The organism is Streptacidiphilus jeojiense (assembly GCF_000719095.1).
Taxonomy (GTDB): Bacteria; Actinomycetota; Actinomycetes; order Streptomycetales; family Streptomycetaceae; genus Streptacidiphilus; species Streptacidiphilus jeojiensis.
This window is the reverse complement of record NZ_JOEH01000016.1, coordinates 115,344-171,279: the sequence shown is the minus strand read 5'-3', so window position 1 is coordinate 171,279 and position 55,936 is coordinate 115,344. Positions and strand designations below refer to the sequence as shown.

The window sequence follows — 55,936 nt, the reverse complement described above, 5'->3', positions numbered from 1 at the left end:
TGCACTACCTGTACGGCGGGATCCGGATGCAGGGCCCGGGCCGGCTGCTGTCCTACCCCGCGCAGGGCCATCTGGGGGTGCTGCTCGGCCTGCTGGTGGGCCTGAAGGCGGTGGCGTACTGGCTGGACCGCTACTCGCTGGCGGTGAAGGCCGGGGCGGACCGGGCGGCCGGCGGCTGGAACGGCATCGGCTACACCGAGGCCAACGCGGTGCTGCCGGCCAAGGCGGTGATGTGCGGTATCGCGGTCATCTGCGCGGTGCTGTTCCTGGCGACCCCGCTGCGCCGGACCTGGGCGCTGCCGCTGGCCGCGCTGGCCCTGATGGCCTTCTCCTCGGTGCTGATCGGCTCGATCTGCCCGGCCCTGGTGCAGCAGTTCCAGGTCAAGCCGGACGAGCAGGCCAAGGAGGCGCCGTACGTGGCCCGGAACAGCGCCGCCACCGCGGCTGCGTACGGCATGAGCGGCTACGTCGCGGCGGCCGCGCCCAGGGCCGGGGCGCTGCAGGCGTCGCCGTCGGCCTCCGGGGCGTCCTCCGGGTCGTCCGACGGGTCCTCCACCGGGTCCTCCTCGGAGGCGGCGGTGCGGGTGGCCGCCGACGACGCACGGCAGCGGGTGCAGGCCGTCGCACCGTGGCTCCGTACCGGCGCCAGCCCGTACCAGGTCACCGTGGGCGGCCGGACCGAGTGGGTGGTGGACGGCTACACCACCAGCGACAGCTATCCCTTCGCCGCGCGGACCGGCACCGCGATGGGCGGTGGCGCGGTCGACTACATCCGCGACTCGGTCAAGGCCACCGTCGACGTCTCGACCGGGGCGGTGGCGCTGTACCAGTGGGACACCGTCGACCCGGTGCTGCGGACCTGGATGCGGGCCTTCCCGGGCACGGTCCGCTGGGCTCATAACCCAGAGGTCGCAGGTTCAAATCCTGTCCCCGCTACTCGCGAAGTCAGAAGGCCCGGCACCCAGGTGCCGGGCCTTCTGCCGTTGTCGGGGCTGCGGCCGGGGCCGGAGGCCGCAGCCGCGGAAGTGATTTGCGGTGCCGGTCGCCGGTGATCTAGGGTGAGGGCACAACGACGCGGGGTGGAGCAGCTCGGTAGCTCGCTGGGCTCATAACCCAGAGGTCGCAGGTTCAAATCCTGTCCCCGCTACTCCTTGTCAGGAGGCCCGGTGCATAGCGCACCGGGCCTCCTGCGCGTCCTGGCGGCATTTCTGACGGTGTGTCCTGCGTCTCACTCCTACGGGTGATCGGCGGGAACGAGGCGAAGCACTAGGGTGCCGAGGGGGTCGGTGCGGGGCGCTCGGGACCCGTAGGGCAATCTGGTTGTCGCTTCAATCGTCCGATCCGGTAGTGAATCTGACGGTCTGTCTACTACTGCCTCAAGTGGGGAGACTGGGGCCCGAGGGGCAGGTGACGCCGGTGAGACGGAGTCAGCACCGGGCCCTGGTAGCGACTGTGCGAGGTTGATGTGTCGCGATATCGACAAAGCGCTGAAGTAACCTCATCAGCTGGGGTATACCAGGTGTACGCGGGTTGCGGGTGGTGCGACGATGAACCCCATGGGGGACGGTGCGTGGCCGGAAAACGGCCGTCAGCTCCGATGCGTACCAGGGATGCCCAGGAATCCGGCTGACGCAGGAGTCGACATGTCGGTAGTCGCTGGAGGAGGAGCGGGCGTCGATCAGGACGACCCGCAGGTCGGACGGCTGCCCCTGCAACGCGTCCCCGACGAGGTGCCGAACGGTCCCGACGAGGGCATCCGGGGCGCCGCGGCGGAGGCCGAGCAGGAGGCCGCCGGACTGCGGCCGGAGCTGTCGCGCCCGGAGCCGTCACGTCCCGAGCGGTCGCCGTACGACGCGACCGGGACCGAGGCGGCCGCCGGGGACGACGGCGCGGACCGGCACAGCTTCGAGTCCGCCCTGGAGGCCCAGGAGGAGGCGGCGCTGGAGGCCCGCCTCCGGCTGGCCGCCGAGGAGGACCCCGGCGCCAGCAGCCTGCTCGGCGCGATGCTGCTGCGGCGCGGGGACCCGGACGACGCCGAGCCCTATCTGCGCCGCGCCGCCGCCTCCGGGATCAGGGCCGGGGCCAACAACCTCGGCGTGCTGCTGCACCAGCGCGGCCACCGCGAGGAGGCCGCGCAGTGGTGGCGCGCCGCCGCGGTCGCGGGCAGTGCGCCAGCGGCGCACGCCCTCGGCCTGCACCTGCGCGACCACGGCGACGAGCCGGGATCCGAGTACTGGCTGCACCAGGCCGCCGAGCAGGGCCACACCGGTGGCGCCTACGCCCTGGCGGACCTGCTGGAGCACCGCAGGGAGACGGTCCGCGCCGAGCGTTGGTTCCGTGCCGCGGCGGAGACCGGGCACCGAGAGGCGGCCTACCGCCTGGGCCGGCTCAAGGAGACGTCCAAGGAGGGCGAGGGCGCCGAGCAGTGGTACCGCCAGGCGGCGGCGCGCGGCCACGCCCGGGCCGCGCTGCGGCTGGGCGTCCAGCTGGAGCGGCGCGGCGAGCGCGAGGAGGCCGCGCGCTGGTACCGGCAGTCGGCGCAGGGCGGGGAGCCGCGGGCCGCCTGCGCCCTGGGCTTCCTGCTGCGCGACGGCGGGGACGAGGTCGCCGCGGCCGACTGGTGGCGCGAGGCCGCCGAGGCCGGAGACGGCAACGCCGCCAACGCGCTGGGCGCGCTGCACGCCTCCTGGGGCGAGACCGACATGGCCGAGCAGTGGTACCGCGTGGCGCTGGAGGCCGGCGACCACAACGGCGCCTTCAACCTCGGGCTGCTCTGCGCCGCGGAGGGCCGGGAGGCCCAGGCCGAGCAGTGGTACCGGCGCGCCGCGTACGCCGGGCACCGGGAGGCCAGCAACGCGCTGGCGGTGATGCTGCTGCAGCGCGGGGACACCCCCGGCGCCGAGCCGTGGTTCTCCAAGGCGGCCGAGGCCGGGAGCGTGGACGCCGCCTTCAACCTGGGCATCCTGCACGCCGGCCGCGGCGAGCAGCACGACGCCCAGGAGTGGTACGCCCGCGCCGCCGGACAGGGGCACGCCGAGGCGGCGCTGCAGCTGGCCGTCGCCAAGGAGCGGCGCGGAGACGTTTCTGCGGCCGCCACCCGGTACCGGCAGGCGGCCGAGCGGGGGTCCGCCGAGGCGGCCTTCCGGCTGGCGGTGCTGCTGGAGCGGGCCGCGGAGGAGCGGTTCGACGAGGAGGTCGACCGCTGGTACGCGGTGGCGGCGGAGGCCGGGCACGGGCGGGCGCAGGTCCGGGTCGGCGTGCGGGCCGCGGAGCGGGGGGACACCGTGGCGGCCGAGCAGTGGTACCGCAGGGCGGCGGAGGGGGGGAGCCGCAGTGCGGCGTTCAACCTGGGGCTGCTGCTGGCACGGGAGGGGAGCGAGTCCGAGGCGATGCTCTGGTACACCCGGGCGGCCGACGCCGGGCATGGGCGGGCTGCGCTGCGGCTGGGACTGGTGGCGGCGCGGCGGGGGGAGCTGGCGCAGGCGCACCGGTGGTGCGAGCGGGCGGCGGAGTACGGGCCCGGGGGTGTCACCGAGCGGGCGGTGCGGTTGATCGAGGCGTTGCGGGCTGATCTGACGGCGTAGGGGGAGGAACCTGGGCGGGGTGGGGGTTGGGTCTGCGCAACCGGGCAGGTTGGTGTGTGGTTGGCCGCGCAGTTCCCCGCGCCCCTGACGGGGCGCGCCGCGATCAGGTGCAGTCGGGGCAGAGGCCTCGGTAGGTCACTTCCACGGTGGAGATGGTGAAGCCGAAACGTTCCGCTGGGGGGAGGGCGGCGATCGGGTCCTCGGTGGGGTGGACGTCGCGGATCGAGCCGCAGGACGAGCAGACCAGGTGCTGGTGGGCGTGGTGCGCGTTGGGGTCGTAGCGCTTGGCCCGGCCGTCGGTGCTGACCTCCAGCACCTCGCCCAGGGTCACCAGCTCGCCGAGGGTGTTGTAGACCGTCGCCCTGCTGATCTCCGGCAGCAGGGCGACCGCGCGGGCGTGGATCTCGTCGGCGGTGAAGTGGACGTGGTCCCCGTCGAGTACCTGGGCCACGACTCGCCGCTGCGCGGTGAGCCGCCAGCCTCGATCCCGGAGTCGTTCCAGCAGGTCACTCATACCCGGAAGGATAACAGGGGGTCGGAGCAGGTTTGAAGTTAGTGGACGTACTGAATTGGACCCGGTCTAATTGGTCTGCTGCGCCGTGTCGAGCACGGCCTCCTGGGCCTCCGGAGCCTCCTCGAACCGGGCCGAGGCGCGCTTCTCGGCGCGGTGCTTGAGGTAGAGCAGCCCGCCGATGACGACCACGATGACGCCGACGAAGATCCAGCTGGCCACGCTGGCGTAGTGCTCCACCTGGTGCCAGCCGGCGCCGGCGAAGTAGCCGAGCAGGACGAAGCCGGTGGCCCAGAACGCGCCGCCGAGCACGTTCCACAGCGCGAAGGTGCGGTACCGCATGTCGGAGACCCCGCACAGGCCCGGGACCAGGGCGCGCAGCGCCGCGGCGAAGCGGCCGGCGAAGACCGCCCGGCCGCCCAGCCGCGCGATCATGTCCTTGCTCTGGCTCACATGGGCCGGCTTGATCAGCCGGTGCGGGATCCGGCCCAGCAGGCTGTCCCCCCAGCGCTTGCCGACCGCGTAGCCGATGCTGTCGCCGATGATCGCCCCGGCGATGGCGACCGCGATCACCGCCCACAGCTCGTTCCTGCCGTTGTAGGCGGTGACCCCGCCGATCACCACGGCGGTCTCGCCGGGGATCACGAAGCCGAGGAAGACCGAGGACTCCAGGGCCGGCAGCAGGAAAACGGCCAGCAGCACCAGGGTGCCGTTGAGCGCCAGCAGATGGTCGCTGATCCAGGACACCGGTGAGCCTCCAGGCGGGGGAAGGTAAAGAGCAGTCCAAACCGTACCTGGGCAACGTCACCTGAAGGGCGGATGGTTCCGCCGGGGTCAGCCCAGTCGCTGCAGCAACTCGCCGTGCAGCAGGCCGTTGGAGGCCGCGGCGTTGCCGCTGTGGACGCCGGGCACGCCGTCGAGGCCGGTGAAGCGGCCGCCGGCCTCCTCGACGATGACGCAGGTCGCGGCCATGTCCCAGAGGCTGAGCTCGGGCTCGGCGCAGATGTCCACGGAGCCCTCGGCCACCATCATGTAGGGCCAGAAGTCCCCGTAGGCGCGGGTGCGCCAGACGGTGCGGGAGAGCTCCAGGAAGGCGTCGATCCGGCCGCGCTCCTCCCAGCCGGTGAGCGAGGAGTACGCGAAGGAGGCGTCCTCCAGGCCGGACACGTCGGAGACCTGGATCCGCGACGCCTTGGTCAGGCTGCGCCCGGTGAAGGCGCCGGTGCCCTTGGCGGCCCACCAGCGGCGGTTCAGGGCGGGTGCGGAGACCATCCCGACGACCGGGCGCTCACCGCCCTCGCCGAGCTCCATCAGCGCGATCAGGGTGGCCCAGACCGGGACGCCCCTGATGTAGTTCTTGGTCCCGTCGATGGGGTCGATCACCCAGCGTCGCGGACCGTGGCCGGTGCTGCCGAACTCCTCGCCCATCACCCCGTCCCGCGGGCGGGCCCGCTTGAGGTCGTTGCGCAGCAGGTCCTCGACGGCCTTGTCGGCGTCGCTGACGGGGGTCAGGTCCGGCTTGGTGTCGATCTTCAGATCGAGCGCCTTGAACCGCTCCAGCGTCACCGAGTCGGCGTGGTCGGCGAGGACATGGGCGAGGCGGAGATCGTCGTGGTAGTCGGCCATGCCCTGCACAGTAACGATCAGGAGGGGGCAGGGCCAGCAGCGTCGGCACCTCTACTCTGGCCGTATGGCAGCTGAATCAGCGGTGGACGACCGGGAACTGGTCACCTGGTGGGGTCTTGTGGTCGAGGCCTATGCGCGGACGACTCCGCTGCTGCAGGTCGGGCCGGTGGCCGGGGTGGACATCCCCGGACCCTGGTTCGAGGTGCTGCTGCGGCTGCTGCGGACGCCGGGGCGGCAGTTGCCGATGACCCAGCTGGCCCATGACGTGGCACTGAGCAGCGGGGGGTTCACCAAGCTGGCCGACCGGATGGTGCGGGCCGGTCTGATCGAGCGCCAGGTGTCGGTGGAGGACCGCCGGGTGGTGTTCGCGGTGCTGACCGAGCAGGGGGTCGCGGTTGGGGAGGAGGCGCAGCGGCTGCACGTGGTGGCGCTGCGGCAGCACTTTCTCGCTCCGCTGGGGGTGCGGCGGGCGGGGGAGTTGGCTTCGTTGATGCGGGTGTTGCGGGATGCGAGTGAGGCGCAGCGGGGGGCTGTGTGATTCTCGGGTGCGGGTCGGGGGTGGTTGGCCGCGCAGTTCCCCGCGCCCCTGGGGGCTGCAACTTGCCCACGGTCGTTCAGTTGCAGCCCCCAGGGGCGCGGGGAACTGCGCGATCAACCAGGCACACGCCGCAGTCGAAGAACCTACGGAAACCGGGTCAGTGGGTGGATCCGCTGAGTTGTAGTCCTACGACGCCGATCAGGACGAAGCTGATGGAGAGGATCTTCATCACCGAGACCACGTCGCCCAGCCAGACCATGCCGTAGATCGCTGTACCGGCCGCGCCGATCCCGGTCCAGACCGCGTAGGCGGGGCCGATGTCGAGGGTCTTCAGGCCCAGGGACAGCAGGCCGAAGCTGCCGATGCCGAAGAGCGCGAAGCCGACCACCGGCCAGAACTTGGTGAAGTTCTCGCTGAGCTTGAGGCACACGGCGAAGCCGGTCTCCAGGAAGCCGGCGACGACCACCATCAGCCAGGCCACGGTTCCTCCCAAGGTCGCTCGGTGATCACCATCGTCGGTCAGAGTGGGCGCTGCTGCGAGTCGTCAGTCACCTTCGCGGGTCTCCCGGGTGGAGAGCAGCCGGCGCAGGGAGTAGAGCCGGGCCGGGTCGGCGTGGCCCTCGGCGACCCAGGCGTCCAGCGCGCAGTCGGGTTCGTCGTGGCTGCAGGCCCTGGGGCAGCCCTCGGTGCCGGGCACCAGGTCGGGGAAGGCCAGGATGACCCGGCCCGGCTCGATGTGGGAGAGGCCGAAGGAGCGGAAACCGGGGGTGTCGATGACCCAGCCGGGCGGGTCCCCCTTCTTGGCGCCGGGGGCCGGCGGCAGCCGCAGCGCCAGCGCCGAGGTGGTGGTGTGCCGTCCGCGCCCGGTGACCGCGTTGACATGGCCGGTCGACCGCTGGTGCTCCGGCACCAGGGCGTTCACCAGAGTGGTCTTGCCGACCCCGGAGTGGCCGATGAACACGGTGGACAGCCCGCGCAGGTGCTCGCGGACCCGTTCGGCGCCCTCGCCGGCCAGGTCGTCCCTGCGGGTGACCACGTGGTCGACGCCCAGCGGGGCGTAGATGTCCAGCAGCGGCTCGGGGGCCGCCAGGTCGGACTTGGTGAGCACCAGCAGCGGCCGCAGCCCCGCGTCGTAGGCGGCGACCAGGCAGCGGTCGATCAGCCGGGCCCGGGGCTCCGGGTCGGCCAGGGCGATGACGATGGCGAGCTGGTCGGCGTTGGCGACCACGATCCGCTCGTAGGGGTCGTCGTCGTCCGCCGTGCGGCGCAGCACCGAGGCGCGCTCCTCGACCCGGACGATCCTGGCCAGCACGCCCGGTTCACCGGACAGGTCGCCGACCAGGCCGACCCGGTCCCCGACGACGACGCCCTTGCGGCCCAGCTCCCGGGCCTTCATCGCGGAGATCTCCCGCTCGCGCTTGGTGTCGGCCTCGACCAGGCAGGTGAACCGGCCGCGGTCGACGGTGAGCACCATGCCCTCGGCGGCGTCCTCGTGGGTGGGCCTGGTCCGGGTCCGCGGACGGGAGCCCTTGCGGGAGGGGCGGGCGCGGATGTCGTCCTCGTCGGCGTCCTTGCCGTAGCGGCGCATGGCGGCGGCTCAGCCCTTCGCCGACATCGGGGCGCTGTCCAGCATGGCGCTCCAGAGCCCCGGGAAGTCCGGCAGGGTCTTGGCGGTGGTGGCGACGTTCTCCACCTGGATCCCGGGGACGGCGAGGCCGATCACCGCAGCGGCGGTGGCCAGCCGGTGGTCCTCGTAGGTGTGGAACACGCCGCCGTGCAGCGGCCGGGGCTTGATCACCAGGCCGTCCTCGGTCTCGGTGACGTCGCCGCCCAGGGCGTTGATCTCGTCGGCGAGGGCCTTGAGCCGGTCGGTCTCGTGCATCCGCAGATGGGCGATGCCGCTGAGCCTGGACGGGGAGTCGGCCAGCGCGGCGACCGCGGCGATCACCGGGGTGAGCTCGCCGACGTCGTGCAGGTCGGCGTCGAGGCCGTGGACGCGTCCGGTGCCGGTGAAGCGCAGGCCGTCCGGAGTGAGTTCGCAGGTGCCGCCCATCCGGGTGAACAGCCCGCGCAGCTGGTCCCCGGGCTGGCTGGTGCGCTCCGGCCAGTCGCGGACGGTGACCGTGCCGCCGGTGACCAGCGCGGCGGCCAGGAACGGGGCGGCGTTGGAGAGGTCCGGCTCGACCACCACGTCCCGGCCCAGCAGCGCCCCGGGGGTGACCCGCCAGACGTCCGGCTCGCCGCCGTCCTCGGGGGCGTCCACCTGGGCGCCGGCGGCGCGGAGCATCTCCACGGTCATCCGGATGTGCGGCAGCGAGGGAACGGGGTCGCCGGAGTGCCTGACCTCCACGCCCTGCTGGAAGCGCGGTCCGGACAGCAGCAGCGCGCTGACGAACTGGGAGGAGGACGAGGCGTCCACGGTGACCGTTCCGCCGACCAGGCCGCCGGTGCCGTAGACGGTGAGCGGGAGCGCTCCCCGGCCCTCGTCCTCGATCCGTGCGCCCAGTGCGCGCAGCGCGCCGATCACACCGCCGAGCGGGCGTTCGTACGAACGGGGGTCGCCGTCGAACTGCACCTCGCCGTCGACCAGGGCCGCGACCGGCGGCAGGAAGCGCATGACCGTGCCGGCGTTGCCCACGTCCACCCTGGCCGTGCCGCCGAGCGGTCCGGCCAGGCTGTACTTGCCCGGGAAGGCGCCCTGACTGGGGAAGACGTGCCAGGCGTCACCGCCGCCGGACACGCCGCTGCTGCTGTTGAGCGTGTCTTCGATGCCCACGCCCAGGGCTCGCAGCCCCTCGGCCATCAGCAGGCTGTCCCGGCTGCGCAGCGGGCGGCGGACATAGCCGGGCTGGTCGGCCAGGGCCGCCAGGATCAGGGCGCGGTTGGTCGCCGACTTGGATCCGGGAACGGTGACGACCGCGTCGACGGGGTCGGTCGCGGTCGGTGCGGGCCACAGGGGTTCCAGAGTGCCGGTCATGGGTCCCGAGCCTATCGGCTCGCTCAGCGGGTGAGCAGCCAGCGGGCTCCGGCGGCCAGGCAGGCCAGGCCGATGAGGAAGAACAGGGTCACCCAGAGGAGTGCCGGGGTACGGGTCAGCCGGCCCAACTGGTCCGCGTCCGAGTCGGGTGCCCCGCCGTGCCGGCGCTTGCGCTGCAGTTCGACCACCGGCCGGACGCCGGAGAGCAGCAGGAACCAGACGCTGAGATAGGCGAAGGCGCCCTGGACCTGCTCGCTGCCGAACCAGGAGACGGCGAAGCAGATGCCGCCGGTGATCACGACGGTCAGCGCCCCGTAGGCGTTCCTGATCATGACCAGGACCGCGATCAGCAGCACCACCACGGCCCACAGCAGGGCGGTGATGTGGCCGCCGGAGATCAGCCAGGCGCCGCCCAGGCCCAGCAGCGGCGGTGCGGAGTAGCCGGCGGCGGCGGTGAGCACCATGCCGGGGCCGTGCGGCTTGCCGGAGGACACGGTGAGTCCCGAGGTGTCCGAGTGCAGCCGGATGCCGTGCAGCTTGCGCCGGGTCAGCACGGCGGCCAGGCCGTGGCCGCCCTCGTGCGCGATGGTCACGACATTGCGGGTGTAGTGCCAGCTGAAGCGTGGCCAGACGGCCAGCAGGGCTATGGCCGCCGTCGCCCAGACGATGGGCCCCGACGGGGCGGCCTGGACACCGGTGACCTGGTCCCAGACCTGGCTGATGCTCTGCGGATGCATGGAGTGGAGTGCCTTCGGTGGGCCGTCGACGGACAGGATTCGGAGCGAGAGGTGGAAGCCTCGCACGGAGGGACGCGGAACGGGTAGTCACCGGTTCGGACCACGGCTGTCAGAGACCGGTGGCATGGTTGGGGCATGTGTGGTCGCTATGCGTCGAGTCGTAAGCCGGAGGACCTGGCCGGCCTCTTCGACGTGGCCTCCTGGGACCCGACCGAGGCCCTGGCGCAGAACTGGAACATCGGGCCGACGGACCCGGTGTACGCGGTGCTGGAGCGGGCGCCCAGGGGGGAGAAGGGGGAAGCGGGGACGGTACGGCAGCTGCGGGCGCTGCGCTGGGGCCTGGTGCCCTCCTGGGCGAAGTCGCCCGGGTCGGCCGCGAAGATGATCAACGCCCGGGCCGAGACCGCCCACGAGAAGCCCGCCTACCGCCGCTCCCTGACCGCCCGCCGCTGCCTGCTCCCCGCCGACGGCTACTACGAGTGGTTCACGCCCGAGGTAGCTCCAGGCACCCCGAAGTCCCGGGTGCGGAAGCAGCCGTTCTTCATCACCCCCGCCGACGGCTCGGTGATGGCGATGGCCGGCCTCTACGAGTTCTGGCGGAACCGCGACATCCCCTCCGAGGACCCGGCCGCCTGGCTCTGCACCTGCACGGTCGTCACCACCGCCGCCGAGCCCGCGCTGGCCGGCATCCACGACCGGATGCCGCTGGTGCTGCCCCGGGAGCGCTGGGACGACTGGCTGGACCCGGGCCTCACCGACCCGGAGGAGGCCCGCGCCCTGCTGGCGCCCCCGCCGCCGGGGCTGATGGAGACCCGCCCGGTGGGGGCCGCGGTCGGCAACATCCGCAACAACGGTCCGGAACTGACCCGTGAGCTGGAGCCCGACGGACTCTTCTGACCTTTTCTGACGCGTGTGCACTTTTTTTGATGCATGTGCACAGACCCGGGAATGCGCACAGGCCTCTCCCGGTTCACACCATTGTCGGCATCAAAGCGTCAGTGGAAGGCAGTGCTCATGGTTTCAGCCGCATGCCCCGCCCGGTCCGAGGGCGTGGCGAGCTCCGTTCTGTCCTGGCCGCAGTGGCCGGTGGCGGGCGACAAGAGCGCGGGCCCGATAGTCTCCCTTGCGAGCGGGTCCACTCTTGTGGACCGTCCGTTTGTCGCTGAGGAGGTGGGTCCGGTCACCGGGACCGAGGACGAGACGGGGGCCGTGGTCGACCCGAAGCCGGACGACGACTTCGACGGCGACACCTTCAGGGCTGCCGCCGAGGAGACCGAGTCCGAGCGTTCGGCGCGCTTCGAGCGGGACGCCCTGGGCTACCTGGACCAGCTGTACTCCGCCGCGCTGCGGATGACCCGAAACCCGGCCGACGCCGAGGACCTGCTGCAGGAGACGTTCGCCAAGGCGTTCGCCTCCTTCCACCAGTTCCGTGAGGGCACCAACCTCAAGGCGTGGCTGTACCGCATCCTGACCAACACCTTCATCAACTCCTACCGGAAGAAGCAGCGCGAGCCGCAGCGGACCGGCGCGGAGGAGATCGAGGACTGGCAGCTGGCGCGCGCCGAGTCGCACATGTCGACCGGTCTACGCTCCGCCGAGACGGTGGCGCTGGACCACCTCCCGGACAGCGACGTGAAGGACGCGCTGCAGTCGATTCCGGAGGAGTTCCGGATCGCCGTGTATCTCGCGGACGTCGAGGGCTTCGCCTACAAGGAGATTGCCGACATCATGGGGACACCCATCGGTACGGTGATGTCCCGTCTCCACCGCGGTCGCCGCCAGTTGCGCGACCTGCTGGAGGACTACGCCCGCGACCGTGGGCTGGTCCCGGCCGGCAGCGGTGCCGGGACCGGTACTCCCATTCTCCGGGGCGTGCAGGACCAGGCGAAAGGCTCGGGCTCATGAGCTGCGGCAACCACCACGACACCGCGTGCGGTGAGGTGCTCGACCATCTGTACGAGTACCTCGACAACGAGATGGGCGAGGGGGACTGCGCCAAGCTGAAGCAGCACTTCGACGAGTGCTCGCCGTGCCTCGCGCAGTACGGCCTGGAACAGGCCATCAAGGCGCTGGTCAAGCGCTCCTGCTGCGACACCGCCCCGTCCGACCTGCGCGGCAAGGTGCTCGCGCGGATCGAGCAGATCCGCGCCGGGGTCCCGGTCCAGGGCGACCTGGTCGGGGACGACCCGGTGGGCGCCGGCGCGGCACCGGCGGAGGCCGAGAGTCGCTGACGCTGCGTCACAAAAAGGTAGGCATGAATTCGTGGCCCCGGGGCTTGATCCCCCGGGGCCACGGGTATTGACGGGGCGAATCACAGATGCGTCACCTGATCGTGTGAGTCTGCCTCCGCCGAACGCGGCAGTACCGTTGAAGGCCGGTTATGACGGGTTCGGGGACATATCCTCCGTGACGGGTACCGGACGAGCGCGGAGGCCGAGATCTCTACCGCAGCAGTGGAGCAGCGCCGCCGCGCGCTTCCGACCGTCGCCCGGGCGTACGTCGCCCTGGTGCTGGCGGCGGCGCTCGGCTGCGTGCTGCCCGCGCTGCCGCAGGTGCGGACGGCCGAGGCCTGGTCCCGGGTCGCCGTGCTCGCGCTGCTCTTCCTGGGCTGCGACATCACCGCCCGCAACGCCGGCGAGGGTGAGGAGGGGGTCGCCCCCGCGGCGCACTTCCCGGTGCTGCTCGCGGGCGTGGTGCTGCTGCCGCCCGCCGCTGCCGCGCTGGTCGCGCTCCCCGGGACGCTGCTCGCGCCCGCCGCGCCGCCGCGGGCGGTCCGCAGGTGCTGGAACGCGGCCCAACTGGGTCTGTCCGCCTTCGTCGCCTCCTGCGTGTTCCGGGCGCTGGACGGCCACCGGCTGCTGATGGGGGTCCGGCTGCCGGCCCTGCTGCTGCCCGCCGGGGTGGCCGCGCTGGCCTTCTGCCTGGTCAACGGGGCGCTGATGGCGGGCATCCTGGCGGCGGCGGAGCCCGGGGGACGGCGCCGGCACTGGTACCGGAGCCTGCTGCACTCCCCGCTCCCGGCCTTCGGCCACGGCCTGGTCGGACTGATGATGGCGGTGCTCTGGGAGGGTCCCTACGGCGCCTTCGCCGGGGTGCTGGCGCTGCTGCCGCTGGGCGTCTCCAGCTGGATGGCGGCGCAGTCGCAGCGGGAGCGGGCGGCGCACCAGGCGACCGTGCGCGCGCTGGTGCAGGCGGTCGAGATCAAGGACGGCTACACCCGGGGCCACAGCGAACGGGTGGGCCACGCCGCCGTCCTGATGGCGGGTGAGCTGGGGATGGGCACCGAGCGGGTGGCCTCGCTGCGGGTCGCCGGCACCCTGCACGACGTCGGCAAGCTGGGGGTGCCGACCCGGCTGCTGCGCAAGAGCGGGCCGCTGACCGACGAGGAGTACCGGCAGGTGGTGCTCCACCCCGAGTACGGCCACGAACTGGTCCGCGGGATCGGCTTCCTGGGCGAGGCCCGCGCCGGGATCCTGCACCACCACGAGCGGATGGACGGACGCGGCTACCCGCACGGACTGGCCGGGGCGGAGATCCCCGAGTTCGCCCGGGTGATCGCGGTCGCCGACGCCTTCGACTCGATGACCTCCACCCGCTCCTACCGGCGCGGCCGGCCGGTCGCCGAGGCGCTGGCCGAGCTGGAGCGGTGCGCGGGCAGCCAGTTCGACCCGGCGATGGTGACCGCGCTGGTCCGGGCGCTGGAACGGACCCGCTGGCAGCCGACGCTGCTGGGGCACGACGGCGACGAGCAGGCCCCGGAGGTGCCGCTGGGCGCCCGCGAGCCGCTGCCTCGGGTGCCCGCACCCGCCGCGGGGGCGGCGTTCTCAGGGGTGCGGGGCGCGGGGCGCGCGGGCGGCGGTGCGGGCGGGCGCACGCCGCCGGCGCCGTGGTGGCGGCGGTGACCGGGCGGGGGCCCGGGTCAGCGGAACCGGAAGGCCCGGCGGGCGGGGCAGGGCCCGTGCTGGGGGCCTCCCGGGGGGTTGCCGTGGTGCGGGTGGTGCATGCGGTGGTGGCGGTGGTCTGCGTCGGTCTGGCGGTGCGTGAGGCGGGCTGGTGGGCGCTGCCGCTGTTCTCGCTGCCGCTGCTGCTCAGCCAGCTGTCCTTCCGCCGCTACCGGGCGATCCGGGCCACCCGCGGGCAGACCGTGGCCTCGCTGGCCCGCTCCACCGAGGTGGCCGGATACACCCTCCCCGGGCACGCCCGCCGGGTCGCCGACCTGGCCTCCGGGATCGGGCGCGAACTCGGTCTCGGGGCAAAGGAACTGGAACTCCTGGAATGCGCCGCGCTGATGCACGACATCGGCCAGCTCTCGCTGGTCGACCCGGTCCCCGGCGGGGCCACCGCGCTGCTTCCGCTGCCGGAGCAGCGCCGGATCGGCAGGCTGGGCAGCGAGGTGATCCGGCAGACCGGCGTACCGCCGGAGGTCGCCGAGATCGTGGCGGCGATCCCGGAGCCGTACCGCCGCGAGGACGGCAGCCGGGACCCCGGACTGCCGCGTGCCGCCGCCATCATCCGGGTCGCCAACGCCTTCGACGACCTCGGCTGTGACGGAGGGGGCAGGGAGCAGCACGAGGAGGTGGTGGAGCAGCTGCGACGGAACACCGCCCGTGAGTACGAACCGCACGCGGTGGAGGCATTGGCACGGGTGTGCCTGCGCGAACCGGCCGATCCATAGCACCTCCGGGGGTGAATCCGCAGGTGCGGAGTGGAGCGGGCCCCAGTCGTGGTTGGATGCAGCAGAAGGGCGGGCAGCGGGCGTGTGGTGCGCCGTCCAGTGGGCATGGAGTCGATGACGGACGTCGGGCCGCAAGGGCGGACGGCTGCGCATGGCGTCGGGGCGCGGGGGGACGTAGCGTGCATCCGGGGGCAGCAGCATCGGGCCCCACCGTTCACAGCGCCATCGTCCCTTGCGCCGTCGCAGGGGAGGAGCACCGCACCGAAGGAACCCAGCCCGGACCGCCGGGTGGAATCGGACAAGTGGCAGGCCGAGGTGAAGATCTTCAATCGGGCACGGCAGAGGCCGTCCGCCAGCTGGCGGCAGACGACCGACCGGGCCTTCACGCTCATGGGCAACGGACGCTTCGAGGACGCGGGCGCCCTGCTGGTCCGGGCCGCCGATCTCGAGCCCTGGCTCTCCGACTCCTGGTTCAACCTGGCGCTGCTGCACAAGTTCCGCAGGGACTGGGAGCAGGCGCGCGCCGCCGGCCTGCGCGCCGTGGCCCTGCTGGACCGCAACCCCGGTGCCCCCGACTGGTGGAACCTGGGCATCGCGGCCACCGCGCTGCAGGACTGGGCGCTGGCCCGGCGCTGCTGGCAGGCCTACGGACTGCGGCTGGCGCCCGGCGAGGGGCCGGTCAGCCTGGACTACGGCACCACCCCGGTGCGGCTCTCCCCGGAGGGCGAGTCCGAGGTGGTCTGGGGCCGCCGGCTGGACCCGGCCCGGGTCGAGGTGCTCTCCATCCCGCTGCCCTCCTCCGGACGGCGCTGGGGCGAGGTGGTGCTGCACGACGGCAGCCCGCACGGCGAACGGGTGGCCGGCGGCGTCCCGTACCCGGTGTTCGACGAGATCGAGCTGTGGGCGCCGTCCCCGGTACCGACGTACGTGGTGCTGCTGCAGGCCGAGACCGAGGCCGACCGGGACGCCCTGGAGCGGCTGGTCTCCGAGGCCGGCTACGCGGCCGAGGACTGGACCTCGTCGGTGCGGCTGCTCTGCCGGGACTGCTCGGAGAGCCGGATGCCTGCCGACGACGGCCACAGCGAGCACCACGACCCGCACGACGACGGGCACCTCAGCCACCGCAGCGCGGGGGCACTGTGGATCCCGGAGCGGGAGTGCGGGGTGGCCGCGCCCAGCGGGGTGGTCCGCACCCTGCTGGACCGCTGGGTGGCCGGGAACCGGTCCGGGCGGGCCTACCGCGATCTTGAAGAGGTCTGCTGAGGCCCGCAGCCCGTACCCTGGTGGCTGACCCCGGTACGGACTGAAGGCGAGCGCATGTCGGAGCAGCAGGTCGAGGCGGTACGGAGCGACCAGGAACAGGGCGAGGAGCAGGTCGAGGAGCAGCGGGCCCCGATGACGGTGATCGGCGAGGAGCCGGACACCAGCCGGGGTTCGGTGCGCCCGATCACCGTCGTCGGCAACCCGGTGCTGCACCGCCCGTGCGAGACGGTCAGCGAGTTCGGCGCGGAGCTGTCCGCGCTGATCGACGACATGTTCGTGACCATGTACGGGGCCGACGGCGTCGGCCTGGCGGCCAATCAGATCGGGGTGGCCCAGCGGGTGTTCGTCTACGACTGCCCCGACGACGACGGCGTGCGCCACGTCGGCGTGGTGGTCAACCCGGTGCTGGACGAGCTCGACCCGGCGCGCCGCACCCTGGACGAGTCCGCCGAGGGCTGCCTCTCCGTCCCCGGCGCCTACGCGGACCTGGCCCGCCCCGACTACGCGGTGGTGCGCGGCCAGGACAAGGACGGCCAGGACGTCGTCGTGGAGGGCACCGGCTTCTTCGCCCGCTGCCTCCAGCACGAGACCGACCACCTGAACGGCTACCTCTACATCGACCGGCTGTCCAAGCGCGACCGCAAGGACGCGCTGCGGCAGATGGCGGAGCTCACGCCCCGCTACGAGGTCCAGCCCAATGACTGAGCGGCGGAAGCGCCGGTAGGTGATGCTGGGAGGCATGAACGACGACGCCGACCAGGACGGGACGGGCATCGGTGCGGGCCGGGCGATGACCTGGTTCCTGGTGGTCACCGGGGTGCTGGGCTTCATCGCCTCCTTCACGCTGACCTACGAGCGCTTCAAGCTGCTCACCGACCCCGGCTACAAGCCGAGCTGCAGCATCAACCCCATCATCAGCTGCGGCAATGTGATGACCACCTCGCAGGCGGCGGTCTTCGGCTTCCCCAACCCGCTGATGGGCATCGCCGGCTTCGCGGTGGTGCTGGCCGTCGGCGCGGGCCTGCTGGCCGGCGCCCGCTACCGGACGTGGTTCTGGGCCGGGCTGCAGCTGGGGGTCACCCTGGGCCTGGTGCTGATCTGCTGGCTGATCACCCAGTCGCTCTACAGCATCGGGGCGCTCTGCCCCTACTGCATGGTGGTCTGGGTGATCATCTTCCCGATGTTCTGGTACGTCACCCTGCACAACCTGAAGCACCGCGTCCTGCCCTTCCCCGAGCGCTGGCGGGAGGGGCTGGACGCGGTGCTGACGCTGCACTGGTTCGGGCCGCTGCTGTGGTACCTGGTGGTCGGCGGGATGGTGCTGATCAGGTTCTGGTCGTACTGGAAGACGCTGCTCTAGAACATGCCGCTCTAGAAGTCGTCGTCGAAGGAGACCGAGCCCTCCACCGCGACCTGGTAGGCGGAGACCCGGCGCTCGAAGAAGTTGGTGAGCTCCTGGACGCCCTGGAGCTCCATGAAGCCGAAGGGGTTCTCCGAGCCGTAGCGGACCGGCAGGCCCAGCCGGGCCAGCCGCTGGTCGGCCACGCACTGCAGGTACTCGCGCATGGACTCGGTGTTCATCCCCGGCAGGCCGTCCCCGCAGAGGTCGCGGGCGAACTGCAGCTCGGCCTCGACGGCCTCCTCCAGCATGGCGGTGACCTGCTTGCCGAGATCCTCGTCCCAGAGGTCGGGCTCCTCGGCGCGGACGGTGTCCACCACCTGGAAGGCGAAGTCCATGTGCATGGACTCGTCGCGGAACACCCAGTTGGTGCCGGTCGCCAGGCCGTGCAGCAGGCCGCGGCTGCGGAACCAGTACACGTAGGCGAAGGCGCCGTAGAAGAACAGGCCCTCGATGCAGGCGGCGAAGCAGATCAGGTTGAGCAGGAAGCGGCGCCGGTCCGCCTTGGTCTGCAGGCTGTCCAGCTGCTCCACCTGGTCCATCCAGCGGAAGCAGAACTGCGCCTTCTCGCGGATCGAGGGGATGTTCTCCACGGCCGCGAAGGCCGCGTTGCGGTCCTCCGGGTCGGGCAGGTAGGTGTCCAGCAGGGTCAGGTAGAACTGGACGTGGACGGCCTCCTCGAACAGCTGGCGGGAGAGGTAGAGCCGGGCCTCGGGCGAGTTGATGTGCTTGTAGAGGGTCAGCACCAGGTTGTTGGAGACGATCGAGTCGCCGGTCGCGAAGAAGGCGACCAGCCGGCCCAGCATGTGCCGTTCGTCCGCGCTGAGCTTGGGCAGGTCGGCGACGTCGGAGACCAGGTCCACCTCCTCCACGGTCCAGGTGTTCTTGATGGCGTTGCGGTAGTGCTCGTAGAAGTCCGGGTAGCGCATCGGACGGAGCGTCAGTTCGAAGCCCGGGTCGAGAAGATTCTTTTCGGTGGAGCTCATTACTGGCAGGCCTCGCAGGACTCGGGGTTTTCGAGGGAGCAGGCGATGACGGACTCGTCCTCGACCGCCACCGGGACGACAGCCGCCGCGGCCCGGGCGATCCGGGTCGCCGGGCGGGAGCGCAGGTAGTAGGTGGTCTTCAGGCCGACCTTCCAGGCGTACGCGTACATCGAGCTGAGCTTGCCGATGGTGGGCGAGGCCAGGAACAGGTTCAGCGACTGGCTCTGGTCCAGGTAGGGCATCCGGGCCGCGGCCAGGTCGATCAGGGCACGCTGCGGCAGTTCCCAGGCGGTGCGGTAGAGCGAGGCCAGGTCGGCCGGGAGGCCGGGGATGTCCAGGGCGCTGCCGTTGGACGCCCGCAGCGACTCCCGGGTCTCCGCGTTCCACAGCCCGCGGTCCTTGAGGTCGGCCACCAGGTAGGGGTTGACCTGCAGGAACTCCCCGCTCAGGGTCTCCCGCTTGAAGAGGTTGGAGACCTGCGGCTCGATGCACTCGTAGACGCCGGCGATGGAGGCGATGGTCGCGGTGGGCGCGATGGCCAGCAGCAGCGAGTTGCGCAGGCCGGTTGCGGCGATCCGGGCGCGGAGCGCGTCCCAGCGCTCGGGCCAGGTCGGTTCGGTGGAGAAGTGGTCGATGTGCAGCTGGCCGCGGGCGGCGCGGGTCTCCTCGTAGGCGACGTGGCGGCCCAGCCGCTCGGCCAGGTCGGCGCTGGTCTCGTAGGCGGCCAGCATGATCCGCTCGGAGATCCTGGTGGACAGCGCCTTGGCCTCGGCGGAGTCGAAGTCCAGCCGGAGCCGGAAGAAGACGTCCTGAAGGCCCATCACACCCAGGCCGACCGGGCGCCAGCGGGCGTTGGACGCGCCGGCCTCGGGGGTCGGGTAGAAGTTGATGTCGACGACCCGGTCCAGGAAGGTCACCGCGGTGCGGACGGTGGCGTCCAGCCGGTCCCAGTCCATCTCGCCGTCGGTGCCCAGGTGCGCGCCCAGGTTGACCGAGCCGAGGTTGCAGACGGCGGTCTCGCTGTCGTCGGTGACCTCCAGGATCTCGGTGCAGAGGTTGGAGGAGTGGACCGTGCGGCCGGGCAGCGCGGTCTGGTTGGCGGCGCGGTTGGAGGCGTCCTTGAAGGTCATCCAGCCGTTGCCGGTCTGCGCCAGGGTGCGCATCATCCGGGCGTACAGGGTGCGCGCCGGGATGGTGCGGATGGCCAGGCCGGCCGCCTCGGCCTTGGCGTAGGCGGCGTCGAACTCGGCGCCCCACAGGTCGACCAGCTCGGGCACGTCGCCGGGGGAGAACAGCGACCACTCGGTGTCGGCGTCGACCCGGCGCATGAACTCGTCCGGGATCCAGTGCGCCAGGTTGAGGTTGTGGGTGCGCCGGGCCTCCTCGCCGGTGTTGTCGCGCAGTTCCAGGAACTCCTCGATGTCCGCGTGCCAGGTCTCCAGGTAGACGCAGGCCGCGCCCTTGCGCCGGCCGCCCTGGTTCACCGCGGCGACCGAGGAGTCCAGGGTGCGCAGGAACGGCACGATGCCGTTGGACTGGCCGTTGGTGCCGCGGATCAGGCTGCCGCGGGAGCGGATCCGGCTGTAGGAGAGGCCGATGCCGCCGGCGTGCTTGCTGAGCCGGGCGATCTGGGCGTAGCGCTGGTAGATCGAGTCCAGCTCGTCCAGCGGGGAGTCCAGCAGGTAGCAGGAGGACATCTGCGGGTGCCGGGTGCCGGAGTTGAACAGGGTGGGGGAGGAGGGCAGGTACTCCAGCCGGCTCATCAGCGCGTAGAGCGAGGCCACCTCGGCCACCGACGCGGCGTCCCCGCCGACCTGCAGCCCGGACGCCACCCGCAGCATGAAGTGCTGCGGGGTCTCGATCACCTGACGGGTGATCGGGTGGCGAAGCAGGTAGCGGGAGTAGAGGGTGCGCAGGCCGAAGTACTCGAAGCGGTCGTCGGCGGAGACGTCGACCACCGCGTCCAGGGCGGTGGCGTGCTCGGCGACGAAGGCGGCGGTGGCGTCGCCGACCAGGCCCTCGCGGTGGCCGACCGCGATGGAGGCGGCGAAGCAGGTCGCGCCCTGGCCGGCGGCCTCCTCGCGGATCTCCTCGGCGAGCAGCCGGGCGGCCAGCCGGGAGTACTCCGGGTCCTCGGCGATCAGCGCGGCCGAGGCCTCGACGGCCAGGCCGCGCAGTTCGGCGTAGTCGGAGACGGAGCTGCGGCCGCGCAGCGCCGCGGCGGCGACCCGGCCGGGGTCGACGCTGGCGAGGTCGGTGGACCGCTCGGTGAGGGTGCGCAGCAGGGCAGCTCCGGGGCCGTCGCCCGGCACCGGCCGGGGGACGGCGGTCTGCTGGGGGACTGTCGTGTCGATCACTGTCACTGTGCGCTCCTCGTTGGCGGCCGGTCGGCGGCGGGCCGGCGGCTGGAGGAGCGGGGGCGCATCCGGGCATGCGAAGGCAGCACGGAGCGCGTCCCCGGCCCACCCGCGAGGCCCGGACGTGCAGCGCTCCGGGCGCGGCGGAAGGGCAGCGCGGAGCGCGCTGTCGGCAGGTACTCGGACTCGCGGCAGAAGCCGCTCACCGCTGCGGGGCAGTCCCGGAATCGCACCGGGTTCCCCTGCGTCGACAGCGAGAGTGAGCATACATGTAGGGGTGCTTTCTCGAAGCACCCCTACATGTTGTGTCGCGCAGGATCGCTCTCGGTAGTGAGCCCGACCGCTTGGGTCATCCGCGGCGGGACGCCGGCGGCGTGGCGGTCAGTCCAGGCCGAGGTGCGCCACGGTGTTGTAGCAGTCCAGTTTGAGCTGGCCCGAGGAGGTCCGGGACCAGCGGGTGATCGAGGCGTTGCCGACGGCGCCCTCGCGCTCCAGGGCGAGGTAGGCCTCCTCGTCCAGGTCGTCCAGGATGTGACGCAGCATCACCACCACCGCGTCGTGGGCCACCAGCAGCACCCGGCGGGACGCCTCGGTCTCGTAGAGGTCGCGCAGCAGGCTGCGCAGCCGCAGCGCGACGTCGGCCAGCGACTCGCCGCCCGGGGGCCGCCAGCGCAGCTCGCCGAGCCGGCGGCGGCGGGCCGCCTCCTCGGGGTGGTGCAGCTCGATGGCCGCCTTGGTGACCATCTCCAGGATGCCCAGCTCGCGGTCGCGCAGCCGCTCGTCGGTGCGCACCACCGGGAGCGGCAGCCCGGCCCGGTCCAGCTCGACCAGGACCAGCTCCGCCGTCTCCTGGGCCCGGAGGTACGGGGAGACCCACACGCTGTGCGGCAGCGGGCCGTCGGCGCGGGAGGCCAGCCAGCGGCCCAGGGCGGTCGCCTGGGCCCGGCCCAGCGTGGTGAGCGAGAGGTCGGCGTCGCGGCAGGTGATGCCGGTGTCCAGGGCGCCGACGGCTTCCGCGGCGGCGAACGCCTCGTTGGCGGTGGACTGGCCGTGCCGGGTGACGGTCAGCGAGAGCGGGCGGGGCGGGACGGGAACGGATTCCACGGGTCGGTCGGACCCGGATTCGGACGGGCTGAGGTGGTGGTCGGTGAGCTCCACGAGTCCCCCTGAGCGGTTCTTCGGCCCGGCCCGGCGCGGGACTGCGCACGGGCCGCCGGTCCCAGTGTGCGGGAGCGGCGGCCCGTGCAGGGGGCGCAAAGGGGGTGAATTCAGGGCGCGGAAGGAGTGATCTCCGGCGTGAGCGGGGCCAGCGGCGCGCTCTCGACCAGGTAGTCGCCGGGGACCGTCTCGTCCGGCAGTTCCCGCGGCTTGGCCGCCCTGACCGCCAGGGTGAGCACCACCGAGACGGCGAGGTTCAGCACGAAGGCGGTCACCCCGATGTAGCCGATCTGGCCGATGACCGGGATGTTGGCGGCGCTGCCGCCGAAGTGCGAGTGCGGCTTGCCGGCCGCCGCGACGTTGTAGGCCTCGTACGTCCCGTAGGCCATCCCGGCGGCCCAGCCGACCAGCAGCGCCCAGTGGTTGAACCAGCGTGAGAACAGCCCGGCCACGATCGCCGGGAAGGTCTGCAGGATCCAGATGCCGCCCAGCAGCTGCAGGTTGATGGAGAACTGCTTGTCGATGCCGAGGACGAAGCCCAGCGCGCCCAGCTTCACCACCAGCGAGACGATCTTGGCGACCGCGGTCTCCTGCGCCGGGGTGGCGTCGGGCTTGAAGTACTCGCGGTAGATGTTGCGGGTGAACAGGTTGGCCGCGGCGATCGACATGATCGCGGCCGGGACCAGCGCGCCGATCCCGACGGCCGCGAAGGCCACCCCGGCGAACCAGGACGGGAACATCTGCTGGAACAGCTCCGGGACGGCCAGCTGGGCGTTGAAGCCCTTCACGCCCTTGCCCACACCGGCCGAGATCGCCATGAAGCCCAGCAGCGACAGCAGGCCCAGCATCAGCGAATAGGCCGGCAGCACGGCGAGGTTGCGGCGGACCGTGGTGCGGCTCTTGGCCGCCAGCACGCCGGTGGCCGAGTGCGGGTACATGAACAGCGCCATCGCCGAGCCCAGCGCCAGCGTGGCGTAGGACCACTGCGCCTTGGGGCCGGTGATCAGCGAACCCTTGGGCTTGCCGGTGGCCGGGCTGGTCTGCGCCAGCGAGGTGGCGGCGTCGTGGAAGATGTGGCCGTAGCCGCCGAGGCGGATCGGGATGTAGATCACCGCCACGATCACCACGATGTAGACCAGGGTGTCCTTGACGAAGGCGATCAGCGCCGGGGCGCGCAGCCCGGACGAGTAGGTGTAGGCGGCCAGCACCGCGAAGGCGATCAGCAGCGGCAGGTCCTTGCCGAAGCCGCTGGACCCGCCGATGCCCATGGTGTCCAGCACCGCCTGGATGCCGACCAGCTGCAGCGCGATGTACGGCATGGTGGCCAGGATGCCGGTGAGCGCCACGGCCAGCGCCAGGCTGCGGGAGCCGTAACGGCCGCGGGCGAAGTCGGCCAGCGTGACGTAGCCCTTGCTGCGCGCCACCGACCACAGCCGGGGCAGGAACAGGAACACCAGCGGCCAGACCAGGATGGTGTACGGGACCGCGTAGAAGCCGGCCGCGCCGGCGCCGTAGACCAGGGCGGGGACGGCGATGAAGGTGTACGCCGTGTACAGGTCCCCGCCGAGCAGGAACCAGCTGACGACCGTGCCGAAGCCGCGGCCGCCCAGCCCCCACTCGTCCAGGTGCAGCGCGTTCTCGGCGCGGCGCCAGCGCGAGGCCACGAAGCCGACCCCGGTGACGGCCACGAACAGGATCAGGAAGACGGTCAGCGAGACGGCGTTGGTGCCGCCGGAGGCCAGTCGGATCATGACGGCTCACGCTCCGTCAGCAGCGCCCTGCGGGACGCCTCCTCACGGCGGATCAGGACGAAGACCGCAGCGGTGAACAGCGCCGAGACGATCACCCAGGCCAGCTGGTACCAGTAGAAGAAGGGGATCCCGATGAACGTCGGGGTGAGCCGGGAGTAGGAGCTGACCCAGAGCAGCGCCACGAAGGGCACTCCCAGCAGGAAGGCGCAGACCACCCGGGTCGGGGTGACCAGCGGCAGGTGGGGCGGGGGTGGTGCGGGCGGTGTCGCGGGCTCGGCCATGGGTGCGGCTCCGGAGGCAGGCCGACGGCGCGCGCGAGGACGGCCCTCCCCCAGGCGCCACCGGAATCGGACAGGTGACCAGACGGAATGTAGACCGTTGATCGGTCCACGTCACGGGTGGATACACAGATTGTCGGCCTGCGGTGGTGGGCAGAGGGCGCGCAGTGGGGCGGAACACATCAGAACGGACGTGCCCCGTCCCACAGTCCGGACACAGCCGGGCCGGGCGCGGGCCGGCTCACTGGTCCGGGCGGCGCAGCCTCGCGGTGCTCCAATACTCCGGGGGCGACCCCCGGGGCCCCACGTAGAACTGGCGACGGCCGCGGTGCGTCGTCTAGTCCGGGCGGCGCAGCCGTGCGGTGAACTTGTAGCGGTCGCCGCGGTAGACCGAGCGGACCCACTCCACCGGCTCGCCGTCGGCGTCGAAGGAGTGCCGGGACAGCAGCAGCATCGGCAGGCCCACGTCGGTGCCCAGCTGGCCGGCCTCGGCCGGGGTGGCCAGCGAGGTCTCGATGGTCTCCTCGGCCTCGGCCACGTGCACCCCGTACACCTCGTTGAGGGCCGAGTACAGGGAGTTGTACTTCACCAGATTCCGGCGCAGCGCAGGGAAGCGCTTGGCGGAGAGGTGCGCCGCCTCGATGGCCATCGGGTCGCCGTTGGCCAGCCGGAGCCGCTCGACCCGGAGCACCCTGCCGCCGGGTCGGATGTCCAGCAGCGCGGCCAGCCGGTCGTCGGCGGTCACATAGCCGACCTCCAGCAGCCGTGAGGTCGGCTCCAGGCCCTGGGCCCGCATGTCCTCGGTGTAGGAGGTGAGTTGCAGGGCCTGGGAGACCTTGGGCTTGGCGACGAAGGTGCCCTTGCCCTGGATCCGCTCCAGCCGGCCCTCGACCACCAGTTCCTGGAGGGCCTGGCGCACCGTGGTGCGTGAGGTCTCGAACTCCAGCGCGAGGGTGCGCTCCGGCGGGACCGGGGTGCCCGGCGCCTGGGTCTGGGTGATCTGCAGCAGGTGCCGCTTCAGCCGGTAGTACTTGGGGACGCGTGCGGTGACGGCGCCCTCCCCAGACGTCTCCACGTCCGGACCCCCTTCGGTCGTCATCGCCGCTCCTACTCCCAGTTCTCCGACCCGTACCGGCGTCATGGCCATTGGATCCGCCCACTACTGAATCAGCCGTACGGCTGCGGCACTCATGGTGACATGCCGGGTCCGCCGAAGGTGTCCCCGCGGCTCCGGTGTCCGCTGTGTTCAGGCGACCCGGACCGCGCCCGTGCCCGGTCCGGCAAGGGCCTCGGCCGCGGCGATGCCGCACACCCGGGCTCCGCCGTAGGTGGTGAGCACGGTCACTCCGCGTCCCGAGAAGGTCTCCTCCAGCCCGTAGGCGGTGCCGATCTCCACGACCACCGCGTCCGGCCTGGCCGCCGTCAACTCCAGTGCCGCGCGCTTCATCCATGCGTAGCGGTGCAGGTCGCGCACCACGATGACGAGCGGGCGGCCGACCGCGGCGCCGAGCAGCGGGGTGGTGTCCACCCGGCCCTCGGCGTCGTCCACGGTGGCCCGCAGCAGTCCGGCGCTCTGCAGCGTCGAAGCCGGTGCGCCGACCCGGGTGACGGTGGTGCCGGGGATCAGCTTGCCGAGCGGCGCGGCCAGGCCCCAGGCGGTCTCGTCGCCCACCGCGAAGTTGGCGGCCGGGGAGAACTCGACCACGTGCGGCACGCCGTCGACCGGGCGCAGCTCGCCGCTGACCCGCAGCGCGCGGCGGGCGGCCGTGAGGCCGATGTCGGGCACGGCGGTGGCGGCGTGCTGCGCCCTGACCCCGGCGGACCAGCGGGCCACCGCGCGGTTGCGCTCGGCGGCCTCGTGCAGCCGCTCCTCGGCGATCCGGCCCTCGCGGACCGCCCACATCAGGGCGTCGCGGAGGTACAGGAAGGTGGCCTCGTCCTGGAGCCCGCCGCCGACGCAGATGGCGTCGGCGCCGCCGGCGATGGCCTTGACGGTGCCCTCGGCTATCCCGTGGGTGCCGGAGATGGCGCCCATCTCGATGCCGTCGGTGACGATCAGCCCGTCGTAGCCGAGGTCCTTGCGCAGCAGGTCGGTCAGGATGGCCCGGGACATGGTGGCCGGCAGGTCGGTGTCGTAGGCCGGGAACAGGATGTGCGCCGTCATGATCGACTTCACTCCGGCGGCGACCGCGGCGCGGAACGGCGCCAGATGGGCGCCGAAGACGTCCAGCGGCAGGTCGATCCTGGGCAGGCCGAGGTGGGTGTCGGCGGCGGTGTCGCCGTGGCCGGGGAAGTGCTTGGCGCAGGCGGCCACGCCGGCCGACTGCAGGCCCCGGATGTAGGCGGCGGTGTGACGGGCCGCCAGTTCGCCGTCGCCGCCGAAGGAGCGCACCCCGATGACCGGGTTGTCCGGGTTGGAGTTGACATCGGCGTCCGGCGCGTAGTTGAGGTTGATCCCGGCCGCGGCCAGGTCGATGCCGATGGAGCGGGCGACGTCCTCGGTGAGCTCGATGTCGTCGATCGCGCCCAGGGCCTGGTTGCCCGGGTAGGAGGAGCCGGTCATCACCTCCAGCCGGGTGACGTCGCCGCCCTCCTCGTCGGTGGCGATCAGCAGGTCGGGGTTGAGCGCGTACAGCGAGGAGGTGAGCGCGGCGACCTGCTCGTGGTCGGCGATGTTGCGCCCGAACAGGGCGACACCGCCGAGCTCACCGGTCTCCAGGCGGTGCCGCACCCAGTCGGGAGCGGTGAGGCCGGTGAACCCCGGCTGGAGCACCGCGCCGGCGTCCGCGAGGAGTTGGACGGTGTCCGGGCCGGGATTCGTCATGGTTCCTTCCTTGCATGTCTTGATGCGTACAGCTCAGGTGCGTGCAGATACGGGTGTCGGTCGGTGGGGCCGACGGTCCGGTCAGCCCTTGACGGCGCCGGCGGTGAGACCGGAGGCCACCCGCTTCTGGAAGATGACGAAGAGGATGATCACGGGCAGTGAGATCAGCAGCGAGCCCGCCATCTGCGCCCCGTAGTCGGCTGCGTGGGTGGGGCCCGCGGAGTAGCCGGTCAGCCAGACCATGCCGGTGTGGGTGTTGTTGTCCGACAGCATGGTGTTGGCGATGATGAACTCGTTCCACGCCTGGATCCAGCAGTAGACGCCGGTGGTGACCAGGCCGGGGACGGTCAGCGGCAGCACCACCCGGAAGAAGGCGCCCCAGCGGGTGCAGCCGTCCACCATGGCGGCCTCGTCCAGTTCCTTGGGGATGTTGACGATGAAGGAGCGCAGCGTCCACACCACGTAGGGGATGGTGAACACCAGGTAGGCGATGATCACGCCGAACAGGGTGTTGTAGAGGCCGATGTTCTTGAGGATCAGGAACAGCGGGATGATCAGCGACAGCAGCGGCACCATCTGCACCACCAGCATGGTGACGATGAAGAAGTTGCGGCCGCGGAACCGGAACCGGGCCACCGCGATGGCGGCCAGCAGGCCCACCAGCAGACCGGCTATCACCGCGCCGACCGTGATGATCGCGGTGTTCTCCAGCGCGGTCGGCAGGTCGGGGTCGTTGAAGATGGTGCTGTAGCTGCCGAGGTCGAAGTGCCTGGGCCAGAAGGTCGGGTTCTGCGAGAGCAGGTCCCGGTTGGACTTGACCGTGGTCAGCGCCGCCCAGTAGATCGGGAAGCCCATCACCACGGCGAAGCCGATGGCGACGGTGTTCCAGGCGCCGGTCATCCAGCGGTTCTGGTTGGCGGGCCGTTCGGAGCGGCTCTCCTTGGACGCCTTGAGCGGCTTGGGGAGCCGGGTGGACACGGCCTTTTGCGACGAGGTGAAAGCCATCAGTCCTGCTCTCCGATCTTGATGACCTGGCGGATGTAGAACACCAGGACGCCGAGCATCAGCACGATCATCGCGATGGAGACCACCGCGCTCCGGCTGTAGTGGCTGCTGGCCACGCCCTGCGCGTACAGGTAGACGCCGATGGTCTGGTAGCCCGGCTCCGGCGAGTTCTGGCGGAGCGCCCAGATCTGGGCGAACACCTGGAAGTCCCAGATGAAGCTGAGCGCGGTGGAGAGCAGCAGGAACGGCCGGATCACCGGGATCACCACGTGCCGGAAGCTCTGCCACGGGGAGGCGCCGTCGATCTTGGAGGCCTCGACCAGTTCCTTGGGCACCTGGGTCATCGCCGCGTTCAGGCCGATCACCAGGAACGGCAGCGCGCCCCAGACCACGCAGGCGGCGACCACCACGTACAGGCCCTGGGTGGGGTTGGCGAACCAGTTGTGGTCCAGCATCCCCTTGCCGCCGAGCTCGTAGCAGATGTAGTCGACGACGCCGCCGGTGTTGTTGAACAGCCAGGAGAAGACCGTTCCGGAGACCAGGGCGGGGATGGCCCAGACGAACATCAGCACGGTGACCACGGTGACCTTGGCCCAGTTGGACACCCGGTTGAGCAGCACCGCGAAGGCCAGGCCGAGGCCGATGGAGAGGACCACCACCTCGACGGTCAGCAGCACGCTGCGCTCGACCGACTGCCAGAAGGTCGGGTCGCTGAGGACCTTGGTGAACCCGTCGAAGCCGATGTAGCGGACCAGGGCCGGCGCGGCCAGGTAGAGGTAGGCGTTGACGTTCTGGAACGACAGCTGGATCAGCTTGAAGATCGGGTAGCCGATCACGCCCAGCATCACCACGACTGCCGGGACGATCAGCACGTACGGCATGTAGCCGTCGGCGACACCCCGTCTGCTCAGCCATCGGGACTTCGGGGACGCGTCCTGCCGACCGGCGCTCGCCGTTGGACGGTCGGAATCGATCACACTCATCAGGGTCCTTCCCCGGAGCCTTTGAAACTGGGTCTTGCTCACCGACGTGGTGCTGACTGAAGGAGCATGCGCGCATGGGGCGGGCAGCCGGTAGACGCTCCACCGGCTGCCCTGGGTGCGCTCAGTGGCCGCGGGCCCGGCCCGCTCGGAGGTGCCCGAGGGGGCCGGACCCGCGATCAGGCGTTTCAGCCGCCGTTCAGGTCACCGATGATGGTGGTCTGGGCGGTGGTCAGGGCAGCCGTCGGGTCTCCGCCGGCGGCGATGGCGCTGAAGGCGGTCTGCAGCGCGACCTCGTCGGAGGCCTGGCTCCAGAACTGGGAGTTCGGGATGAACCAGGTCTTGCCGTTGGCGGCCGCACCGGCGGCCTTGTTGACGTCGCTGACGGCCTCGTAGGTCGGCAGCAGGGTCTTGTTGTTCGGGATGGCGAACTTCGCCAGCGCGGTCTGCTGCGCGGTGTTGGTGAAGATGCGCAGGAACTCGGCGCCCAGGCCCGGGTTGGCGGCGTGGGTCGGGACGGCCAGGTCGGAGCCGCCGAGGAAGGCGGGGGTCGGCTGGCCGGCGGTGGTGCCGGGGACGGCGATGGTGCCGAGCTTGGACGCCAGGGACGGGTCACCGGTCTTCGGGTCGGTGACCGAGCCGACCTCCCAGCCGTTGCCGATGATGGCGGCGATGTTGCCCTTGGCCATCAGCGCGTCCTGGGTGGTCTCGTCCACGGTGGTGCCGCCGGACGAGAAGTTCTTCTGCAGGGTGTCCCAGGTCTGGATGCCCTGGATGAACGTCGGGTCGGTGAGCGTGCCGGTGAACTTGGAGCCGTCGGACTTGGCGATGACGTTGTTGACGCCGTAGGTGCCCGCGCCGAAGGAGACGGCGGTGTACCAGTTCTTGCCCGGCAGGTAGAGCGCGGAGAAGTTCGGGACCTTGGAGTTGGCGGCCTTGACCTTGGTCAGGTCGGCGGTCAGCTCGTCCAGGGTGGTGGGCGGCGTGGTGACGCCGGCCGCGGCGAACAGGTCCTTGCGGTAGATCATGATGCGGGCGCCCGCGTAGTACGGGATCGCGTAGGTCTTGGTGTGGTCCGCGCTCTGGCCGGAGGCGGCCAGCGAGTCCAGCCAGCTGGACGAGTTGTCGAACTTGTCCTTGACGCTGGACAGGTCCACGAAGGAGTTGGCCGCGATGTACTTGGCGGTCTGGGTGTTGCCCAGCTCCAGCGCGTCGGGGGCGTTGCCGGAGAGCAGCGCGGTGTCGAGCTTGGTGCTGTAGTTGGTCCAGGTCTGCCACTGGATGTTGACGTTGGCACCGGTCTCGGCGGTGAACTGCTTCTTCGCCGCGTCGACAACCCCCGGCCAGCCCTTCTGGGCGTCCTGCATCAGCCAGACGTTGATGGTCTTGCCCTTGCCGTCCGTGCTCAGGGTGGCCTGCTTGGAGCTTCCGGCGGTCGAAGAAGAGGAACAGGCGGCGGCCGTGAGCACGCTGGCGAGTGCCGCGGCGACTGCGATCTTGCGCTTCAAAACATCCTCCTGAGGGATGAGCGAGAGAGGGCACCGGTTCGGTCTCGGAGGTGTTCCTGAGCTTGACCGTGCCTGGAGTGAGGTGCTCAATGGGGGTTGTGCCGTCTTCGCGTGGTGCTGGTGGAGCTGTGGCTTCCGCACCGGCCCGAGACCGCGCGGAATTGTGAATTCCGCGCCAGTCGCTCCGACGCAGCTACCTGATTGGTGTAGACCAGTGATCGGAGATTGGCATGGACCAATGTGGAGCGTCAAGAGTTCTCGACAGCCTGAGCCAAGCCGTTACCAACGCTTGACAAGCGGGGTGGCCGCAGATGGACGCCAGGGGTAGGACTGGACCAGTCAGGATCACAAAACCCCTGCAAACAGGGACAGTCGGGGCGCATCGCCGCTGAGGTGTCGGTCCGGTAACACCTTGCCGCGCAGGGGTTGCCTTTCCTTGACCGGAGTGCGCGCCGAGGTCCAGACTCCGGAAATTGGTCTATGCCAAGTGCGATTCGGCCGTGAATTGGGCGTGCGCATTATGCAAGGCCTTTGGTGTATTTCATCGGCGCCGACACCGTTGCGTCCGGGGGCGGGGGCGAACCCGGGATGAATTGCCGCGCGGGGTCCGGGCAGCCTGGGGTCCCAGGAGGGGATGGCGTGAACCGTCGGCGGTTGGTCGCCGCACTGGGTACGGCCGTGGTCATGGTCGGCGCGAGTGCGTGCAGTGGGGGAGGTTCGGGCGGGGCCGGGAGTGCGGCCGACTCGAACCAGGGCAAGAAGCTGGTGGTCTGGCTGATGGCCGGGGACGACCTGCCGAGCTGGATGGCCTCGGTGAAGGCGCAGTTCGAGCAGCAGTACCCGGGCGCCACGGTGGACTTCCAGACCAAGCAGTGGACCGACATCCAGGCGACCGTGACCACCGCGCTCTCGCTGGTGGATCCGCCGGACATCTTCGACATCGGCAACACCCAGACCGCGTACTACGCCTCCACCGGCGGCCTGATGGACCTCGACAAGTACAAGGCGCAGCTGGGCGGCGCGGACTGGACCCCGTCGATGAACAAGTCGACGCTGGTCGGCGGGAAGCAGTTCGCCGCGCCCTGGTACGCCGGCAGCCGCGCGGTGATGTACAACAAGACGCTCTGGGCGCGCGCCGGGGTCACCCCGCCGACCACCATGTCCGAGTGGCTGACCGACCTGGCCAAGCTGAAGCAGACCACCGGGGTGAAGTCGGCGCTCTATCTGCCCGGCCAGAACTGGTACGCCTTCGACGGCTTCCTCCAGGACGCCGGGGCGGACATCCTCACCGAGCAGAACAGCCGCTGGGTCGGCGACCTGGGCAGCCCCCAGGCGCTCCAGGCCGCCCAGCTGTTCAAGACGCTGAACGGTTTCGGCGCGGCCCCGGTGGACCAGGACGAGTCGCATCCGCTGGAGTCCGGGGTCTTCGCCAAGGGCGATGTCGCCTCGATGATCGCGATGGGGTACGAGGAGAGCGCGGCGATCAAGGACAACCCCAAACTGGCCGGCCAGATCGGCTGGTTCCCCATCCCCGGCGCCACCCCGGACAAGCCGGCCAAGACCTTCTTCGGCGGCTCCAACCTCGCCGTCGCGACCAACTCGGTCAACCCCGACCTGGCCCTGGGTTTTCTGAAGATCGCACTCAACGACACCAACGAGGGCCTCTTCGCCAAGCTGTCCGGGTTCCTGCCGAACAAGGCGAAGCTCTACCCGGCGATCAAGGGCAACGCCTACGCGGCCGCGGCGTCCGAGGAGGCGGCCACCGCCGGCTTCACCCCGCTCGTCCCGAACTGGGGGAACGTGGAGAACACGCCGAACCCGATCACCACGCTGTTCCTCACCCCGATCCTGCAGGGCAAGGACCCGCAGGCGGCCGCCAAGGCGGCCGACGCCAAGCTGGCCTCGCGGCTCAGCCAGGGCTGACCGCGCCGGCACCGCTTCCGGGGACCAAACTGCCGGGAACGCAAGCTGCCGGGAACGCACAAGGGCCGTGGCGCCGGGACAGGACCCTCAACCTGTCCGGCACCGCGGCCCGAGGCATGGTCGGTGGCTGGTGTCTCCGCGCGGCGGGTGTGCGGGCCCGGAGGCGCGGGACGGTCAGGCCGACTCTCATCAAGCGGAAGGTCCCGGTGCGCGGTCAGGGCAGATAGCGCGGTGGGTCCTCCCTTGGTGCAGTTCCATTGTGGACTAGACCAATTGCGTTGTCCATCCCCACTGAGCAGCGGAATCGGTGCAGGAACCGGATACGCTCGGTGAATGCCTTCCCTCAATGAGCTGGTGCGCCACCACACCAACCTGGACAGCGCCGACGTGGAGTGGATCCACCTGCTGGTGTCCGAGTGGCAGCTGCTCTCCGACCTCTCCTTCGCCGACCTGGTGCTGTGGGTGCCCACCCGCGACGGCAGCCGGTACGTGTCGCTGGCGCAGATGCGCCCCAACACCGGTCCGACCTCCTACCAGGACGACATGGTCGGCCACCTGGTGCCGCGGGGCCGCCGCCCGATGCTGGACGTGGCGCTGGACGAGGGCCGGATCGTCCGCGAGGGCGACCCGGAGTGGCGCGAGGACGTCCCGGTCCGGGTCGAGTCGATCCCGGTCCGGCGCGAGGGACGGGTGCTGGGCGTGATCGCCCGCAACACCAACCTGCTGACCGTGCGCACCCCCAGCCGGCTGGAGCTCACCTATCTGCAGAGCGCCTCCGACCTGGCCCAGATGATCGCCGCGGGGTCGTTCCCGTTCCCCGGCGAGCAGACCGACATGGACGCCTCCCCCCGGGTCGGCGACGGCATGATCCGCCTCGACGCGGACGGGGTGGTCACCTACGCCAGCCCGAACGCCCTCTCCGCCTACCACCGGCTCGGCCTCAACGCCGACCTGGTCGGCCTGCACCTGGGCAAGACCACCGCCGAGCTGGCCCCGCCGTCCCGCGGCCCGGTCGACGAGGCCCTGGTCAAGCTGGCCAGCGGCTGGGCGCCGCGGCAGACCGAGGTCGAGTCCGGCGACGGGGTGGTGCAGCTGCGGGCCATCCCGCTGAAGCCGAAGGGGGACCACATCGGCTCGCTGGTGCTGCTGCGCGACGTCACCGAGCTGCGGCGGCGCGAGCGCGAGCTGATGACCAAGGACGCCACCATCCGGGAGATCCACCACCGGGTGAAGAACAACCTGCAGACCGTCGCGGCCCTGCTGCGGCTGCAGTCCCGCCGGATGGAGAACGACGCCGCCCGCGGCGCGCTGGACGAGGCCGTGCGCCGGGTCGGCTCCATCGCGATCGTCCACGAGACGCTGTCGCAGAACCTGGACGAGCACGTGGCCTTCGACGAGATCGCGGACCGGGTGCTGGCGATGGTGATGGAGCTGTCCCAGGACGGTCGGGTGACCGCGCGCCGCAGCGGCAGCTTCGGCATCCTGTCGGCCGATGTGGCCACCCCGCTGGCGATGGTGCTCACCGAGATCCTGCAGAACGCGCTGGAACACGCCTACGGGCCCAAGGCCGGCGGCCAGGTGACGGTGCGTGCGGTGCGGGGGCGGATGCCGGCGGCCGATGCCGGCTGGGGCAACAGCTGGGCGGCCGGCGGCAGTCGCGGCGAGGAGCAGCTGCTGATCACGGTGGTCGACGACGGCGTCGGCCTGCCGGAGGGCTTCGACCCGCAGCGGGGCGGCAACCTCGGGCTGCAGATCGTCAGGACGCTGGTGGTCGGGGAACTGGGCGGCAGCTTCGACATGGTGCCGGGGGAGACCGGCGGGACCCGGGTGGTGCTGGAGGTCCCGGTCGGAAGCACTGCGCCGTAATCGTACATTTGAGTGCTACTCGTAACGATAAAACTGGATTTACCGTTTTTTTGCGCGGTTCTTCCATACTCAAAGCCCACTCCGCTCGTCAGTCCCTATGAGCCTGGACCCTCTGGCACCTGACGAGAGCGCGGCACGTGGAACCCCAGATTGTGGCACCCCCCGCGGCAGCGCTGCCGCACCCTCAGGCCGCCTGGCCGGTGCGGCCCGCAGCGCCGGCCCGCACCCTGCTGGACGTCCTCGACGCCACCGTGCGGAGCTCGCCGCTGGCGCCCGCCCTGGACGCGGACGGCACCGTCCTGGACTACCGGACGCTGCGGGAGGCGGCCGACGCGACGGCGGCCCGGCTGGTCCGGCGCGGGGTGGGCCCCGGCGACCGGGTCGGCGTGCGGGTGCCGTCCGGGACGGCGGAGCTGTACCTGGCCATCCTCGGCGTGCTCAGAGCCGGCGCCGCCTACGTCCCGGTGGACGTGGACGACCCGGACGAGCGGGCCGAGTCCATCTGGCAGGACGCCGGGGTGCGGGTGGTCCTCGGTGCCGGCGGCGCGCTGCTGGACGGGCCCGGGGCCGCCGCGCCGAGGGCGCGGAGCGGCCCGCCGACGCCGGGGGACGACGCCTGGGTGATCTTCACCTCCGGCACCACCGGACGTCCCAAGGGCGTCGCCGTCACCCACCGCTCGGCGGCGGCCTTCGTCGACGCGGAGGCCGAACTCTTCCTCCGGGACGCGCCGTTGGGCCGCGGCGACCGGGTGCTGGCCGGACTCTCGGTGGCCTTCGACGCCTCCTGCGAGGAGATGTGGCTGGCCTGGCGGCACGGCGCCTGCCTGGTGCCGGCGCCCCGGGCGCTGGTCCGGACCGGGGCCGAGCTCGGTCCCTGGCTGGTCCGGCGCGGCATCACCGTGGTGTCCACGGTGCCGACCCTGGCCGCGCTCTGGCCGGCCGAGGACCTGGACGCGGTCCGGCTGCTGATCGTCGGCGGCGAGGCCTGCCCGGCCGAACTGGTGCAGCGCCTGGACGTGCCGGGGCGGGAGTTCTGGAACACCTACGGTCCGACCGAGACCACCGTGGTGGCCTGCGCGGCACGGATGCGGGCCGGACAGCCGGTGCGCATCGGCACCCCCCTGGACGGCTGGCAGATCGCGGTGGTGGACCCGGCCGGACACCCGGTCCCCTGGGGCGGCACCGGAGAACTGCTGATCGCCGGGGTCGGCACGGCGCGCTATCTGGACCGGTCCAGGGACGCGGAGAAGTTCCAGTCCCACCCGGCCATCCCGGGGGCCCGGGTCTACCGCAGCGGCGACCTGGTCCGGGCCGATCCGGACGGCCTGGCCTTCGTCGGCCGCGCCGACGAGCAGGTCAAGCTGGGCGGTCGGCGGATCGAGCTGGGCGAGGTCGACGCCGCACTGGCCGCCCTCCCCGGCGTCGGCGCGGCGGCCGCGGCGGTGCGGGAGACGGCGGCCGGCGGCCAGCTGCTGGTCGGCTACCTGGTGCCGGCGGCCAGACGGGACACCGGTGCTGACGACGGGTCAGGACCGGGGCTGCTGGATCTGGCGCTGCTGCGGAAGCTGCTCCGGCGGCGGCTGCCGGCGGCGCTGGTGCCGGTGCTGGCGGAACTGCCCGAACTGCCGACCAGGACCTCGGGCAAGGTGGACCGCAAGGCGCTGCCCTGGCCGCTGCCCCGGACCGAGGACCCCGGCCCGGGGGCCGCGCTGCACGGCACCGCCGCCCGGCTCGCCGGGCAGTGGCGCGACCTGCTCGGCGTCGACCCGGGCCCGGACAGCGACTTCTTCGCGCTGGGCGGCACCAGCCTGGCCGCCGCGAAGCTGGTCTCGCTGCTGCGGCAGCGGCACCCCGGCCTCTCGGTGGCCGACCTCTACCGGCAGCCCCGGCTGGACGAACTCGCCGCGTACCTGGACGGGGGCGGCACCGGGGCGGGCCAGGACCGGCCTGCGGAGGACCCCGCCGCGGACCGTTCCGGCCGTGCCGGCCGGCCCGCACCGGCGCCCGCACCCGCCGCCGGCCGCGGCTGGACCGGTCTCTACCAGGGGGCCGTGCTGGTGCTGCTGCACACCCTGGGCGGACTGCGCTGGGTGCTCGCCCTCGCCGCCCTCGACAATCTGCTGCCCTCCTCGCTGCCCTGGACCCAGCGCACCTCCTGGTGGCTGATCGCCGGCGGCTGGCTGCTGCTCTCCAGCGCCCTCGGGCGCACCGTGATCGGGGCGGCCGGCGCCCGGCTGCTGACCCGGGGCCTGCGGCCGGGGACCTATCCGCGCGGCGGCCCGGCGCACCTGCGGCTGTGGACCGCCGAACGCCTGGTCGGCGTCTTCAACGTGGCCGCCGTGCTGGGCACCCCGCTGGCCGGCCGCTACGCCAGGATGCTCGGCTGCCGGGTCGGCGAGGACGTCCATCTGCACACCATGCCGCCGGTCACCGGGCTGGCCGAGTTCGGCCCGGGGTGCTCGCTGGAACCCGAGGTGGACGCGGCGGGGTGGTGGCTGGAGGGGGACCGGCTGCACCTGGGCGCCGTCTCGGTCGGCGCGGGCGCCAGGATCGGCACCAGGTCCACGCTGATGCCCGGTGCCGAGGTCGGCCCGGGAGCCGAGGTCGCCGCCGGCAGCTGCGTCACCGGAGCCGTTCCCGCCTGGGCCCGCTGGCACGGCTCGCCGGCCCGTCCGGACGGCGCGGCCCCGGGGTCCGACGGGCCGGGCTGGCCGGCCGCCGCCCCGGCCCTCCCCCCGGGCCACCGTCGCCGCTGGCACGCCGCGTACGCGCTGTCGCTGCCGCTGCTGCAACTGCTGCCGCTGGCCGCCGCCGCGCCCGGGGCGCTGCTGCTCTACCTGCTGATGGGCCGGGACCCCAGCTGGACCAGCGTGTTCGACCGGCTGCTGTTCTCCTCGGTGCCGCTGGCCCTGTTCACCCTGGGCCTGTACGCCCTGCTGCTGGCCGGCCTGGTCCGGCTGCTCTCACGGTCCGTCACCCAGGGGCTGCACCCCGCCGTGGGCCGCACCGGGTGGAGCGTCTGGGCGGTCCACCAGCTGATGGGTTCGGCCCGCTCGCTGCTGTTCCCGCTGTACGCCTCGCTGGCCACGCCGGCCTGGCTGCGGCTGCTCGGCGCCAGGGTCGGCCGCCGGGTGGAGGCGTCCACCGTGCTCGCGCTGCCCGGGCTGACCCGGGTGGACGACTACGCCTTCCTGGCCGACGACACCCTGCTCGCCCCGTTCCAGGTCCGCGGCGGCTGGTTGCGGCTGGGCACCGCCTCGGTCGGGCGGCGGTCCTTCGTCGGGAACTCGGGGATCGTCGGCCCGGGACGGCAGTTGCCGGCCGACTCGCTGGTGGGCGTGCTCTCCGACGTCCCCCCGGCGGGCCGGGTCGAGACGGGGGCTTCCTGGCTGGGGCGGCCCGGCTTCGGCATCCCGCGGGTCGCCGAGTCCGGGGACGCGGCCCGCACCTACGACCCGCCGCGCCGGCTGGTACTGGCCAGGGCGGCGGTGGAACTGTGCCGCCTCGGACCCCTGGCGCTGACCGTGCTGCTGGGCGACCTGGCCGTGGCCGGACTCCAGGAACTGCTGGGCCGGGACGGTCTGACGGTCTGTGCGCTCGGCTGCGGCGTGCTGCTGCTGTGCTGCGGCGTGGGCGCCTGCCTGCTCACCACTGCGGCCAAATGGCTGCTGCTGGGCCGGTTCCGCAAGGGGCGGCAGCCGCTGTGGAGTTCCTTCGTCTGGCGCAACGAGCTGTTCGACGTCTTCGTCGAGGAGCTGGCGATGCCCTGGCTCGGCGGCTCCCTGCTGGGGACGCCCTTCCTCACCGTCTGGCTGCGCAGTCTGGGCGCGCGGATCGGCCGCGGGGTGTGGTGCGAGACCCACTGGCTGCCGGAGACGGACCTGGTCCGTCTGGGGGAGGGCTGCTCGGTCAATCGCGGGGTGGTGCTGCAGACGCATCTCTTCCACGATCGGCTGATGCGGATGGACGGCGTTGACATCGGGGCCGGGGCGACCGTCGGACCGCACTCGATCGTGCTGCTGGGTGCGGCGGTGGGGGACGGCGCGGTGGTCGGCCCGGCCTCGCTGGTGATGCGCGGCGAGACCCTGCCGACCGGCACCCGCTGGCTGGGAAACCCTGTGGCGCAGTGGAGTTGAGCAGTCGGGCAGGAGACAGAACGAGGCCCTGCCGACCGGGGGGGAGGGTCGACAGGGCCTCTCAAGCCTGCTCCGGCCGTCGGGGGGAGTCGGCCGGAGCAGGGGCTCTGGGTGCGGGCGGTGCCCGCGTGCTTCGCACGGGCGGCTGCCCTCGTCTCCGACGGTATCAAACTGTCGGGGCCGACGAGCGCCGCGATCGGTGCGTTGCCTCGGAAAGTGCCGTTCGGCACCTGATCACGTGCTGATCGAGAAGTGGTGCGTGGTGCGGGCGGTGCGGTGGTGCGTCCCCCAGGCAGGAAGTTCTGTCTGCCGGACGGTGCGTCAGGCGGTGCGTGCGCGGTTGCGGGCGGCGCGACGCTTCATCGCACGACGCTCGTCCTCGCTCATTCCGCCCCAGACGCCGGCGTCCTGACCGGTCTCCAGGGCCCACTGCAGGCAGCTCTCCATGACCGGGCAGCGACGGCAGACGGCCTTCGCTTCCTCGATCTGCAGCAGGGCGGGCCCCGTGTTGCCGATGGGGAAGAACAGCTCGGGGTCTTCTTCCCGGCAGACAGCGCGGTGGCGCCAGTCCATGATGATCCAACTCCTCCAGCCGACGGGGATGTCCCGCGGCTCATCGGTGGCTTGTGAATGTGAACGCTTTCACGAACCCTGTGGCAGGTGCGCGGCCAACGGGTGGGTCGGCGTGCGGATGCCTGCGACGTTGCAGTGGATTCGGGCGAATCAGGCGGGTCTCCGGTAACGGTCCGTCCCGATCGCCATGTAAAGGTTCGCAAACCTCGACTCCGGATACAACCCCTATCGGGAAGGAATTTTTGATTCGTCGGTGTCTGCTAGGTCACACCCTGTACTTCTATGGAGTGAAGCGGGTCGCGCGTTCGAGAAGAAGGGCGCAAGGCCCTTCTGATCACACAATCACACGCAGTGCGCGACGTACGCCTGAGAAGCTGACTTGGTTCCGCTCTCCAAGGTGGTCTCCGTCGACCTGAAATGGCAGCGTTTCCTGCGAATGCAAGGTGAATTCCCGGAGGTCGTGGTAAGCGACCACGTGTTTGCCCCGCGGACCCCTCCCGGAACCGTCCAGGAGCTGGGGGATCGTTCGAAGGGTCTGCAGGAGTGACATCTTCGTCATCCCGAAGAGGTCCAGATCCGTGTCGAACGTCGCCTCGGGTGAGGCGTAGACCGGGCGGTTGCCCAGGAAGGTCCAGGGCGAGGTGTTCGCCACTATGGACACCACCAAGCCCTCGACCGGTTCCGCGCCGGGGATGCGGAGAGTGATCGGGCCCGCTTTGCGGTGCTCCCGCTCACCGAAGTAGTGGCGGACCGCCTGGTTGATGTAAAGCGCGTGAGTGGACCGCTTGCCGCTGCGCCGGTGCTGTTCGACCCGGCCGACCACGCCGGCGTCGAAACCGAAGCCGGCGGTGAAGGTGAACCAGCGCTCCGGGAGGCCCTCGGTCACCGCCCGGCCGAGGCCGACGGTCCGCTCCCGTTTCGAGGCGAGGGCGTCCAGCAGTACTCCGGTCGCCTCCACCGGATCGTTGGGCAGACCGAGGGCGCGGGCGAACACATTGGTGCTACCGCCGGGCACCACGGCGAGTCTGGGCAGGTGTTCGGAGGGTCCGTCCGAGAGCAGTCCGTTGACGACCTCGTTCACCGTGCCGTCGCCGCCCAGCGACACCACCAGGTCCACGCTGCCGGACGCGGCGGCGTCCCGGGCCAGATCGCGGGCGTGGCCCCGGTACTCGGTGGCCACGACCTCCAGTTTCAGGTCGCTGGCCAGGGCGTGGGCGAGCACGTCCTTGGTCCGGCCGCTGGTGGTGGTCGCCTTCGGGTTGACGACCAGGAGCGCACGCATACCGTCAGCTTACCTACCGGCAGGTATGGAGAACGGAAAGGGGGAGCCGGAAGGGGGAGGGCCCGACCGGGGCCGCCGCCGGGGCGGCTAGCCTGGTGAGGTGACTGCCGACGCCCCGCTCAATGCCCGTACCGCCTCCGCCGCCCCGGCCTCCGCGGCGGCCCGACCCTGGACGCTGACGGCCGGTGCGGCCATAGCGGTCGCCCAGGGAGTCCTGCTCACCGCCTACGGCGTCTACCTGATGATCGAGGGGCTGGTGACGCACACCCACACGGGGGTCGGGCTCACCGAGTTCGGCGGGTTCATCGTGCTGCTGCTCGGCCTGCTGCCGCTGTTCGCCGGGCGGGCGCTGCTGCGGCTGAAGCGCTGGGGGCGCAGCCCGGCGGTGCTGGTGGACACCCTGTGCCTGGCCGTCACCTACTTCACCTTCCAGAACGGCGGCCTGCAGATCCCGGTCGGCGTCCTGGTCGGCCTGGCCGGGATCTGCGGCATCGTCCTGCTGCTGCACCCGCGGACCACGGAGACGCTGTGGCCTGCGGGGTACGGCAAGTAGCAGTCCGCGCCGCCCGCGCCGTCCTTACCGCGGGCCGGCCTACTCCTCCAGCAGCAGCTTGTCCCGGAGCTGGGCCAGCGTCCTGGCCAGCAGCCGGGAGACGTGCATCTGGGAGATGCCCACCTCGGAGGCGATCTGGGACTGGGTCATGTTCCGGAAGAAGCGCAGCACCAGGATCCGCTGCTCCCGCTGCGGCAGCTGGGCCAGCAGCGGCTTGAGCGACTCGCGGTACTCCACCCCCTCCAGCGCGTCGTCCTCCGCCCCCAGGGTGTCCGCCACGGCCGGCGACTCGTCGTCGGTGTCCGGGACGTCCAGGGAGAGGGTGCTGTAGGCGTTGGCGGACTCCAGCCCCTCCAGCACCTCCTCCTCGGTGATGCCGAGGCGCTCGGCCAGCTCGTGCACGGTGGGCGAGCGGCCGTGCTGCTGGGAGAGCTCGCCGGTGGCCGTGGTGAGCGAGAGCCGCAGTTCCTGGAGCCGGCGCGGGACCCGCACCGCCCAGCCCTTGTCGCGGAAGTGGCGCTTGATCTCGCCGACGATGGTGGGGGTGGCGTAGGTGGAGAACTCCACGCCGCGGTCCACGTCGAACCGGTCCACCGACTTGATCAGTCCGATGGTGGCGACCTGGGTCAGGTCGTCCAGCGGCTCGCCGCGGTTGCGGAACCGCCGGGCCAGGTGCTCCACCAGCGGGATGTGCATCCGGACCAGCTGGTTGCGCAGCTCCACCCGTTCCGGCGAGTCCTTCTCCAGTGCGGAGAGCTGGACGAACAGCGCCCTGGCCGCCTCGCGGTCCGGCGCGCCGTGCCGCTGCGGGGTCGGCCGGCCGCCGCCCCAGACATGCGGCTCCGGCGCGGCCGCGTGCTCCGCGTCCTCGTCCGCCGCGGTGTCGGCGAGGTCGCCGACGATGTCCGCGACCAGCTCGGCGGCGTCCGGGTCCAGCTCGTCGCTGTCCCCGTCGGCCTCGGCCTCCGCCTTCGCCTCGACCTTGTCCAGACCGTCCGTCTCCCCGACCACCGGGGGCGGGACCTGGTCGGGACGGTCGGGATCGTCTGCCAACACCCTGTCCTCCGCCTGCTCTGACGCCGCGCCCACCGACTGTGCCGGCAGCACGGTTTTCCCGGCGCTCCTACCCGTACCGGACTGCAGCCCGGCACCGCTGCCGCGGTCCAGATCACTCACGGCGATCCCCCGTTCCGTTCCGTTCCGGGATCAACTTGTCCGTACCCTCAAGACCCTCACGACCTGCAAGACCCTCAAGGCTGGCCCGGCCCGGCGCCGCGTTTCTTGTGCAGGCTGATGGTGACCGTGCGGTCCTCCTCCACGGTCGACTCCACCTCACCGGCCAGCGCGGAGAGCACCGTCCAGGCGAAGGTGTCGCGCTCGGGGGCGCGGCCGTCGGTGGTCGGCGCCGACACGGTCACCCGCAGCGAGTCGCCGACCAGGCGGAACACGCAGCGCAGCACGCTGCCCGGTACCGCCTGCTGGAGCAGGATGGCGCAGGCCTCGTCGACCGCGATCCTCAGGTCCTCGATCTCGTCGAGGGTGAAGTCGAGTCGGGCCGCGAGACCCGCTGTCGCGGTTCGCAGGACCGAGAGGTAGGCACCCGCCGCGGGCAGCCGGACTTCGACGAAGTCCTTCGCGTCGGGCTCGCCGTCGATCTGGGACACCCTCACCTCCGTTGGTGTTGCGCCGCCGCGGCGGACACCGCCGCCGAGCGGTTGTTCTCAGCAAGTGCAGCTCGTGCGGGCGTATTCCGCCCGGGAGGTGACGCTATCGCGATCCTCGGTGCGATGTCGCCACACAGAGAACCGGCTTGTCCGTTACGCCCTTCGGATGACTCATGGTAAGTCGTCAGCTGCGAAGCGTGGCAGTGCGGGTGAGGATATCGCCCGGGAGTGGTCAATTCCCTGCCGTGCCCAGTGCGGCGAGCGGCGCACCGGTAAGGCGGAAGACGGTCCACTCGTCCATGGGGACGGCGCCGAGGGACTTGTAGAAGCCGATCGAGGGCTCGTTCCAGTCCAGTACCGACCATTCCAGCCGTCCGTAGCCGCGATCCACGCAGATCTGCGCCAGGGTGGCCAGCAGCGCTTTCCCGTGGCCGCCGCCGCGGGCCTCCGGGCGGACGTAGAGGTCCTCCAGGTAGAGCCCGTGGACGCCCTTCCAGGTCGAGAAGTTGAGGAACCAGAGCGCGAAGCCCACCGGCTCGCCGGTGCCGTCGTCCTCGGCGATGTGGGCGAAGGCCGCCGGATGCGGGCCGAACAGGGCCGTGTGCAGCTGCTCCGCCGTGGCCCTGGCGTCGTCCAGGGCCCGCTCGTACTCGGCCAGTTCCCGGACGAAGGCCAGGATCTGCGGGATGTCGTCGGGGCGCGCTTCACGGATCATGGCGTCGAGCCTACTGGGGCGCTGCTCGGGCCAGGGATTCAGACCAGGGAGCGGTCCTCGTAGCACCAGCGCCAGGACTCGCCCGGCTCGAAGGAGCGCATCACCGGATGGCCGGTGGCGTGGAAGTGCGCGGTGGCGTGCCGGCTGGGGGAGGAGTCGCAGCAGGCGATGTGCCCGCAGACCAGGCACTTGCGCAGCTGGACCGGGTGCTGGCCGAGCACCACGCACTCCGGACAGGTCTCGGCGAGCGCCTCGGGCTCCGGGTCGGGCAGGGCGGCGCTGTGCGGACAACCGTGCATTCCAGACATAGCGACCAGAGTACGGGAGCCCGCCGCCGGGCTCACAGCGCGCCGTTCGCGCTCCTGCGCATCGCTGTGCTTCCGTTTCCTGCGGTAACCCTGGAACACCTGCCGCCCCCTCTCCCCGACCCCATCCTGCCAGCCCCCGTCGCCGGCACCCTCTCCCGCCCCCTGTCCCGGTCCCCTTCGGAAGCTTCGCGAAGACCCCATTCTTCGAAAGTTGCAACCATGTCCTCAAGCGCTCTGCTGCCGCTCATCGCGGGCAGCGCCGCCGTCGCCGGCGTGGCCCGGCGGCTGCGCTTCTCGGCCCCGCTGCTGCTCGTCGCCGTCGGCCTGGCCGCCGCCTACGTCCCCGGCGTCCCGACCTACACCCTCGATCCCGGACTGGTCCTGCCGCTGGTCCTGCCGCCGCTGCTGTACACGGCGGCGCTGGACAGCTCCTACCGCAGTCTGCGGGCCAATGTGCGCCCGGTGGCGATGCTCTCCATCGGTTTCGTGCTGTTCAGCACGGTGGTCGTCGGCCTGATCGTCTACGCGGCCATCCCCGGACTGCCCATCGCCGCGGCCTTCGTCCTCGGCGCGGTGGTCGCCCCGCCCGACGCCGTGGCGGCCACCGCGATCGCCCGCCGGGTCGGCCTGCCGGCCCGGGTCGTCACCATCCTGCAGGGCGAGAGCCTGGTCAACGACGCCACCGCGATCACCGCCTACCGGGTCGCCGTCGCCGCCGCCCTCGGCGAGGGCTTCTCCTGGGGGACCGCCTTCGGCGAGTTCCTGCTCGCCGCGCTCGGCGGCACCGCCGTCGGCCTGGTGCTGATGGTGCCGCTGCAGTGGGCCCGGCAGCGGCTGCAGGACCCGCTGCTGCTCAACACCTTCTCGCTGCTGGTGCCCTTCGCGGCCTACGCGGCGGCCGAGGCCTTCCACGCCTCCGGGGTGATCGCGGTGGTGGTGGTCGGCCTCTACCTGGGCCACCACGCCCACACCGTGGACTTCGCGCTGCGGCTGCAGGAGGACTCGGTCTGGAGGATGGTCGCCTTCATCCTGGAGTCCACGGTCTTCGCCCTGATCGGACTGCAGCTCCCGGTGGTGCTGCGGGCGCTGCGCGGGTACTCCTCGGCGGAGCTGCTGGGCTGGGCCCTGCTGGTGCTGGGAGCGGTGATCGTGGTGAGGTTCGTCTGGTGCTGGCCGGCCACCTACCTGCCGATCCTGCTGAGCTCCCGGATCCGGGAGCGGGAGGGCGTCCCCGAATGGACCCGGCCGTTCGTCATCGCCTGGGCCGGGATGCGCGGGGTGGTCTCGCTGGCCGTCGCCTTCTCCATCCCGGAGACCGTGGACGACGGCAGCCCCTTCCCGGGGCGGGAACTGATCCTCTATCTGACCTTCGTGGTGGTCATCGGCACGCTGCTGCTGCAGGGCTTGACGCTGCCCAAGCTGGTGCGGCTCCTGCCGCTGCCCGAGGTCGATCCGCAGCGGCGGGTGCTGATCCAGGCCCAGGCGCAGAACGACGCCTCGCTGGCCGCCGTGGACCGGCTCGACCAGCTCCTCACCGATCCGCGGAACCAGCTCCCCGAGGCGCTGGAGCAGCGGCTGCGGCGGGTGCTGGAACGCCGCCAGAACGGCGTCTGGGAGCGGCTGGGCGCGGCGGTGGACGAGGAGACCGGGGAGTCCGCCGACGCGGTCTACCGGCGGCTGGGGAAGGCGACCATCGCCGCCGAGCGCGACGTCTTCGTCGAACTGCGGGACAGCGACCGCATCGACGACGAACTGCTGCGCCGGCTGATCCGCCAACTCGACTACGAGGAGGCCCTGGTGGACCACGCGGAGGAGTGAGCCCGGGCCCGCCGGGCATGCAGCAGGGGCCGGACGGGTTGCCCCGTCCGGCCCCTGCTGTCCGGCAGTCCAGGAAGGTCAGGCCTTCTTGGTCTCCCAGAAGATCTTGTCGATCTCGGCGATCAGGTCGAGGGCCTTCTGGCCGGTCGCCGGGTCGGTGGACGCCTTGGCCGCGCTGAGCGCCTTCAGGGTGTCGTTGACCAGGGTGTGCAGCTCGGGGTACTTCTCGAAGTGCGGGGCCTTGAAGTAGTCGGACCACAGCACCGAGACATGGTGCTTGGCCAGCTCCGCGCGCTCCTCCTTGATGACGATGGCACGCGCGCGGAAGTGCGGGTCGTCGTTGGCCTGGTACTTCTCCTGGGTGGCCTTGACCGACTCCGCCTCGATGCGGGCCTGGGCGGGGTCGTAGACACCGCAGGGCAGGTCGCAGTGGGCGTGGACAGTGATCCGCGGTGCAAACAGCCGAGAGAACATGGAGGTCCCTTTCCTGTGATCGTCTTCCCGCGCACGAGATTACTCCGGATCGTCCGTCGAATCGCGTCCAGGGCCCGGTCCTAGGACAAAAGCCGTACGGGACGTGGACTTCCCGGCGCGGTGGGAGAAGATGGAGTCGCGGCAGCAGTGGGGCACCGCGGCGCGGGACGAGCAGCGAGGAACGGAACGGCATGGCTGAGCAGAAGCACGACCCGCTCCCGGCCACCCTTCCCCAGGAACCCCCGGAGGGCGGGGGCACCCCTGGGCGGTACGGGGTGCTCGATGTTGACGGACCGTCGATGGCGCCCACGCTGGCCCACGGCGACCGGCTGTTCTGCCGCTACGGCGGGCGGATCAGGGCCGGGGCGATCGTGGTGGCCCGGCATCCGCTGCGGCAGGAGCTGTTCGTGGTCAAGCGGGCGGTGGAGCGGCGTCGCGGCGGCTGGTGGCTGCTGTCGGACAACAGCCAGGTCGAGGGGGACAGCCGGGACTTCGGTCCGGTGCCGGACGAGCTGGTGCTGGGGCGGGTGCTGTTCCGGATCGTGCCCAGGCCGTCGCTGCTGGCACCGCCGCGGCCGCTGGAGCGGTTGCTGGACCGGGTGCCGTATGCACTGGCCCGGCGGTTCGGGGCGTTCCGGCGTGTCGTCAGCCAGTGAGGTTCTGATCGTTTTCGGGTGCGGCAACTGAACCTCTGCGGGTGAGTTGCAGCTTCGTAGGGGCGCGGGGAACTGCGCGACCGACCAGCTACGGTCCGCACCCGCCCGCTAGGCCCCTGCCCCTGCCGCCGCCTCCCGCTTGCGGGCCCGGTAGGCCGCGACATTGGCGCGGGTCGCGCACCGGTCGGAGCAGTAGCGCCGGGAGCGGTTGGTGGAGGTGTCCAGATAGGCGTTGCGGCAGGGGGCCGCCTGGCAGATGCCGAGCCGGTCCACCCCGTGCTGGGTGAGGTGGACCGCCAGGCCCATGCTGGCGCCGGCGGCGAACAGCGCGGTGGCGGTGCCGGCGTTCTCGGCCAGGTGCATGTGCCACTGCGGGCGGCCGTTCTCGTCCAGGAACCCGTGCCCGGAGACCACCGGGCTGACCGGGTACTCCGTCAGCAGCTCGTTGAGCAGGTTCACCGCGCGGGTCTCGTCGCCCTCGGCCGCCGACTCGAAGACCGCCCGCAGCCGTACCCGTACCGACCTGAGTTTGGGCAGGTCCCCCTCGTCGGCCAGCCGGCCGCCCCTGCTGCTGCCGCTGAACAGCCGGCGCACGGCCTCCACCGTGGTCAGCCCGTCCCTGCCGCGGGCGGGTTCCTCGGTGTTGACCAGCCGTACGGCCAGCTCGGCGTAGGAGGCGAGCTCCACGGTGTCGCTCCTCGTTAGTAATGGCTGGGCTCGGTACCAGCCTATTACGATTCACAGCATTGCGGCCCCGGAGCCGGTCCCCACTGTGGAGGGACCGGCGCCGGGGCCGCGAGGTTCCGGACCGAGCGTACTCACAGCACCTTGGAGAGGAACGCGCGGGTGCGCTCGTGCTGGGGGTTGGTCAGAACCTCACGGGGGTGGCCGGATTCGACCACGACGCCGCCGTCCATGAAGACCAGGGCGTCGCCGACCTCGCGGGCGAAGCCCATCTCATGGGTGACCACGATCATGGTCATGCCCTGCTCGGCCAGTTCCCGCATGCAGTCCAGGACGTCGCCGACCAGCTCGGGATCGAGCGCCGAGGTGGGCTCGTCGAAGAGCATCAGCTTGGGTTCCATGGCCAGGGCGCGGGCGATGGCCACCCGCTGCTGCTGGCCGCCGGAGAGCTGGGAGGGGTAGCTGGCCCCCTTGTCGGCGAGGCCGACCTGGGCGAGCCGGGCCTCGGCCCGCTCCCGGGCGGCCTGCTTGGGCTCGCCCTTGACCCGAACCGGCGCCTCCATCACGTTCTCCAGCGCGGTGAGGTGCGGGAACAGGTTGAAGCGCTGGAACACCATGCCGATGTCGCGCCGCTTGAGGGCGACCTCGCGGTCCTTGAGCTCGTGCAGCTTGCCGTTCTTCTCCCGGTAGCCGATCAGGTCGCCGTCGACGTAGAGCCTTCCGGCGTTGATCTGCTCCAGGTGGTTGATGCAGCGCAGGAAGGTGGACTTGCCCGAGCCGGACGGGCCGACCAGGCAGAACACCTCGCCGGGCTGGACCTCCAGGTCGATGCCCTTGAGGACTTCGAGCTGGCCGTAGGACTTGTGCACCTGCTCGGCGCGGACCATGGGCTGGAGGGGAGTGGTCACAGGGAGCCTCCGGTGGTGCCGCCGGGGTTGCGCAGGCTGAGGGTCAGCACATTGGCCTTGACCTTCTGCCAGGGGGTCGAGGGCAGCGCGCGGTTGGTGCCGCGGCCGTAGTGCCGCTCGATGTAGAACTGGCCGATCGACAGGACCGAGGTGAACAGCAGGTACCAGAAGCTGACCGCGATCAGCGAGGGGATGATGTAGAGGGTGCGCGCCCCGATGTCCTGCCCGGCGCGGGTCAGCTCCTCGAAGGCGATCGCGCTGACCAGCGAGGTCGTCTTCAGCATGGAGATGGTCTCGTTGCCGGCCGGGGGGATGATCACCCGCATGGCCTGCGGCAGCACGATCCGGCGCAGGGTCTGCGCATGCGTCAGCCCCAGCGAGGCGGCGGCCTCGGCCTGGCCCTCGTCCACCGAGAGGATGCCGGCCCGCACGATCTCCGCGAAGTAGGCGGCCTCGTTCAGGCCCAGGCCCAGCACGCAGACCATGAACAGCGGCACCAGGGAGTTGTAGTCCCAGGACACCCAGGTCGGGCCGAACGGGATGCCCAGACCGATCCTGGGGAAGATCGCCCCCATGAAGTTCCAGAAGAACAGCTGGACCAGTACGGGGGTGCCCCGGAACACCCAGATGTAGAGCCAGGAGACCCCGCTCAGCACCGGGTTGCGGGACAGCCGCATCACCGCCAGCAGGATGCCGCCGACGATGCCGAGCACCATCGCGCACAGCGTCAGCAGCAGCGTCTTTTCCATGCCCTGGATCACCGTCGGATAGGTGAAGACCTGTCCGACGACGTCCCAGTGCAGGACCGGATTGGTGATCATCGCGTGCAGGAACATCGCCGCGAGCACGGCGATGCAGGCGATGGCGACCCAGCGTCCGGGGTGCCTGACCGGAACGGCCCGAATGTCCTCGGGCCGTTCCCTGGTCGGGGGCACCCCAGGAGTGGTGTCCTGAGGAGTAGTCACGTCAGCGCTCTCGTTCTCTCGACCGTGGTCTGCAGCTGGCCCGGGCGGCGGTCAGCTGGTGGCGCCGTTGAGGGTGATCTGGTCGGCCGTCAGCGCGCCGGAGGCGACGCCCCACTTGCTGAGGATCTGGCCGTAGGTGCCGTCCTTGATCAGGTCCTTGATGGCGCCCTGGATGGCCGGGCCGAGGCCGCTGCCCTTGGGGACGACGATGCCGTAGGGGGCGACGTTGTAGTTGTCGCCCAGCTTCTGCAGCGCGCCGTTGCTCTGCTTGATGGCGTAGTCAATGACCGGGGAGTCGGCCATCATCGCCTGGTCGCGCTTGGAGGTGAGCGCGGTGGTGGCGTCGGTCTGGGCCTCGAACTGGTCGCCGTTGTTGGGGATGCTCTTCTTGCCGGCGGCCTTGCAGGCGGGGTTGATGGTGTTCTTGATCTCGTCGGCCTCGGTGGTGGCCGACTGGACGGCGACCTTGAAGCCGCAGAGGTCGGCGGCGGTGGTGCCGATCTTGTCCGGGTTGCCGGTCAGTACGGCGACGGCCTCGCCGGCGGTGAAGTAGTGGACCAGGTCGACCTGCTTCTCGCGCTCCTGGGTGTCGGTGAAGGAGGAGAGGCTGAGGTCGTACTTCTTGGCGGTGATGCCGCCGAGGATGCTGTCGAATCCGGCGCTCTGCCAGTCCGCCTTCAGGCCCAGCTTGGCCAGGATGGCGTTGCCCATGTCGATGTCCATGCCGACGACGTTGCCGCTGGCGTCCTTGAACTCGTCGGGCGCATAGGTCGAGTCGGTGGCCACCGTGAGGGTGCCCTTGGTCTTGAGATCGGCGGGGACCATGGCCACCAGGGCGGCGTCGGGTCCGGCCGCGTTGACGCTCTGCGAGGCGTTGGGGGCGGCGCCGGAGTTACCGCTGATCTTGGAGCTGCCGCAGGCGGTCAGCACCAGGGAACTGGCTGCGACTACGGCACCGGTCGCGATGATGCGCTTGGCTATCGAGCTGGCCATGAGGGTTCCTCCTGTGGGGCGAGGGAAACGCGGTCGTCACAGCGGGGTGCACACCTTTATGCGGCGCCGCGACCAGTGAATGAGATCGAATCTTGCCACTCCTGCACTGCCATTCGGGTCACTACCTGTGTCAAAATCGCATAACGGGTGACCCCCGTTGCAGGAGCAGGCCACCGGATCGGGACCGATCCGGGAGGCGCGAGGACCGGAAGCCGACGACGCAGGCTCCGGAGCCGAAGCGCTTCGTCGCCTTGGTCGGCTCCTCGGTTCCGTGGTGACCCGGTTGTTTGAGCGTCCCTCGTTCGAGTGCAGTAGTGCCGCCTGTGCGGGCGGATCGAACGATGGGACGGCCGTTGCCGGCCCGGTTACGCGGACGAAAAGACAGAGGTGCGGAGGTAGCTGCCCGGCTAGTGTCGGGAGAGGCACCGACCGGACGCTCTGCCGTTTCCCGGACGTTCCCCCCAACCCTCATGGAGGCCGGCGGCCCCGCCACTCGTGCGCGCGGCGGCCGACCGACCTCCCCGTACGACGACGAAGAGGTCATCGTGGCAGCCGAGATCATCACCCCCCGCCCCCTGGACGAGCAGGACAAGGGGTCGGGGACCCCCGAAAGGCTGGAGTCGATCGATCCCGCCTTCGCGCTGCACCGCGGCGGGAAGATGGAGATCAGTGCGACTGTGCCGGTGCGCGACGCCGACGACCTGTCCCTGGCCTACACCCCCGGGGTGGCCCGGGTGTGCACCGCCATCGCGGAGCAGCCCGAGCTGGTCAACGACTACACCTGGAAGTCCAATGTCGTTGCTGTGGTGACGGACGGGACCGCCGTGCTGGGGCTCGGGGACATCGGGCCCGAGGCGTCGCTGCCGGTGATGGAGGGCAAGGCGATCCTGTTCAAGCAGTTCGGCGGGGTCGACGCGGTGCCGATCGCGTTGGACACCAAGGACGTGGACGAGATCGTCGAGACGGTGATCCGGCTGGCGCCGTCCTTCGGCGGAGTCAACCTGGAGGACATCTCCGCGCCGCGCTGCTTCGAGATCGAGCGGCGGCTGCAGGAGGCCCTGGACATCCCGATCTTCCACGACGACCAGCACGGGACCGCGGTGGTCACGCTGGCGGCGCTGCGGAACGCGGCGAAGCTGACCGGGCGGGGGCTGGGCGATCTGCGGGCCGTCATCTCGGGCGCCGGGGCGGCGGGGATCGCCATCGCCAAGATCCTGGTGGGGGCCGGGATCGGGGACGTGGTGCTGTGCGACCGGCAGGGCGCGGTGCATGTCGGGCGGTCCGACCTCACGGACGTGAAGCGGGAGATCGCGGAGCTGACCAACCGGGGCGGGCTGAGCGGGACGCTGGTGGAGGTGCTGTCCGGGGCCGATGTGTTCATCGGGGTCTCCGGGGGGACGGTGCCCGAGGCGGCTGTCGCCACGATGGCCAAGGACTGCTTCATCTTCGCGATGGCCAACCCCGACCCGGAGGTGCACCCGGAGGTGGCGCACCGGTACGCGGCGGTGGTCGCCACCGGGCGGAGCGACTTCCCGAACCAGATCAACAATGTGCTGGCCTTCCCCGGGATCTTTGCGGGGGCGCTGCAGGTGCGGGCGTCGCGGATCACCGAGGGGATGAAGATCGCGGCGGCGGATGCGCTGGCGGATCTGGTGGGTGACGATCTGTCGGCGGAGGAGGTCATTCCGAGTCCGTTCGACCCGAGGGTTGCTGACGCTGTGACGAAGGCGGTGGCGGCGGCGGCTCGGGCCGAAGGGGTGGCGCGGCGCTGAGGTTTCGCCTTCGGCGGGGGTTGTGCCTGCGGCGCGGGTTGTGCAGTGGGGCGGGGGTGAAAAAAGCCACGTTTCCGCGCCGCCTGGGGACACCCCGTGACGGCTAGGGTCGGTGCCATGTTTGCTGCCTACGCTGCGCGTACTGATGCCGATGACCCGCTGAGCGGTCTTGAGTTGGGCGAGCTCCCCGAGCCGGAGGCCAGGGAGGGGTGGAGCGTCGTCACGGTCAGGGCCGCGAGCCTGAACCACCATGACCTGTGGTCGCTGCGGGGGGTCGGGCTGCCGGGGGAGCGGCTGCCGATGATCCTGGGGTGCGACGCGGCCGGGGTCGACGAGGACGGCAACGAGGTGGTGCTGCACTCGGTGATCGGCCAGAGCGGGTACGGGGTCCGGGTGGGCGAGCCGCGGTCGATCCTGACCGAGCGGTACCAGGGGACCTTCGCGGAGAAGGTGGCGGTGCCGACCTGGAATCTGCTGCCGAAGCCCAAGGAGCTCTCGTTCGAGCAGGCGGCGTGCCTGCCGACGGCCTGGCTGACGGCCTATCGGATGCTGTTCACCAATGCCGGGGTCCGGCCGGGGGACACCGTGCTGGTGCAGGGTGCGGGGGGCGGAGTCGCCACGGCGCTGGTGGTGCTGGGCAAGGCGGCCGGGCTGCGGGTGTGGGTCACCAGCCGGGACGAGGCCAAGGGTGCGCGGGCCGTGGAACTCGGCGCCGACGCGGCCTTCGCCAACGGGGCACGGCTGCCGGAGCGGGTGGACGCGGTCATGGAGACCGTGGGCGCGGCCACCTGGTCGCACTCGGTGAAGTCGCTGCGGCCGGGCGGGACGATCGTCATCTCCGGTGCGACGAGCGGGCCGAACCCTGCTGCCGAGCTGACCCGGATCTTCTTCCTGGAACTGAAGGTCGTCGGTTCGACGATGGGGACCAAGGAGGAGCTGGCCGGCCTGCTGTCCATGTGCGCGACGACCGGCATCCGACCGATCATCGACTCGGTCCTGGCACTGGGCGACGCCCGCGAGGCGTTCGAACGAATGGAAAAGGGCGACCTCTTCGGCAAGTTGGTGCTGACGCCCTGAGCTTTCAGGGGCGCGGGGAACTGCGCGAAACGGCGCCGAGCCGCTCCCCACAGACCGAACCCCGCGCCCCGGGCGGTTACTCCCCCCGCAGCCTCTTGGCCGCCGCCGCCAGGACGGCCCGCGCCCGGGCCAGGTCCCCCGCGGCGAACCCGCCGTCCCGCGCGGCGTCGCGGGCTTCGTCGCGGAAGCGGTCCAGCAGGCTGCTGAACTCGCGCAGCGGGTCGTTGGAGGGGTTGGTGATCGTCCAGGGCGGGAGGTCGGTCTCCTTGCCCAGGTCGAGCGGTTCGCTGTCGACCGGCTCGCTCTGGGCCGGCTCGCTCTGGGCCGGCGGCGCCCAGCGGGTGGGGTCGGAGAGGCGGGTGAGGGTGCGGGTGAGTTCGGCGAGGCCCTCGCCCAGGCCGGAGGGCCAGTCGCCGGCCTTCATCTGCTCGCCGATGCGGTGCGCCTCGGCCCTGACCTGGTCGCGGAGCGCCTTGGTCTGCTCGCGGGTGGCGCGGGCCTCCTCGCGGGCGTTGCGGGCCTGTTCCTTGGCCTGCCTGGCCTGTTCCCTGGCCTGCTCCTTGGCGACGCGCCACTCCTCCTTGGTGCGCTGCCAGGACTCCTTGTCCATGCCGGGCCAGGGTCCGTCGCCCCAGACCGGGTCCGGGCCCCAGCCCTTGGAGTCGCTCTTGGTCTGGCGGCGGGACTCCTTGGCCGCGCGCCGCATCTCCTCGCGGAGGTCCTTCGCGGAGTCGCGGACGTCCTCGCGGATCTGGTCGGCCAGGTGTGTCACCGACTCGTGGATCTCCGCTTCGAGGGCGTCGATCTCCGGGGCGCGGTCGGCCAGTTCGGCCTTGCCGGCGTCGGTGATGCGGTAGACCTTGCGGCCGCCTTCGACGGTGTGCGAGACCAGGCCCTCCTGTTCGAGCTTGGCCAGGCGGGGGTAGACCGTGCCGGCCGAGGGCGCGTAGAGCCCGTGGAAGCGCTCCTCCAGGAGGCGGATCACCTCGTAGCCGTGGCGCGGGGACTCGTCCAGCAGCTTGAGGAGGTAGAGACGGAGACGGCCATGGGCGAAAACGGGGCTCATGCCTCGTCCTCCTTGCTGAAGTCGAGGACCTTGGGGGCTGTGACATCAAGCCCGCCGTCCTCCGGGGCGGGACGCCGGAGCAGGGCGACGGAGCCGGAGACGGTGGTGATCTTCACCTTGCCGGAGCCGTTGCCGAGGGTGCCGGTCAGCTGCTTGGCGCCCCAGGTGCCGCCGACCCGGAGCTCGTCGAAGGCGCTGGAGACGTCGCCGCTGGTGGTGTTGGCGTGGATCTGCGCGTTGGCGGGCGCCGGGATGCGGAGGGCGACCTCGCCGGAGACGTTGGTGAGGCTGACGTCGGTGGTGTTGTCGCGGGCGAGGTCCACCGTGACCGGGCCGCTGACCGAGTTGGCCTTGAGGTTGCGGCTGGCGCCCTCGACCACGGTCAGCTCGCCGGAGACGGTGTTGACCTTGAGGTCGCCGGAGACGGACTGGGCGTGGACGCTGCCGGAGACGGTGTTGGCGTCCACCGGTCCTGACACGCCGACCAGGGTGGTCGAGCCGCTGGCGCTGTGCACGGTGACCGGGGCGGCGATGCCGGAGATCACCGTGTCGGAGGAGGCCGAACCGAGCTCGATCCGGGTCAGGTGGGGTACCGCGAGGGAGACCACGGCACGGCGGCGGGTGCTCTCCCGCCACGTGCCGATGAACGTGGCCAGGGACTTCCAGGAGAAGTCCTTCCAGGTCAGGTCCTCGTAGGTGACGACCAACTCGCCCTTGTCGAGGGTGATCTGGAGGGGTGGCCCCTCAAGCTCCGTGACTTCGAGCCTGGCCGGCCCGTCGGCGGCGACGACGTTCACGGCGCCGGCGACGGTACGCACGCGGAGGCGGGTGACCTCGGCGTCGAAGGTGAGCGTCGTAGGTGTGCTGACAGTCCACTGCTCGGCCATGCCGACTCCCCGAATAGGTTGGCGAGGACGCGCTATGTATCGCGTCCTCTGCTATTCACGATATATCGTGTTTCCGGGAAGTCAAGCAGTTCTACTCGTCGTCTTCGTCGTCCAACCGCGCCAGCCAGGTCGCCAGCCGCTCGACCGGAACCTCGAACTCCGGATTCAGGTCCACGAACTCCTGCAGCCGATCGGCCAGCCAGTCAAAACTGACCTCCTCCTCGCCACGGCGACTCTGCAACTCCTCGATGCCTCGGTCAGTGAAGTACACGGATGGATCTCCTGGTGGGGGCGGTAACGGGTAGGCACGAGCCTACTTACCCACGGAAGGTGACTCGGCCTGCGGATCTCACCCGGGCTTGCCGTGCGCGCGAAGCTCGGCCTCGAACTGGAGTCGCGCCCCACGCTCGGCCACAAGTTCGCGACAGAAGATCGCGCCGAGGAGGTAGGCAGTCATGAAGCCGAACCCGCCCGGGCCCGTCACTGGGAGGAAGAGGATGAGCACGATGCGGTTGAGCAGGGGATTGGTCAGTACGGGGTGTTGGGTGCGGTAGCTGAGCCGCCGGTCCTGCCACTGCTCCGGAGTCAGGTCGAGTGTGCGGGTCACCAGGGTCTGGCGCAGTCCGAAGAGAAAACCGACCACAAACGCGACACATGCGGCGATCCTGAGTGGTAGCACCCACGAGTGGGCGATGGAGCCGTCGCCGATCCACGCCCATCCGGCCAGAGCCAGACCAAGGATCAGGAGCAGCAGTACCAGTTGGCCGATGGCGATGAGGATGCGGCGGCTCCAGTAGGGGCGCCCGCGTTCCACCCAGGTTGTTCCGATGTTCTTCACCGGGAGTGGACGAACGTCCGGCGGCAGGGAGCGCGGGTAGGGGCGCTCAGAAGAGACTGGTGACACCGTGCCACATCCCCTTCGCGTCGTCGACGATGCTGGTACCGGCGCCCTTGACCACATTCCAGCTGCCCTGGGCGACGCCGCCGATGATGCCGTGATCGTGAATGTCCTCGCTCCAATGTTCATGGAATGCCTTGTCCACGGCGTATACGCCGAACATGACACCGCCGGCCCCGAGGGCGAGTACGCCCGCAGCTGCGTCTTCCGGCAGCGAGGCCACGACCGCAGCACCCACGGCCAACCCTCCGAGTGCTGCTCCGCCGTCGACGAGGGCGGAGTGGGTCCAGGACCAGCCCTTGTCGTGGTCTTCCTGGGTCTCGGTGACGCCGACCACGCCGGCGGCGGCGATGTCGAGGACCGGGATGTCGCGGAGGAACTCCGGGAGGCGGTCGAGGCCTTCGAACATCTTCAGGTCGCGGGCGGCGTCGGCGAGCTTGTAGTTGAGTGTCCTGTCGAAGGTGCCGCGGTTGGCCTCGGCGGCTTCGAGTTCGCTGTTCAGGGCTTTGACCTGTTTGATGGAGGCATGATAGGCCGCGTCCTCGGGAAGGTCATGGGGAA

General features: G+C 71.1%; 52 protein-coding genes, 2 tRNA genes, 2 pseudogenes and 1 riboswitch (2 of these 57 only partly in view). Of the genes and pseudogenes, 22 read left to right on the top strand and 34 right to left on the bottom strand.

Annotated features, from left to right (window positions below; genetic code table 11):
- A pseudogene (locus IF29_RS49050) lies at positions 1-404 on the top strand (UPF0182 family protein); its annotated part reaches 586 nt to the left of the window's first position; the annotation flags it as partial.
- Positions 405-463: 59 nt separating this feature from the next.
- Here IF29_RS49050 and IF29_RS47815 read toward each other — a convergent pair.
- The gene (locus IF29_RS47815) at positions 464-664 is read right to left on the bottom strand and encodes a hypothetical protein (protein ID WP_030257535.1); all 201 of its coding nucleotides are present in this window, start codon (positions 662-664) and stop codon (positions 464-466) included.
- Here IF29_RS47815 and IF29_RS49045 point away from each other — a divergent pair.
- The 4 genes and pseudogenes from IF29_RS49045 to IF29_RS0121705 form a co-directional block, all read left to right on the top strand.
- Positions 579-830, top strand: a pseudogene (locus IF29_RS49045) (UPF0182 family protein); the annotation flags it as partial. The gene IF29_RS47815 and the pseudogene IF29_RS49045 overlap by 86 nt on opposite strands.
- Positions 812-936: transfer RNA gene (locus IF29_RS46180), tRNA-Met, on the top strand. The pseudogene IF29_RS49045 and the gene IF29_RS46180, both read left to right, overlap by 19 nt.
- A 137-nt stretch (positions 937-1,073) precedes the next feature.
- Positions 1,074-1,147, top strand: a tRNA-Met gene (locus tag IF29_RS0121710).
- Between the two features lie 496 nt (positions 1,148-1,643).
- Complete coding sequence (locus tag IF29_RS0121705; protein ID WP_157623861.1) at positions 1,644-3,584, top strand: tetratricopeptide repeat protein; 1,941 nt, start codon at positions 1,644-1,646, stop codon at positions 3,582-3,584.
- Between the two features lie 103 nt (positions 3,585-3,687).
- Here the strand turns inward: IF29_RS0121705 and IF29_RS0121700 are convergent, their stop codons facing one another.
- The 3 genes from IF29_RS0121700 to hisN all read right to left on the bottom strand — a co-directional run bounded on the left by IF29_RS0121700 (position 3,688) and on the right by hisN (position 5,721).
- Positions 3,688-4,098, bottom strand: coding sequence for a Fur family transcriptional regulator (locus IF29_RS0121700; protein WP_030257528.1), 411 nt, complete (start codon positions 4,096-4,098; stop codon positions 3,688-3,690).
- A gap of 66 nt (positions 4,099-4,164) precedes the next feature.
- A complete protein-coding gene (locus IF29_RS0121695) occupies positions 4,165-4,842 on the bottom strand; it encodes a DedA family protein (RefSeq protein ID WP_063757556.1) in 678 nt (225 codons plus the stop codon).
- Positions 4,843-4,929: 87 nt separating this feature from the next.
- Positions 4,930-5,721: a histidinol-phosphatase gene (hisN, locus tag IF29_RS0121690; RefSeq protein WP_030257522.1), complete on the bottom strand. Its 792-nt coding sequence runs from the start codon at positions 5,719-5,721 to the stop codon at positions 4,930-4,932.
- 64 nt (positions 5,722-5,785) lie between these two features.
- On the opposite strand from hisN, the gene IF29_RS0121685 reads away from it, so the two are divergent.
- Positions 5,786-6,259 (top strand): MarR family winged helix-turn-helix transcriptional regulator, encoded by a 474-nt coding sequence (locus IF29_RS0121685; RefSeq protein ID WP_030257519.1) that lies wholly within the window; start codon positions 5,786-5,788, stop codon positions 6,257-6,259.
- Between the two features lie 157 nt (positions 6,260-6,416).
- Here the strand turns inward: IF29_RS0121685 and IF29_RS0121680 are convergent, their stop codons facing one another.
- From IF29_RS0121680 to IF29_RS0121665, 4 genes are all read right to left on the bottom strand, one after another.
- Positions 6,417-6,740, bottom strand: coding sequence for a DMT family transporter (locus IF29_RS0121680; protein WP_030257517.1), 324 nt, complete (start codon positions 6,738-6,740; stop codon positions 6,417-6,419).
- Positions 6,741-6,803: 63 nt separating this feature from the next.
- Positions 6,804-7,847 (bottom strand): ribosome small subunit-dependent GTPase A, encoded by a 1,044-nt coding sequence (rsgA, locus tag IF29_RS0121675; protein WP_030257514.1) that lies wholly within the window; start codon positions 7,845-7,847, stop codon positions 6,804-6,806.
- A gap of 9 nt (positions 7,848-7,856) precedes the next feature.
- A complete protein-coding gene (gene aroA / locus IF29_RS0121670; protein WP_030257513.1) occupies positions 7,857-9,236 on the bottom strand; it encodes a 3-phosphoshikimate 1-carboxyvinyltransferase in 1,380 nt (459 codons plus the stop codon).
- 23 nt (positions 9,237-9,259) lie between these two features.
- Positions 9,260-9,973, bottom strand: a complete 714-nt coding sequence (locus IF29_RS0121665; RefSeq protein WP_030257511.1) for a M50 family metallopeptidase — start codon at positions 9,971-9,973, stop codon at positions 9,260-9,262.
- A gap of 135 nt (positions 9,974-10,108) precedes the next feature.
- Between IF29_RS0121665 and IF29_RS0121660 the strand changes: the two genes are divergently transcribed.
- The 8 genes from IF29_RS0121660 to IF29_RS0121620 all read left to right on the top strand — a co-directional run bounded on the left by IF29_RS0121660 (position 10,109) and on the right by IF29_RS0121620 (position 17,271).
- Positions 10,109-10,870: an SOS response-associated peptidase gene (locus tag IF29_RS0121660; protein ID WP_030257508.1), complete on the top strand. Its 762-nt coding sequence runs from the start codon at positions 10,109-10,111 to the stop codon at positions 10,868-10,870.
- A 117-nt stretch (positions 10,871-10,987) separates the two neighbouring features.
- Positions 10,988-11,878, top strand: coding sequence for a sigma-70 family RNA polymerase sigma factor (locus IF29_RS0121650; protein ID WP_084714731.1), 891 nt, complete (start codon positions 10,988-10,990; stop codon positions 11,876-11,878).
- Positions 11,875-12,204 (top strand): mycothiol system anti-sigma-R factor, encoded by a 330-nt coding sequence (gene rsrA / locus IF29_RS0121645; RefSeq protein ID WP_030257504.1) that lies wholly within the window; start codon positions 11,875-11,877, stop codon positions 12,202-12,204. The genes IF29_RS0121650 and rsrA overlap by 4 nt, the downstream gene beginning before the upstream one ends.
- Before the next feature lie 222 nt (positions 12,205-12,426).
- On the top strand, positions 12,427-13,875 hold the full coding sequence (locus IF29_RS0121640) for an HD-GYP domain-containing protein (RefSeq protein WP_051725619.1): 1,449 nt from the start codon (positions 12,427-12,429) through the stop codon (positions 13,873-13,875).
- Between the two features lie 86 nt (positions 13,876-13,961).
- A complete protein-coding gene (locus IF29_RS0121635) occupies positions 13,962-14,648 on the top strand; it encodes an HD-GYP domain-containing protein (RefSeq protein WP_198037531.1) in 687 nt (228 codons plus the stop codon).
- A gap of 315 nt (positions 14,649-14,963) precedes the next feature.
- Positions 14,964-15,911, top strand: a complete 948-nt coding sequence (locus tag IF29_RS0121630) for a tetratricopeptide repeat protein (protein WP_030257498.1) — start codon at positions 14,964-14,966, stop codon at positions 15,909-15,911.
- 132 nt (positions 15,912-16,043) lie between these two features.
- Positions 16,044-16,616 (top strand): peptide deformylase, encoded by a 573-nt coding sequence (gene def, locus IF29_RS0121625; protein ID WP_232242367.1) that lies wholly within the window; start codon positions 16,044-16,046, stop codon positions 16,614-16,616.
- 34 nt (positions 16,617-16,650) lie between these two features.
- Positions 16,651-17,271 (top strand): vitamin K epoxide reductase family protein, encoded by a 621-nt coding sequence (locus IF29_RS0121620; RefSeq protein ID WP_030257493.1) that lies wholly within the window; start codon positions 16,651-16,653, stop codon positions 17,269-17,271.
- Positions 17,272-17,282: 11 nt separating this feature from the next.
- On the opposite strand, the gene IF29_RS0121615 is transcribed toward IF29_RS0121620, so the two are convergent.
- The 10 genes from IF29_RS0121615 to IF29_RS0121570 all read right to left on the bottom strand — a co-directional run bounded on the left by IF29_RS0121615 (position 17,283) and on the right by IF29_RS0121570 (position 30,157).
- Complete coding sequence (locus tag IF29_RS0121615) at positions 17,283-18,296, bottom strand: ribonucleotide-diphosphate reductase subunit beta (RefSeq protein ID WP_030257487.1); 1,014 nt, start codon at positions 18,294-18,296, stop codon at positions 17,283-17,285.
- Positions 18,296-20,650: a ribonucleoside-diphosphate reductase subunit alpha gene (locus IF29_RS0121610; RefSeq protein ID WP_232242362.1), complete on the bottom strand. Its 2,355-nt coding sequence runs from the start codon at positions 20,648-20,650 to the stop codon at positions 18,296-18,298. The genes IF29_RS0121615 and IF29_RS0121610 overlap by 1 nt, the downstream gene beginning before the upstream one ends.
- A 157-nt stretch (positions 20,651-20,807) precedes the next feature.
- A riboswitch (cobalamin riboswitch) is annotated at positions 20,808-20,926 on the bottom strand.
- A 108-nt stretch (positions 20,927-21,034) separates the two neighbouring features.
- Complete coding sequence (locus tag IF29_RS0121605) at positions 21,035-21,757, bottom strand: histidine phosphatase family protein (RefSeq protein WP_051725700.1); 723 nt, start codon at positions 21,755-21,757, stop codon at positions 21,035-21,037.
- Positions 21,758-21,921: 164 nt separating this feature from the next.
- A complete protein-coding gene (mctP, locus tag IF29_RS0121600; protein ID WP_037596028.1) occupies positions 21,922-23,562 on the bottom strand; it encodes a monocarboxylate uptake permease MctP in 1,641 nt (546 codons plus the stop codon).
- A complete protein-coding gene (locus tag IF29_RS0121595; protein ID WP_030257477.1) occupies positions 23,559-23,843 on the bottom strand; it encodes a DUF3311 domain-containing protein in 285 nt (94 codons plus the stop codon). Before IF29_RS0121595 ends, mctP begins: the two co-directional genes overlap by 4 nt.
- A gap of 334 nt (positions 23,844-24,177) precedes the next feature.
- The gene (locus tag IF29_RS0121590; RefSeq protein WP_030257475.1) at positions 24,178-24,939 is read right to left on the bottom strand and encodes a GntR family transcriptional regulator; all 762 of its coding nucleotides are present in this window, start codon (positions 24,937-24,939) and stop codon (positions 24,178-24,180) included.
- Positions 24,940-25,086: 147 nt separating this feature from the next.
- Positions 25,087-26,664, bottom strand: a complete 1,578-nt coding sequence (locus IF29_RS0121585) for a glycoside hydrolase family 3 protein (protein WP_030257473.1) — start codon at positions 26,662-26,664, stop codon at positions 25,087-25,089.
- An 81-nt stretch (positions 26,665-26,745) separates the two neighbouring features.
- Complete coding sequence (locus tag IF29_RS0121580; protein WP_030257470.1) at positions 26,746-27,669, bottom strand: carbohydrate ABC transporter permease; 924 nt, start codon at positions 27,667-27,669, stop codon at positions 26,746-26,748.
- Complete coding sequence (locus IF29_RS0121575) at positions 27,669-28,652, bottom strand: carbohydrate ABC transporter permease (RefSeq protein ID WP_030257468.1); 984 nt, start codon at positions 28,650-28,652, stop codon at positions 27,669-27,671. The genes IF29_RS0121580 and IF29_RS0121575 overlap by 1 nt, the downstream gene beginning before the upstream one ends.
- A 185-nt stretch (positions 28,653-28,837) precedes the next feature.
- The gene (locus IF29_RS0121570) at positions 28,838-30,157 is read right to left on the bottom strand and encodes an extracellular solute-binding protein (protein ID WP_030257465.1); all 1,320 of its coding nucleotides are present in this window, start codon (positions 30,155-30,157) and stop codon (positions 28,838-28,840) included.
- A gap of 639 nt (positions 30,158-30,796) precedes the next feature.
- On the opposite strand from IF29_RS0121570, the gene IF29_RS0121565 reads away from it, so the two are divergent.
- The 3 genes from IF29_RS0121565 to IF29_RS0121555 all read left to right on the top strand — a co-directional run bounded on the left by IF29_RS0121565 (position 30,797) and on the right by IF29_RS0121555 (position 38,082).
- Entirely contained in the window at positions 30,797-32,080 is a 1,284-nt protein-coding gene (locus tag IF29_RS0121565; protein ID WP_030257462.1) for an extracellular solute-binding protein, read from the top strand.
- 333 nt (positions 32,081-32,413) lie between these two features.
- Positions 32,414-33,946, top strand: coding sequence for a sensor histidine kinase (locus tag IF29_RS0121560; RefSeq protein WP_030257459.1), 1,533 nt, complete (start codon positions 32,414-32,416; stop codon positions 33,944-33,946).
- A gap of 137 nt (positions 33,947-34,083) precedes the next feature.
- On the top strand, positions 34,084-38,082 hold the full coding sequence (locus IF29_RS0121555) for a Pls/PosA family non-ribosomal peptide synthetase (protein WP_380524885.1): 3,999 nt from the start codon (positions 34,084-34,086) through the stop codon (positions 38,080-38,082).
- A 321-nt stretch (positions 38,083-38,403) separates the two neighbouring features.
- On the opposite strand, the gene IF29_RS0121550 is transcribed toward IF29_RS0121555, so the two are convergent.
- Entirely contained in the window at positions 38,404-38,655 is a 252-nt protein-coding gene (locus tag IF29_RS0121550; RefSeq protein WP_030257455.1) for a WhiB family transcriptional regulator, read from the bottom strand.
- A gap of 334 nt (positions 38,656-38,989) precedes the next feature.
- On the bottom strand, positions 38,990-39,937 hold the full coding sequence (locus IF29_RS0121545; RefSeq protein ID WP_030257452.1) for a diacylglycerol/lipid kinase family protein: 948 nt from the start codon (positions 39,935-39,937) through the stop codon (positions 38,990-38,992).
- 100 nt (positions 39,938-40,037) lie between these two features.
- Here IF29_RS0121545 and IF29_RS43770 point away from each other — a divergent pair, with 100 nt between their 5' ends.
- A complete protein-coding gene (locus IF29_RS43770; RefSeq protein WP_051725612.1) occupies positions 40,038-40,490 on the top strand; it encodes a hypothetical protein in 453 nt (150 codons plus the stop codon).
- Between the two features lie 39 nt (positions 40,491-40,529).
- Here IF29_RS43770 and IF29_RS0121535 read toward each other — a convergent pair whose 3' ends face one another.
- The 4 genes from IF29_RS0121535 to IF29_RS0121520 form a co-directional block, all read right to left on the bottom strand.
- Positions 40,530-41,543: an RNA polymerase sigma factor SigF gene (locus IF29_RS0121535; RefSeq protein WP_380524887.1), complete on the bottom strand. Its 1,014-nt coding sequence runs from the start codon at positions 41,541-41,543 to the stop codon at positions 40,530-40,532.
- Between the two features lie 197 nt (positions 41,544-41,740).
- Positions 41,741-42,154 carry an ATP-binding protein gene (locus IF29_RS0121530; RefSeq protein WP_030257444.1) on the bottom strand — a complete coding sequence of 138 codons (414 nt, stop codon included), beginning with the start codon at positions 42,152-42,154 and terminating at the stop codon, positions 41,741-41,743.
- 232 nt (positions 42,155-42,386) lie between these two features.
- Entirely contained in the window at positions 42,387-42,869 is a 483-nt protein-coding gene (locus IF29_RS0121525) for a GNAT family N-acetyltransferase (protein ID WP_030257441.1), read from the bottom strand.
- Positions 42,870-42,907: 38 nt separating this feature from the next.
- The gene (locus IF29_RS0121520) at positions 42,908-43,168 is read right to left on the bottom strand and encodes a UBP-type zinc finger domain-containing protein (RefSeq protein WP_030257439.1); all 261 of its coding nucleotides are present in this window, start codon (positions 43,166-43,168) and stop codon (positions 42,908-42,910) included.
- A gap of 228 nt (positions 43,169-43,396) precedes the next feature.
- Between IF29_RS0121520 and IF29_RS0121515 the strand changes: the two genes are divergently transcribed.
- Positions 43,397-44,995 (top strand): Na+/H+ antiporter, encoded by a 1,599-nt coding sequence (locus IF29_RS0121515; protein WP_030257436.1) that lies wholly within the window; start codon positions 43,397-43,399, stop codon positions 44,993-44,995.
- 78 nt (positions 44,996-45,073) lie between these two features.
- On the opposite strand, the gene sodN is transcribed toward IF29_RS0121515, so the two are convergent.
- Positions 45,074-45,469, bottom strand: a complete 396-nt coding sequence (gene sodN / locus IF29_RS0121510) for a superoxide dismutase, Ni (RefSeq protein ID WP_030257434.1) — start codon at positions 45,467-45,469, stop codon at positions 45,074-45,076.
- Between the two features lie 191 nt (positions 45,470-45,660).
- Between sodN and sodX the strand changes: the two genes are divergently transcribed.
- Positions 45,661-46,125: a nickel-type superoxide dismutase maturation protease gene (gene sodX / locus IF29_RS43765; protein ID WP_051725610.1), complete on the top strand. Its 465-nt coding sequence runs from the start codon at positions 45,661-45,663 to the stop codon at positions 46,123-46,125.
- A gap of 108 nt (positions 46,126-46,233) precedes the next feature.
- On the opposite strand, the gene IF29_RS0121500 is transcribed toward sodX, so the two are convergent.
- The 4 genes from IF29_RS0121500 to IF29_RS0121485 form a co-directional block, all read right to left on the bottom strand.
- Positions 46,234-46,812, bottom strand: coding sequence for a CGNR zinc finger domain-containing protein (locus tag IF29_RS0121500; protein WP_030257430.1), 579 nt, complete (start codon positions 46,810-46,812; stop codon positions 46,234-46,236).
- Positions 46,813-46,943: 131 nt separating this feature from the next.
- Positions 46,944-47,696 (bottom strand): amino acid ABC transporter ATP-binding protein, encoded by a 753-nt coding sequence (locus tag IF29_RS0121495; protein ID WP_030257428.1) that lies wholly within the window; start codon positions 47,694-47,696, stop codon positions 46,944-46,946.
- A gap of 17 nt (positions 47,697-47,713) precedes the next feature.
- Entirely contained in the window at positions 47,714-48,682 is a 969-nt protein-coding gene (locus tag IF29_RS0121490) for an amino acid ABC transporter permease (RefSeq protein WP_051725609.1), read from the bottom strand.
- A 51-nt stretch (positions 48,683-48,733) separates the two neighbouring features.
- The gene (locus IF29_RS0121485; protein WP_051725608.1) at positions 48,734-49,675 is read right to left on the bottom strand and encodes an ABC transporter substrate-binding protein; all 942 of its coding nucleotides are present in this window, start codon (positions 49,673-49,675) and stop codon (positions 48,734-48,736) included.
- A gap of 545 nt (positions 49,676-50,220) precedes the next feature.
- Between IF29_RS0121485 and IF29_RS0121480 the strand changes: the two genes are divergently transcribed.
- A complete protein-coding gene (locus IF29_RS0121480; protein WP_030257423.1) occupies positions 50,221-51,447 on the top strand; it encodes an NAD(P)-dependent malic enzyme in 1,227 nt (408 codons plus the stop codon).
- Between the two features lie 117 nt (positions 51,448-51,564).
- Positions 51,565-52,524 carry a zinc-binding dehydrogenase gene (locus tag IF29_RS0121475; protein WP_030257421.1) on the top strand — a complete coding sequence of 320 codons (960 nt, stop codon included), beginning with the start codon at positions 51,565-51,567 and terminating at the stop codon, positions 52,522-52,524.
- A gap of 76 nt (positions 52,525-52,600) precedes the next feature.
- Here the strand turns inward: IF29_RS0121475 and IF29_RS0121470 are convergent, their stop codons facing one another.
- The 5 genes from IF29_RS0121470 to IF29_RS0121450 form a co-directional block, all read right to left on the bottom strand.
- On the bottom strand, positions 52,601-53,590 hold the full coding sequence (locus tag IF29_RS0121470) for a PadR family transcriptional regulator (protein ID WP_030257419.1): 990 nt from the start codon (positions 53,588-53,590) through the stop codon (positions 52,601-52,603).
- The gene (locus tag IF29_RS0121465; RefSeq protein WP_051725607.1) at positions 53,587-54,477 is read right to left on the bottom strand and encodes a DUF4097 family beta strand repeat-containing protein; all 891 of its coding nucleotides are present in this window, start codon (positions 54,475-54,477) and stop codon (positions 53,587-53,589) included. The genes IF29_RS0121470 and IF29_RS0121465 overlap by 4 nt, the downstream gene beginning before the upstream one ends.
- A 91-nt stretch (positions 54,478-54,568) precedes the next feature.
- Positions 54,569-54,748, bottom strand: coding sequence for a DUF6104 family protein (locus tag IF29_RS0121460; RefSeq protein ID WP_030257414.1), 180 nt, complete (start codon positions 54,746-54,748; stop codon positions 54,569-54,571).
- Positions 54,749-54,826: 78 nt separating this feature from the next.
- Positions 54,827-55,315 carry a hypothetical protein gene (locus IF29_RS0121455; RefSeq protein WP_157623859.1) on the bottom strand — a complete coding sequence of 163 codons (489 nt, stop codon included), beginning with the start codon at positions 55,313-55,315 and terminating at the stop codon, positions 54,827-54,829.
- A 46-nt stretch (positions 55,316-55,361) separates the two neighbouring features.
- Positions 55,362-55,936, bottom strand: the end of a protein-coding gene (locus IF29_RS0121450; protein ID WP_030257408.1) for a WXG100 family type VII secretion target. The gene runs 700 nt beyond the window's last position; the window shows 575 of its 1,275 coding nt (coding positions 701-1,275); its start codon lies beyond the right edge, outside the window — the gene reads right to left on this strand; its stop codon occupies positions 55,362-55,364.

Excerpts from the sequence above, each read along its gene's own strand:
- IF29_RS0121665 (WP_030257511.1), bottom strand. The coding sequence starts at position 9,973 with ATGCATCCGCAGAGCATCAGCCAGGTCTGGGACCAGGTCACCGGTGTC.
- IF29_RS0121700 (WP_030257528.1), bottom strand. The coding sequence starts at position 4,098 with ATGAGTGACCTGCTGGAACGACTCCGGGATCGAGGCTGGCGGCTCACC.
- IF29_RS0121585 (WP_030257473.1), bottom strand. The coding sequence starts at position 26,664 with ATGACGAATCCCGGCCCGGACACCGTCCAACTCCTCGCGGACGCCGGC.
- sodX (WP_051725610.1), top strand. The coding sequence starts at position 45,661 with ATGGCTGAGCAGAAGCACGACCCGCTCCCGGCCACCCTTCCCCAGGAA.
- IF29_RS0121485 (WP_051725608.1), bottom strand. The coding sequence starts at position 49,675 with ATGGCCAGCTCGATAGCCAAGCGCATCATCGCGACCGGTGCCGTAGTC.
- IF29_RS0121685 (WP_030257519.1), top strand. The coding sequence starts at position 5,786 with ATGGCAGCTGAATCAGCGGTGGACGACCGGGAACTGGTCACCTGGTGG.
- IF29_RS0121650 (WP_084714731.1), top strand. The coding sequence starts at position 10,988 with ATGGTTTCAGCCGCATGCCCCGCCCGGTCCGAGGGCGTGGCGAGCTCC.
- mctP (WP_037596028.1), bottom strand. The coding sequence starts at position 23,562 with ATGATCCGACTGGCCTCCGGCGGCACCAACGCCGTCTCGCTGACCGTC.
- sodN (WP_030257434.1), bottom strand. The coding sequence starts at position 45,469 with ATGTTCTCTCGGCTGTTTGCACCGCGGATCACTGTCCACGCCCACTGC.
- IF29_RS0121495 (WP_030257428.1), bottom strand. The coding sequence starts at position 47,696 with ATGGTCCGCGCCGAGCAGGTGCACAAGTCCTACGGCCAGCTCGAAGTC.
- IF29_RS0121705 (WP_157623861.1), top strand. The coding sequence starts at position 1,644 with ATGTCGGTAGTCGCTGGAGGAGGAGCGGGCGTCGATCAGGACGACCCG.
- IF29_RS0121575 (WP_030257468.1), bottom strand. The coding sequence starts at position 28,652 with ATGAGTGTGATCGATTCCGACCGTCCAACGGCGAGCGCCGGTCGGCAG.
- aroA (WP_030257513.1), bottom strand. The coding sequence starts at position 9,236 with ATGACCGGCACTCTGGAACCCCTGTGGCCCGCACCGACCGCGACCGAC.
- IF29_RS0121470 (WP_030257419.1), bottom strand. The coding sequence starts at position 53,590 with ATGAGCCCCGTTTTCGCCCATGGCCGTCTCCGTCTCTACCTCCTCAAG.
- def (WP_232242367.1), top strand. The coding sequence starts at position 16,044 with ATGACGGTGATCGGCGAGGAGCCGGACACCAGCCGGGGTTCGGTGCGC.
- IF29_RS0121590 (WP_030257475.1), bottom strand. The coding sequence starts at position 24,939 with ATGACGACCGAAGGGGGTCCGGACGTGGAGACGTCTGGGGAGGGCGCC.
- IF29_RS0121550 (WP_030257455.1), bottom strand. The coding sequence starts at position 38,655 with ATGGACTGGCGCCACCGCGCTGTCTGCCGGGAAGAAGACCCCGAGCTG.
- IF29_RS0121525 (WP_030257441.1), bottom strand. The coding sequence starts at position 42,869 with ATGATCCGTGAAGCGCGCCCCGACGACATCCCGCAGATCCTGGCCTTC.
- IF29_RS0121560 (WP_030257459.1), top strand. The coding sequence starts at position 32,414 with ATGCCTTCCCTCAATGAGCTGGTGCGCCACCACACCAACCTGGACAGC.
- IF29_RS0121580 (WP_030257470.1), bottom strand. The coding sequence starts at position 27,669 with ATGGCTTTCACCTCGTCGCAAAAGGCCGTGTCCACCCGGCTCCCCAAG.
- IF29_RS0121620 (WP_030257493.1), top strand. The coding sequence starts at position 16,651 with ATGAACGACGACGCCGACCAGGACGGGACGGGCATCGGTGCGGGCCGG.
- IF29_RS0121515 (WP_030257436.1), top strand. The coding sequence starts at position 43,397 with ATGTCCTCAAGCGCTCTGCTGCCGCTCATCGCGGGCAGCGCCGCCGTC.
- IF29_RS0121660 (WP_030257508.1), top strand. The coding sequence starts at position 10,109 with ATGTGTGGTCGCTATGCGTCGAGTCGTAAGCCGGAGGACCTGGCCGGC.
- IF29_RS0121545 (WP_030257452.1), bottom strand. The coding sequence starts at position 39,937 with ATGCGTGCGCTCCTGGTCGTCAACCCGAAGGCGACCACCACCAGCGGC.
- rsrA (WP_030257504.1), top strand. The coding sequence starts at position 11,875 with ATGAGCTGCGGCAACCACCACGACACCGCGTGCGGTGAGGTGCTCGAC.
- IF29_RS0121615 (WP_030257487.1), bottom strand. The coding sequence starts at position 18,296 with ATGAGCTCCACCGAAAAGAATCTTCTCGACCCGGGCTTCGAACTGACG.
- IF29_RS0121520 (WP_030257439.1), bottom strand. The coding sequence starts at position 43,168 with ATGCACGGTTGTCCGCACAGCGCCGCCCTGCCCGACCCGGAGCCCGAG.
- IF29_RS0121595 (WP_030257477.1), bottom strand. The coding sequence starts at position 23,843 with ATGGCCGAGCCCGCGACACCGCCCGCACCACCCCCGCCCCACCTGCCG.
- IF29_RS0121465 (WP_051725607.1), bottom strand. The coding sequence starts at position 54,477 with ATGGCCGAGCAGTGGACTGTCAGCACACCTACGACGCTCACCTTCGAC.
- IF29_RS0121475 (WP_030257421.1), top strand. The coding sequence starts at position 51,565 with ATGTTTGCTGCCTACGCTGCGCGTACTGATGCCGATGACCCGCTGAGC.
- hisN (WP_030257522.1), bottom strand. The coding sequence starts at position 5,721 with ATGGCCGACTACCACGACGATCTCCGCCTCGCCCATGTCCTCGCCGAC.
- rsgA (WP_030257514.1), bottom strand. The coding sequence starts at position 7,847 with ATGCGCCGCTACGGCAAGGACGCCGACGAGGACGACATCCGCGCCCGC.